Source organism: Geobacillus sp. E263, assembly GCF_007197795.1.
In the GTDB taxonomy this organism is placed as follows: Bacteria; Bacillota; Bacilli; order Bacillales; family Anoxybacillaceae; genus Parageobacillus_B; species Parageobacillus_B toebii.
Map to the genome: position 1 here is coordinate 2364005 of NZ_CP041632.1, position 57671 is coordinate 2421675.

At 41.5% G+C, this 57671-nt stretch carries 62 protein-coding genes and 1 other annotated feature (2 of these 63 running past the window's edge); of the genes, 5 read left to right on the plus strand and 57 right to left on the minus strand.

All coding sequences use genetic code 11. The features are described 5' to 3' along the window. From FNL97_RS12075 to FNL97_RS12260, 38 genes are all read right to left on the minus strand, one after another. On the minus strand, positions 1-745 hold the 5' portion of the coding sequence (locus tag FNL97_RS12075; RefSeq protein ID WP_143415862.1) for a solute carrier family 23 protein. It extends 560 nt beyond the left edge of the window; 745 of the gene's 1305 nt are visible here — the first part of the coding sequence; the start codon lies at positions 743-745; its stop codon lies off the left edge, out of view. 135 nt (positions 746-880) lie between these two features. Beyond that, the gene (gene pyrR / locus FNL97_RS12080; RefSeq protein WP_081189378.1) at positions 881-1420 is read right to left on the minus strand and encodes a bifunctional pyr operon transcriptional regulator/uracil phosphoribosyltransferase PyrR; all 540 of its coding nucleotides are present in this window, start codon (positions 1418-1420) and stop codon (positions 881-883) included. Positions 1421-1609: 189 nt separating this feature from the next. Beyond that, positions 1610-2524: an RluA family pseudouridine synthase gene (locus FNL97_RS12085; protein WP_015863376.1), complete on the minus strand. Its 915-nt coding sequence runs from the start codon at positions 2522-2524 to the stop codon at positions 1610-1612. Continuing rightward, positions 2524-2991: a signal peptidase II gene (gene lspA, locus FNL97_RS12090; protein WP_205729470.1), complete on the minus strand. Its 468-nt coding sequence runs from the start codon at positions 2989-2991 to the stop codon at positions 2524-2526. The genes FNL97_RS12085 and lspA overlap by 1 nt, the downstream gene beginning before the upstream one ends. A gap of 117 nt (positions 2992-3108) precedes the next feature. Further along, entirely contained in the window at positions 3109-5880 is a 2772-nt protein-coding gene (gene ileS, locus FNL97_RS12095) for an isoleucine--tRNA ligase (protein WP_062753463.1), read from the minus strand. Between the two features lie 105 nt (positions 5881-5985). Then, positions 5986-6203, minus strand: a binding site (T-box leader). 46 nt (positions 6204-6249) lie between these two features. After that, positions 6250-6762 carry a DivIVA domain-containing protein gene (locus FNL97_RS12100; protein ID WP_015863373.1) on the minus strand — a complete coding sequence of 171 codons (513 nt, stop codon included), beginning with the start codon at positions 6760-6762 and terminating at the stop codon, positions 6250-6252. A gap of 74 nt (positions 6763-6836) precedes the next feature. Next, complete coding sequence (locus FNL97_RS12105) at positions 6837-7610, minus strand: YlmH family RNA-binding protein (RefSeq protein WP_062678258.1); 774 nt, start codon at positions 7608-7610, stop codon at positions 6837-6839. A 48-nt stretch (positions 7611-7658) separates the two neighbouring features. Further along, on the minus strand, positions 7659-7928 hold the full coding sequence (locus FNL97_RS12110; RefSeq protein ID WP_062678259.1) for a YggT family protein: 270 nt from the start codon (positions 7926-7928) through the stop codon (positions 7659-7661). A 6-nt stretch (positions 7929-7934) separates the two neighbouring features. Continuing rightward, positions 7935-8369: a cell division protein SepF gene (locus FNL97_RS12115; RefSeq protein WP_015863370.1), complete on the minus strand. Its 435-nt coding sequence runs from the start codon at positions 8367-8369 to the stop codon at positions 7935-7937. Between the two features lie 12 nt (positions 8370-8381). Beyond that, a complete protein-coding gene (locus FNL97_RS12120; protein WP_143416329.1) occupies positions 8382-9059 on the minus strand; it encodes a YggS family pyridoxal phosphate-dependent enzyme in 678 nt (225 codons plus the stop codon). Positions 9060-9062: 3 nt separating this feature from the next. Then, positions 9063-9881 (minus strand): peptidoglycan editing factor PgeF, encoded by an 819-nt coding sequence (gene pgeF, locus FNL97_RS12125; protein WP_062753464.1) that lies wholly within the window; start codon positions 9879-9881, stop codon positions 9063-9065. A 93-nt stretch (positions 9882-9974) separates the two neighbouring features. Further along, complete coding sequence (locus FNL97_RS12130) at positions 9975-10217, minus strand: YlmC/YmxH family sporulation protein (RefSeq protein ID WP_015863367.1); 243 nt, start codon at positions 10215-10217, stop codon at positions 9975-9977. A gap of 89 nt (positions 10218-10306) precedes the next feature. Then, a complete protein-coding gene (gene sigG / locus FNL97_RS12135; protein WP_143415863.1) occupies positions 10307-11086 on the minus strand; it encodes an RNA polymerase sporulation sigma factor SigG in 780 nt (259 codons plus the stop codon). 119 nt (positions 11087-11205) lie between these two features. Next, complete coding sequence (gene sigE, locus FNL97_RS12140; protein WP_015863365.1) at positions 11206-11925, minus strand: RNA polymerase sporulation sigma factor SigE; 720 nt, start codon at positions 11923-11925, stop codon at positions 11206-11208. Positions 11926-11976: 51 nt separating this feature from the next. Beyond that, positions 11977-12903, minus strand: coding sequence for a sigma-E processing peptidase SpoIIGA (spoIIGA, locus tag FNL97_RS12145; RefSeq protein ID WP_143415864.1), 927 nt, complete (start codon positions 12901-12903; stop codon positions 11977-11979). A 668-nt stretch (positions 12904-13571) separates the two neighbouring features. Continuing rightward, the gene (gene ftsZ / locus FNL97_RS12150) at positions 13572-14705 is read right to left on the minus strand and encodes a cell division protein FtsZ (RefSeq protein ID WP_143415865.1); all 1134 of its coding nucleotides are present in this window, start codon (positions 14703-14705) and stop codon (positions 13572-13574) included. A gap of 25 nt (positions 14706-14730) precedes the next feature. Next, positions 14731-16005, minus strand: a complete 1275-nt coding sequence (gene ftsA, locus FNL97_RS12155) for a cell division protein FtsA (protein ID WP_143415866.1) — start codon at positions 16003-16005, stop codon at positions 14731-14733. A 283-nt stretch (positions 16006-16288) separates the two neighbouring features. Further along, the gene (locus tag FNL97_RS12160; RefSeq protein WP_015863361.1) at positions 16289-16651 is read right to left on the minus strand and encodes a small basic family protein; all 363 of its coding nucleotides are present in this window, start codon (positions 16649-16651) and stop codon (positions 16289-16291) included. Position 16652: 1 nt separating this feature from the next. Beyond that, a complete protein-coding gene (locus FNL97_RS12165) occupies positions 16653-17372 on the minus strand; it encodes a DUF881 domain-containing protein (RefSeq protein ID WP_015863360.1) in 720 nt (239 codons plus the stop codon). 31 nt (positions 17373-17403) lie between these two features. Next, on the minus strand, positions 17404-18111 hold the full coding sequence (locus tag FNL97_RS12170; protein WP_015863359.1) for a DUF881 domain-containing protein: 708 nt from the start codon (positions 18109-18111) through the stop codon (positions 17404-17406). Continuing rightward, positions 18092-18886 carry a cell division protein FtsQ/DivIB gene (locus FNL97_RS12175; protein ID WP_097354289.1) on the minus strand — a complete coding sequence of 265 codons (795 nt, stop codon included), beginning with the start codon at positions 18884-18886 and terminating at the stop codon, positions 18092-18094. The genes FNL97_RS12170 and FNL97_RS12175 overlap by 20 nt, the downstream gene beginning before the upstream one ends. 153 nt (positions 18887-19039) lie before the next feature. Next, complete coding sequence (murB, locus tag FNL97_RS12180; RefSeq protein ID WP_015863357.1) at positions 19040-19951, minus strand: UDP-N-acetylmuramate dehydrogenase; 912 nt, start codon at positions 19949-19951, stop codon at positions 19040-19042. 176 nt (positions 19952-20127) lie between these two features. Beyond that, positions 20128-21228 carry a stage V sporulation protein E gene (spoVE, locus tag FNL97_RS12185; protein ID WP_015863356.1) on the minus strand — a complete coding sequence of 367 codons (1101 nt, stop codon included), beginning with the start codon at positions 21226-21228 and terminating at the stop codon, positions 20128-20130. A 52-nt stretch (positions 21229-21280) separates the two neighbouring features. Further along, the gene (gene murD / locus FNL97_RS12190; protein WP_143415867.1) at positions 21281-22636 is read right to left on the minus strand and encodes a UDP-N-acetylmuramoyl-L-alanine--D-glutamate ligase; all 1356 of its coding nucleotides are present in this window, start codon (positions 22634-22636) and stop codon (positions 21281-21283) included. Continuing rightward, the gene (gene mraY / locus FNL97_RS12195) at positions 22637-23611 is read right to left on the minus strand and encodes a phospho-N-acetylmuramoyl-pentapeptide-transferase (RefSeq protein ID WP_062678271.1); all 975 of its coding nucleotides are present in this window, start codon (positions 23609-23611) and stop codon (positions 22637-22639) included. It lies immediately after the preceding gene. Continuing rightward, complete coding sequence (locus FNL97_RS12200; RefSeq protein WP_015863353.1) at positions 23605-24045, minus strand: hypothetical protein; 441 nt, start codon at positions 24043-24045, stop codon at positions 23605-23607. The genes mraY and FNL97_RS12200 overlap by 7 nt, the downstream gene beginning before the upstream one ends. Further along, on the minus strand, positions 24039-25511 hold the full coding sequence (locus tag FNL97_RS12205) for a UDP-N-acetylmuramoyl-L-alanyl-D-glutamate--2,6-diaminopimelate ligase (RefSeq protein WP_143415868.1): 1473 nt from the start codon (positions 25509-25511) through the stop codon (positions 24039-24041). Before FNL97_RS12205 ends, FNL97_RS12200 begins: the two co-directional genes overlap by 7 nt. A 126-nt stretch (positions 25512-25637) precedes the next feature. Beyond that, positions 25638-27578 (minus strand): stage V sporulation protein D, encoded by a 1941-nt coding sequence (locus FNL97_RS12210; protein ID WP_015863351.1) that lies wholly within the window; start codon positions 27576-27578, stop codon positions 25638-25640. A 71-nt stretch (positions 27579-27649) separates the two neighbouring features. After that, on the minus strand, positions 27650-29863 hold the full coding sequence (locus tag FNL97_RS12215; RefSeq protein ID WP_143415869.1) for a penicillin-binding protein: 2214 nt from the start codon (positions 29861-29863) through the stop codon (positions 27650-27652). Positions 29864-29869: 6 nt separating this feature from the next. Next, the gene (gene ftsL, locus FNL97_RS12220) at positions 29870-30223 is read right to left on the minus strand and encodes a cell division protein FtsL (RefSeq protein WP_015863349.1); all 354 of its coding nucleotides are present in this window, start codon (positions 30221-30223) and stop codon (positions 29870-29872) included. A gap of 43 nt (positions 30224-30266) precedes the next feature. Continuing rightward, positions 30267-31199 (minus strand): 16S rRNA (cytosine(1402)-N(4))-methyltransferase RsmH, encoded by a 933-nt coding sequence (gene rsmH / locus FNL97_RS12225; RefSeq protein ID WP_081189430.1) that lies wholly within the window; start codon positions 31197-31199, stop codon positions 30267-30269. Between the two features lie 334 nt (positions 31200-31533). Beyond that, positions 31534-33162: a bacillithiol biosynthesis cysteine-adding enzyme BshC gene (gene bshC, locus FNL97_RS12230; protein WP_143415870.1), complete on the minus strand. Its 1629-nt coding sequence runs from the start codon at positions 33160-33162 to the stop codon at positions 31534-31536. A 98-nt stretch (positions 33163-33260) separates the two neighbouring features. Continuing rightward, on the minus strand, positions 33261-33647 hold the full coding sequence (locus FNL97_RS12235; RefSeq protein WP_015863346.1) for a DUF3397 domain-containing protein: 387 nt from the start codon (positions 33645-33647) through the stop codon (positions 33261-33263). Beyond that, positions 33640-34539 (minus strand): 2-dehydropantoate 2-reductase, encoded by a 900-nt coding sequence (locus FNL97_RS12240; RefSeq protein ID WP_062678327.1) that lies wholly within the window; start codon positions 34537-34539, stop codon positions 33640-33642. The genes FNL97_RS12235 and FNL97_RS12240 overlap by 8 nt, the downstream gene beginning before the upstream one ends. Before the next feature lie 98 nt (positions 34540-34637). Then, positions 34638-35231: an RsfA family transcriptional regulator gene (locus tag FNL97_RS12245; protein WP_015863344.1), complete on the minus strand. Its 594-nt coding sequence runs from the start codon at positions 35229-35231 to the stop codon at positions 34638-34640. A gap of 70 nt (positions 35232-35301) precedes the next feature. Further along, positions 35302-36066: an enoyl-CoA hydratase/isomerase family protein gene (locus FNL97_RS12250; protein ID WP_015863343.1), complete on the minus strand. Its 765-nt coding sequence runs from the start codon at positions 36064-36066 to the stop codon at positions 35302-35304. A gap of 133 nt (positions 36067-36199) precedes the next feature. Beyond that, positions 36200-36373 (minus strand): 50S ribosomal protein L32, encoded by a 174-nt coding sequence (gene rpmF, locus FNL97_RS12255; protein WP_003251950.1) that lies wholly within the window; start codon positions 36371-36373, stop codon positions 36200-36202. Positions 36374-36436: 63 nt separating this feature from the next. After that, entirely contained in the window at positions 36437-36982 is a 546-nt protein-coding gene (locus FNL97_RS12260; protein WP_015863342.1) for a YceD family protein, read from the minus strand. 145 nt (positions 36983-37127) lie between these two features. On the opposite strand from FNL97_RS12260, the gene FNL97_RS12265 reads away from it, so the two are divergent. Next, on the plus strand, positions 37128-38333 hold the full coding sequence (locus FNL97_RS12265; protein ID WP_062678276.1) for a nucleotidyltransferase: 1206 nt from the start codon (positions 37128-37130) through the stop codon (positions 38331-38333). Between the two features lie 17 nt (positions 38334-38350). Here the strand turns inward: FNL97_RS12265 and FNL97_RS12270 are convergent, their stop codons facing one another. Next, on the minus strand, positions 38351-39367 hold the full coding sequence (locus FNL97_RS12270; RefSeq protein ID WP_143415871.1) for a SepM family pheromone-processing serine protease: 1017 nt from the start codon (positions 39365-39367) through the stop codon (positions 38351-38353). Beyond that, positions 39367-40152: a patatin-like phospholipase family protein gene (locus tag FNL97_RS12275; RefSeq protein ID WP_041269610.1), complete on the minus strand. Its 786-nt coding sequence runs from the start codon at positions 40150-40152 to the stop codon at positions 39367-39369. Before FNL97_RS12275 ends, FNL97_RS12270 begins: the two co-directional genes overlap by 1 nt. A 151-nt stretch (positions 40153-40303) precedes the next feature. On the opposite strand from FNL97_RS12275, the gene spoVV reads away from it, so the two are divergent. Further along, positions 40304-41524, plus strand: a complete 1221-nt coding sequence (gene spoVV / locus FNL97_RS12280; RefSeq protein ID WP_062678278.1) for a dipicolinic acid transporter SpoVV — start codon at positions 40304-40306, stop codon at positions 41522-41524. Positions 41525-41568: 44 nt separating this feature from the next. Here the strand turns inward: spoVV and coaD are convergent, their stop codons facing one another. Both coaD and rsmD read right to left on the minus strand, forming a co-directional pair. Next, on the minus strand, positions 41569-42078 hold the full coding sequence (gene coaD, locus FNL97_RS12285; protein WP_015863337.1) for a pantetheine-phosphate adenylyltransferase: 510 nt from the start codon (positions 42076-42078) through the stop codon (positions 41569-41571). Between the two features lie 3 nt (positions 42079-42081). Beyond that, a complete protein-coding gene (gene rsmD / locus FNL97_RS12290) occupies positions 42082-42651 on the minus strand; it encodes a 16S rRNA (guanine(966)-N(2))-methyltransferase RsmD (RefSeq protein WP_062678279.1) in 570 nt (189 codons plus the stop codon). Positions 42652-43026: 375 nt separating this feature from the next. On the opposite strand from rsmD, the gene FNL97_RS12295 reads away from it, so the two are divergent. Continuing rightward, a complete protein-coding gene (locus FNL97_RS12295; RefSeq protein ID WP_143415872.1) occupies positions 43027-43416 on the plus strand; it encodes a DUF7147 family protein in 390 nt (129 codons plus the stop codon). Between the two features lie 51 nt (positions 43417-43467). On the opposite strand, the gene FNL97_RS12300 is transcribed toward FNL97_RS12295, so the two are convergent. From FNL97_RS12300 to FNL97_RS12325, 6 genes are all read right to left on the minus strand, one after another. Next, positions 43468-43749, minus strand: a complete 282-nt coding sequence (locus tag FNL97_RS12300) for a YlbG family protein (RefSeq protein WP_015863334.1) — start codon at positions 43747-43749, stop codon at positions 43468-43470. A 22-nt stretch (positions 43750-43771) separates the two neighbouring features. Further along, a complete protein-coding gene (locus FNL97_RS12305; protein ID WP_143415873.1) occupies positions 43772-44218 on the minus strand; it encodes a YlbF/YmcA family competence regulator in 447 nt (148 codons plus the stop codon). A 101-nt stretch (positions 44219-44319) separates the two neighbouring features. Beyond that, positions 44320-44712 (minus strand): hypothetical protein, encoded by a 393-nt coding sequence (locus tag FNL97_RS12310; RefSeq protein WP_062678280.1) that lies wholly within the window; start codon positions 44710-44712, stop codon positions 44320-44322. Positions 44713-44752: 40 nt separating this feature from the next. Beyond that, positions 44753-44986, minus strand: a complete 234-nt coding sequence (locus tag FNL97_RS12315; RefSeq protein ID WP_015863331.1) for a YlbE-like family protein — start codon at positions 44984-44986, stop codon at positions 44753-44755. A gap of 11 nt (positions 44987-44997) precedes the next feature. After that, on the minus strand, positions 44998-45384 hold the full coding sequence (locus FNL97_RS12320; protein WP_062678281.1) for a YlbD family protein: 387 nt from the start codon (positions 45382-45384) through the stop codon (positions 44998-45000). Positions 45385-45489: 105 nt separating this feature from the next. Continuing rightward, positions 45490-46500 (minus strand): CAP domain-containing protein, encoded by a 1011-nt coding sequence (locus FNL97_RS12325; protein ID WP_143415874.1) that lies wholly within the window; start codon positions 46498-46500, stop codon positions 45490-45492. Positions 46501-46792: 292 nt separating this feature from the next. Here FNL97_RS12325 and FNL97_RS12330 point away from each other — a divergent pair, with 292 nt between their 5' ends. Continuing rightward, positions 46793-47152: a YugN family protein gene (locus FNL97_RS12330; protein WP_062678283.1), complete on the plus strand. Its 360-nt coding sequence runs from the start codon at positions 46793-46795 to the stop codon at positions 47150-47152. Between the two features lie 48 nt (positions 47153-47200). Here the strand turns inward: FNL97_RS12330 and FNL97_RS12335 are convergent, their stop codons facing one another. The 8 genes from FNL97_RS12335 to cyoE all read right to left on the minus strand — a co-directional run bounded on the left by FNL97_RS12335 (position 47201) and on the right by cyoE (position 54091). After that, entirely contained in the window at positions 47201-47494 is a 294-nt protein-coding gene (locus FNL97_RS12335) for an Asp23/Gls24 family envelope stress response protein (RefSeq protein WP_062678284.1), read from the minus strand. Positions 47495-47611: 117 nt separating this feature from the next. Then, positions 47612-48079, minus strand: coding sequence for a DUF420 domain-containing protein (locus FNL97_RS12340; protein ID WP_062678285.1), 468 nt, complete (start codon positions 48077-48079; stop codon positions 47612-47614). Positions 48080-48139: 60 nt separating this feature from the next. After that, positions 48140-49045, minus strand: coding sequence for a cytochrome c oxidase assembly factor CtaG (ctaG, locus tag FNL97_RS12345; protein ID WP_143416330.1), 906 nt, complete (start codon positions 49043-49045; stop codon positions 48140-48142). A gap of 102 nt (positions 49046-49147) precedes the next feature. Further along, complete coding sequence (gene ctaF, locus FNL97_RS12350) at positions 49148-49480, minus strand: cytochrome c oxidase subunit IVB (RefSeq protein WP_062678287.1); 333 nt, start codon at positions 49478-49480, stop codon at positions 49148-49150. A gap of 4 nt (positions 49481-49484) precedes the next feature. After that, positions 49485-50105, minus strand: a complete 621-nt coding sequence (locus FNL97_RS12355) for a cytochrome (ubi)quinol oxidase subunit III (RefSeq protein WP_143415875.1) — start codon at positions 50103-50105, stop codon at positions 49485-49487. Continuing rightward, positions 50105-51964: a cytochrome c oxidase subunit I gene (gene ctaD, locus FNL97_RS12360; protein WP_143415876.1), complete on the minus strand. Its 1860-nt coding sequence runs from the start codon at positions 51962-51964 to the stop codon at positions 50105-50107. Before ctaD ends, FNL97_RS12355 begins: the two co-directional genes overlap by 1 nt. 36 nt (positions 51965-52000) lie before the next feature. Further along, the gene (gene coxB / locus FNL97_RS12365; RefSeq protein ID WP_143415877.1) at positions 52001-53071 is read right to left on the minus strand and encodes a cytochrome c oxidase subunit II; all 1071 of its coding nucleotides are present in this window, start codon (positions 53069-53071) and stop codon (positions 52001-52003) included. 90 nt (positions 53072-53161) lie between these two features. Then, positions 53162-54091 (minus strand): heme o synthase, encoded by a 930-nt coding sequence (cyoE, locus tag FNL97_RS12370; RefSeq protein ID WP_143415878.1) that lies wholly within the window; start codon positions 54089-54091, stop codon positions 53162-53164. A gap of 459 nt (positions 54092-54550) precedes the next feature. Between cyoE and FNL97_RS12375 the strand changes: the two genes are divergently transcribed. Beyond that, entirely contained in the window at positions 54551-55510 is a 960-nt protein-coding gene (locus tag FNL97_RS12375; RefSeq protein ID WP_143415879.1) for a COX15/CtaA family protein, read from the plus strand. A gap of 34 nt (positions 55511-55544) precedes the next feature. On the opposite strand, the gene pyc is transcribed toward FNL97_RS12375, so the two are convergent. Then, positions 55545-57671: the 3' portion of a pyruvate carboxylase gene (pyc, locus tag FNL97_RS12380; RefSeq protein ID WP_015863318.1), read on the minus strand. 1317 nt of this gene lie beyond the right edge of the window; only the last 2127 of its 3444 coding nucleotides appear in the window; its start codon lies off the right edge, out of view; its stop codon occupies positions 55545-55547.

Here is a 57671-nt window from a genome sequence, read left to right on the forward strand (position 1 = left end):
CGATATGTTCGGATAGCGTCGCTATCGCGACTGGCACCATTAGCAGCACAATATCCCACGTGATGTGAACTGGATAATCGACAAATGGAAGGAGAAAATCCGGCATTTCAAACCATTTTGCTTCCACGACTTTCGAGAAATCAACAACCCCAACGATAAGCGCGTATACATAACCGGCGATAATCCCTGCTAGCACCGGAACTAAACTGAGCATGCCGCGCAAAAAAACCGAGCAAATGATCGTTGCCGCAAGTGTGACAAGCGCAACCGAAAAGTATGTGAAACTGTATTTTCCATCCGGGTTGTTCATCGCCATATTCACAGCGGTATTCGCCAATCCAAGACCGATTACAATGATCACCGGTCCGACGACAATTGGAGGCAATAGCTTCATAATCCACCGGTAGCCAGCCTTTTTAATGACGAGCGCCACAATGCCATACACAAGTCCTGCCAGAAAGCTGCCGATCATCGCCGCTCCTGGCCCTCCCGCTGTTTTTGCTGCAATAATCGGAGCGATGAAAGCGAACGATGAACCGAGGTATGCAGGAACCTGCCATTTCGTGATCATGAGAAAAGCAAGCGTTCCGAGCCCGCTGGAAATGAGTGCGATCGACGGGCTTAATCCAACTAAATAAGGCACTAAAATCGTCGCCCCGAACATGGCGAACAAATGTTGTAAACTAAGGGTTAACCATTGCATCGGCGATGGCCGGTCTTGAATATCTAACACAGGTTTGTTCATCGTAAAAACTCCTTTCTTCTTTTGCATAAAAAACCTCTTTGCCCTTGAGGGTGCAAAGAGGGTACAGAGATAGTCCGAGCCTATCTTTCCGTCCCTTTTGCAGCCTCTCGGGACTGCATTTAAAAGGGATTGCTTTTATTTTTCATGAATGCTGACTTGGTCCAGTTCATCGACTTCCGTCAACTCAACAACAATCAATTCGGAGCTTGATGTTGGAATGTTTTTGCCGACGAAATCAGCGCGGATCGGCAGTTCGCGATGGCCGCGATCGACAAGCACCGCAAGCTGAATTTGTGCCGGGCGCCCAAGGTCCATCACCGCGTCCATCGCCGCGCGCACCGTTCGGCCCGTAAACAATACATCATCCACTAATATTACTTTTTTATTCGTCACATCAAACGGTACATCCGTTCCTTTCACGAGCGGCTCGTGGTCGATCGTTTTTACCGTTAAATCATCGCGATACAATGTAATATCTAATTCACCAACAGGGACTGCTTTTCCTTCAATTTGTTCAATCCGTTCCGCTAATCGTTTCGCTAAATAAATGCCGCGCGTTTTAATGCCGATAAGCACACAGTCATCAATGCCTTTGTTGCGTTCGATAATTTCATGGGCAATCCGCGTCAATGCGCGGCGAATCGCTTGTTCGTCTAATACAACGGCTTTTTGCATGCCATTTCACCTCCATAAAAAAATCCTCCCGCCCAGGAAGCGAGAGGAACCGTTCACGCGTACAGAACAAGACATACTGCGCCTTACGTTATCATATTGATATTGATCCGATCCCTTCTCAGCCTCACAGGACTGAATTTAAAGGTTCTTATTCATTTGACCTTATTGTACGTTTTCTTTGTCTAGTTGTCAATCACCTTTTCGCAACAATTGTAAAAGATGCTCAAACTCAGGCGGAAGTGGCGCCTCAAACTCCAAATATTCTCCAGTGCGCGGATGGGTAAATCCGAGCACTCCTGCATGTAAAGCCTGCCCGTCAATTGGCAGCGTCTTTTTCGGTCCGTATTGCGGATCGCCCGCTAACGGATAGCCAATATATTTCATATGCACGCGAATTTGATGGGTTCTTCCTGTTTCTAATTGGCATTCGACAAACGTATAGTGGCGAAAACGTTCTAACACACGGAAATGAGTGACCGCCTCTTTTCCGTTTTCTTCTGTTACCGTCATTTTTTTACGATCTCGTTTATCGCGGCCGATCGGCGCGTCAATCGTGCCGTAATCGTGTGGAATTACTCCATGAACAATCGCTTTATATTTTCGCGTCACCGTTTTTTTCACAAGTTGATCGACAAGCGACTGGTGCGCCATATCGTTTTTGGCAACCATCAATAATCCAGATGTATCTTTATCAATGCGATGCACAATACCCGGACGAAGCACTCCGTTAATGCCTGATAAATCGGTGCAATGGGCAAGCAAGGCGTTTACGAGCGTGCCGCGCATATGCCCTGGTGCTGGGTGAACGACCATGCCGCGCGGTTTATTGACAACAAGAACATCAGCATCCTCGTAATAAATATCTAACGGAATATTCTCTGGCACGACATGAAGCGGCTCCGGTTCCGGAAGGCGAACGACAACGACATCGCCAGCTGAACTCTTGTAATTCGCTTTGACATGCTGATCGTTAACGGTGACAAGCCCATCTTTTATCCATTGCTGCACTTTGGAACGAGACCATTCTTCATTTAATGCTGCAATCACTTTATCAATCCGTTCATTGTCGTATTCCGCATCAATATGAAATTGAATAACATCCATTACCGATTCTCCTTTTCTGTTTTTCCAGCAAAAAACGTTTTAATAAAGACAAGCGCTACACCGATACAAAGCGCGGAATCAGCAATATTAAACACTGGAAAGCTATATGTGCCAATGTATGTATGAATAAAGTCAACGACTTCTTTGCGGAAAACCCGGTCAATAAAATTGCCGATCGCTCCCCCAAGCATAAGGCCAAGAGCAATTCCAAACAGCCTCTCTCCCCGCGGCAAACGCTGGATATAGATGACTAACCCGATAACAACGATGACTGTAATCAAATAAAACAGCCAAAACTGTCCTTGCAAAATGCCCCATGCCGCGCCGCGATTACGATGAGAGGTGATATAAAGCACATTTGGAATAATCGGAATGCTTTCCCCAAGCCGCATATACTTTACAACAAGCCATTTCGTCCATTGATCGATGGCGATGACCGCCAGCGCAATGATATAGTATATCACCATATCCCCCCACTCACGTATATCATACCTAATGCATTGTAGCATAATCAGGCAATTATAGACAATTGGATGATGCGATAAAAACAGCGGAGCCGCCGCAATCCGGCAGCTCCGCCAGCTTTAGGCGGAATAATGTTCTTTCACAATATGGGCGCATCGAGGGCATAATGTCGGATGATCCGCATCTTTTCCTACTTCCGGAGTCACCACCCAGCAACGCTCGCATGTTTCTCCTTCCGCCGGTTTGACGATAACGGCCACATTGGCCAATTTTTGCGCATCTTCTGGAGCATGTTCATAGTCATCTGCAATCGTAAACTCGGATACGATAAATAACTGTTTTAGATCTTCTTCGATCGATCCAAGCAATTGTCGCGCTTCTTTTGTCGGATATACCGTAACGCTTGCGGTCAACGATTTGCCAATCACTTTTTCGTTGCGCGCCACTTCTAACGCTTTTAACACATCATCGCGCAAGTTCATAAACGCATCCCATTTTGCAACAATCGCGTCTTCTTCGTCAATGTTTATTGTCTCTGGCATATCAACAAGTTGAACGCTTTCTTCTTTTTCTTTTCGATTTGGAATGTGCTCCCATACTTCCTCTGCAGTATGTGGCAAAATCGGCGCTACAAGCTTTGTTAACGCGACAACCGTTTCGTACAATACCGTCTGAATCGAACGGCGGGCGCGATCGTTTGGCGCTTCGATATATAAAATATCTTTTGCAAAATCTAAATAGAAAGCACTTAAATCAACAGTACAGAAATTGTTCACATCGTGATAAATGGACGCAAAATCATACGTTTCATAGGCATGCTTTACGTTTTCAATCAAATGGTTTAATTTTACAATCATGTAGCGGTCGACTTCACGTAATTCGTTAACCGGAACCGCATCTGTTTCTGGATTAAAGTCGAATAAGTTTCCGAGCATAAAGCGGAACGTATTGCGAATTTTGCGATATACTTCCGCCACTTGTTTTAAAATGCTGTCAGAAATGCGAACGTCCGCTTGATAATCAACAGAAGCAACCCATAAACGCAAAATGTCGGCACCAAGCTGTTCCATCACTTTCGCCGGCACAACGACATTGCCAAGCGATTTGCTCATTTTCCGTCCTTCTCCATCGAGAACAAATCCGTGGCTTAATACAGCTTTATACGGTGCTTTACCGGTAACAGCGACGGCAGTCGAAAGCGAAGAGTTAAACCAGCCGCGATATTGGTCGGAACCTTCTAAATATAAATCTGCCGGGCGTTGTAAATCATCACGTTCTACAAGCACTGCCTGATGGGAAGAACCGGAATCAAACCATACATCCATAATGTCTGTTTCTTTCGTAAAGATACCGTTCGGGCTTGATGGATGAGTAAATCCTTCCGGTAATAAATCTTTCGCCTCACGCTCAAACCAAACGTTCGAACCATATTGACGGAACAAGTTAGATACATGTTCAATCGTTTCGTCCGTAATAATTGGTTCACCGTTTTCCCCGTAAAAGACTGGAATCGGTACCCCCCATGCACGTTGACGAGAAATGCACCAATCGCCGCGGTCGCGAATCATATTATGGATGCGGATTTCGCCCCATTCCGGAATCCATTTTGTTTCTTTAATGGCCTGAAGCAGTTCACCGCGAATTTTATCGATGGATGCAAACCATTGTGTCGTAGCACGGAAAATCGTCGGCTTTTTCGTACGCCAGTCGTGCGGATACGAGTGAGTGATGAAACTGAGTTTTAAAAGCGCCCCGACTTCTTCTAATTTTTGCGTAATCGCTTTGTTTGCTTCATCGTAAAACAGTCCTTCAAAGCCTGGCGCTTCGCTTGTCATATAGCCGCGCTCATCGACTGGACATAGCACATCCAAGCCGTATTTTTGCCCGACAATAAAGTCATCTTCCCCATGTCCAGGCGCGGTATGAACGCATCCTGTTCCGGCGTCTGTCGTAACATGTTCACCGCAAATGACTAAAGAATCGCGGTCATAAAACGGATGTTTTGCCACGACATATTCTAAGTCTTTTCCTTTGATCGTTTTCACAACCGTTACTTCGTCCCAGCCGATTTCTTTCGCAACAGATTCTAATAACGCAGCAGCAACGACATATTTTGCACCGTTTGTTTCCACCACTTGATAATCAAGGTCTGGATGGACGGCAATCGCTAAGTTTGCTGGAATCGTCCAAGGCGTTGTTGTCCAAATGACGATTTTTTCATCCCCGTCAAGCACTCCTTTTCCATCTTTCACTGGGAATGCAACATAAATGGAAGGGGAACGTTTGTCTTTATACTCAATTTCCGCTTCCGCCAACGCCGATTCGCTTGATGGAGACCAATATACCGGCTTTAGGCCTTTATAAATAAGTCCTTTTTTCGCCATCTCGCCAAACACTTTAATTTGTTGTGCTTCATATTCCGGTTTCAACGTAATATATGGATTTTCCCAATCGCCGCGCACGCCAAGACGCTTAAATTGCTCGCGCTGATTATTAATTTGTTCATACGCATATTGTTCACAAAGCTTGCGAAATTCCGCAACGCTCATCGATTTTCGGTCAACTCCCTTTTTCGTGAGCGCTGTTTCAATCGGAAGTCCATGTGTATCCCATCCAGGAACGTATGGCGCGCAATAGCCGCTCATCGATTTATAGCGGACGATAATATCTTTTAAAATTTTATTTAAAGCGTGTCCCATATGAATATCGCCGTTCGCGTACGGCGGCCCGTCATGCAGAACAAACAACGGGCGTCCTTTTGTCCGTTCTTGCACTTTTCGATAAATGTCCATTTCTTCCCATTTTTTCTGGATTTCCGGTTCACGCTTCGGTAAGTTTCCGCGCATCGGAAATTCCGTTTGTGGCATTAACAGCGTTTCTTTGTAATCCATGTTCATTCCTCCTATCCTTATTATTTCATGTATAAATGAGCGAAATAGATAAGCAGCTGATCAAGTTGGAAAGACAGTAGAAACGTAAAAAACCGCTCTCTCCCAAAAAGGGACGAGAACGGTCTCGCGGTACCACCCTTATTGGCTATGTATGCCATAGCCCACTTTGCATTCGTAACGTGAATGACACGCCACTGCCTACTTTTCCGTTCAGCATGGAACTCCAGGGTGATCTTCACTCTTTCGCTTATGCCAGGCTTCCACCATCCCCAGCTCGCTGAAATAAGCGTTGAAAGAGCTACTGTCCCTTTCATCGTTAACGCCTATGTTCATTTTATTCGATATTATATGCGAAAAAATCAATGGTCGTCAAGATTGGGAGAGTTCTTCCTTCTCCTTTGTTTCTAATTCTGGCACTTCATATTCCATTAAATCATCCCAATCGCGATTATTCAACATTTCTAGCTGTGCTTCAATGAGCATGCGAAAACGCATGCGAAATACTTTCGATTGCCGCTTTAGTTCTTCAATTTCAAGAGAGATTTTCCGCGATTTCGCAAGCGCTTCGCTGATGATGCGCTCCGCATTTTTTTCCGCTTCTTTAATGATTAGTTTCGCTTCTTTCTCCGCGTTTCGCTTTACTTCTTCCGCTGTTTCCTGGGCAACTAAAATCGATTTGTTTAATGTTTCTTCAATATTAGTAAAGTAATTTAGTTTTTCTGTCAATTCCGCCACTTTTTCCTCAAGTTGCTTTTTTTCGCGAATCACCATTTCATAATCTTTAATGACTTGATCAAGAAATTCATTTACTTCATCTTCATCATAGCCGCGAAAACCCCGGCTAAACTCTTTATTATGAATATCTAATGGCGTTAAAGGCACAATGGCCACCTCCGTCTCGAAATTCCTTTTCCTTATCATTCGACATTTTTCTATCAATTCCTGCAACCATTCGATTATTTTTGTATTCCGATTCGAATGCGCCACTTTTCTTTTTTTGTTTTTCCTTCAATGGATATAATTTTACAGCGGCCAAATCCGCGCGCGGAAAGAATGTCTCCTTGTTGGCATTCAAAATGTGCTTGTTCAACGATTTTCCAATTTACTTTTACAAATCCATTTTCAATGAATGACTGAATTTTTTGCCGTGATACATGAAATGCTTGTGATAATATTGCATCCAGCCTTAATGATGAAGCGGTAATGGTCGTATCTTGCCACTTTTCTTCTAACGTGATAATCTCTGTCAACGGTCTTTTTTCTACCGAAACATTTGCTTTTCCGATTGCGTGCAAATGTAGGCGGATATAGTCCGCCACTTCGTTGGCCGCCAAAAATTGAACCCGTTCCTCCTTCATTAAAATATCACCAAATTTTCCGCGCCTCAACCCAAGCGACATGAGCGCCCCTAGCACTTGGCGATGCTCTAGGCTGATAAATTTGCTCGGATAATGGACCTCAAACAAAGCAATTTCATAATCTTCATCCGTGGGCTGAAAATATGGCGGGAACAATAGCGCTCTTTTGCGCTCCACAAACGGGGCGCCGCCAAAAAAAGCAATGCGAACCTCCTCATCGCGACCGATGACGCTTTGCACAATTTGTTGCTCACGTGGATCTAAAAAGTCAGTAAGCTTTGGTGCGTATTGTCTCTTTACCGTTTCTTGCCACTCTAATACCTGGTCAATAAAATGATGTTCTTCTTTGCGAAAATGCTGGTATATTTCCATCTGTTCACACCTAACTTCCATGAAGAAAGGAACCCTATGATGGATTCCTCACACTAAATTTAACATATCAAAAAGGGCATACAACCCTTTTGTCGCAAATTCAAGCACTAAAAAAGCGACGATCGGAGAAATGTCAATCATTCCGATTGGTGGAATAATGCGGCGAAACGGTTCTAAATATGGCTCGCAAATCGTCGCAAGCATTTGGCCGACTTTTGTATCACGAGCATTGGGAAACCATGACATCAAAATGTAAATAATTAGCGCATACGAATAAATTTGAATCAATGTACTCAAAAACCAAAGCAAACTGTGCATAAACGGCTACCACCTCTTCATTGATGTATCATCGTCACTATCGATGGAAATCGAACCAGTCACATCTACGTTATCTGGCGTGCACAAAAAAATTTTTGTGCCAACTTGTTGAATATCTCCTCCAATGGCATATACGGTACCGCTTAAAAAGTCGACAATACGCTTTGCTTGTTCGTGTTGAATTCGTTGTAAATTCACCACAACCGCGCGGCGATTTTTTAAATGGTCAGCGATTTCTTGCGCTTCCGCATATGCTCTTGGCTCAATTAATACTACTTTCGACGACTTTTGCACGCTTTGTAAGCTCACCACATTGGATTTGGTATTTGCCTTTGTCGCTTGCCGCATTTCTTCCTCTTCCTCATATTCCTCTTCATATTCTTCATATTCCTCATAGTCTTCCTCTAAAAAATAATCTTTAAATTTTTTTATCAATCCCATTGATTTCACCTCCTAAAATTCTTTTCCAACAAGCGATGTGCCAAGGCGAATAAAAGTTGCGCCTTCTTCAATGGCGATCACGTAATCGTTGGACATCCCCATAGACAGTTCCGTACATGGAGCGTTTGGAATATGTAATGCTTGTACATTTTCTTGCAATAATTTTAATTGACGAAAGCATGTACGTAAAATAGATTCATCATCTGTATAAGGCGCCATCGTCATTAAACCAATCACTTCAATATGCGAAAAGTCTTGCAGATGTTGAATAAACGGAATCACTTCTTCTTTTGCTAATCCATGTTTAGTCGCTTCACCCGATACGTTCACTTGAACAAAACATTTCACCCGCTTCGTTGCTCGCTTTTCGATTTCTTTAGCAAGCGACATACGATCAAGCGAGTGAATATAATCCACTTTGTCAATAATATTTTTCACTTTTCGTGATTGCAGTGTGCCAATAAAATGCCATGTCGGCTCCGCGCCCAACGCTTCATATTTTTTCAACAACCCGTCATCACGATTTTCTCCCAAATCGGTAATGCCGGCTTCTAGCGCCTCTCTCGCCCGCTTTACACTTACATATTTCGTAACGGCAACAATGCGAATGTCGGCAGGGTTGCGTCCTACTCGTTGGCACGCTGCTTCAATGTTTTCTCGAATGATTGCTAAATTGTCGCGAACCGTCATCATTCATTCCTCCTTCCTGCCGATAAACGCCATCATTCTTCCTGTTTTTCCTTGATCACGGCGATGAGAGAAAAACAAATGATCAGCACAACTCGTACAATACCCGGAAACATCAATATGTTCTTCATGAATTCCTGCCTTTATCAGTAATACTTTATTCAGCTCTTTTAAATCAAGAGCATATTGCCCTATGCTCACTTGCTTATACGGAAGCTTCTCTTCCCCTTCCAAAACGCGATCGACGCGCGTGATCACACGGTCATCGACGATATAGCAACAAGCGCCAATCGAAGGGCCGATCACAACGTATATATCCTCAAGAGGAATTTGCTCACACTCATGCCAAAGACGAACCATTTCTCCCGCAATGTTTTTTACTGTTCCTTTCCATCCGGCATGAGCAAGGCCAATCATGCCATGTTTCGGAGCCATAAAATAAAGCGGTACGCAATCAGCAAAACATAAGGCAAGCAACAATCTTGCCTCTTCTGTATACAGACCGTCCGTACCCGCTATAGCGGACTGATAATCCGTTGTTCCTTTTCCACCGTGGTCGGTTGTCACCTTTTCAATGTGAACATCATGTATTTGGTCGCAACATATCCACCGTTCAAGTGGAAATTGCAACAAATCCGCCAAACGCTGTCGATTGCTGCAAACAAAAGAAGGGTCATCCCCAACATGCAGCCCTAAATTGAATGTCGCAAACGCTCCTTTACTCACTCCTCCATGTTTCGTCGTAAATCCAGCAACGATCTGAGGAAACGAATGCGACTGCAGCATCAACAATTCCTTTTCTATTTGTCGAAAAATGTCTGACATCCTCGTCAACCTCATATCTTTTTTGTTGATTTTTATCACTTTTTTTCCTATTTTATCATAGTTTGCTTAAACATGATAATCCTTATTTTTTATTTACTCGCTTTCATGCAAACGTACTAAAATAACGTCCGCACCAATTTTGACGATATTTTGCCACGGGATGACTGTCGTTTCCTCCCGGCCAAATAAACCGAGTACTTTCCCTGATCCTAAAATAATCAGTGATTGTATTTGCCCTGTCTCTAAATCAATATCTATGTCCCCGATATTGCCTAATTTTTTTCCGTTTGCAACGTTTACCACATCTTTTGTTTGAAACTCAGAAATTCTCATCATTCAACATCCCCCGCTTTCTTCTCTTATCATAACTATATGAGTTTGCCTAGTGGCTTATGTAAAAAAGAAAAGAGCTGAACGAGCAGCTCTTATACTTGAATGTTTTTATTCATTTGACGAATCGCCGCCTTTTCCAACCGCGATACTTGCGCTTGGGAAATTCCAATTTCTTCGGCAACTTCCATTTGCGTTTTTCCTTGGAAAAAACGCTTGCGGATAATCATTTTTTCTCGTTCATTTAGACGGCGCAGTCCTTCTTTTAGCGCAATTTCTTCAATCCATTGGCTATCACGGTTGCGTTCATCACTTAATTGATCCATCACGTAAATCGGATCACCGCCATCGTTATAAATTGGCTCAAATAACGAAACAGGGTCTTGGATTGCATCTAAGGCAAACACCACTTCCTCATGAGGAATGCCAAGCACCTTTGCAATTTCTTCCGTCGAAGGCTCTTTCGCCGTCTCGCTCATCAACTTTTCACGCACTTGCAACGCTTTATAGGCAATATCACGAAGCGAGCGAGATACGCGAATCGGATTATTATCGCGCAAATATCTGCGAATTTCTCCAATAATCATCGGTACTGCATATGTCGAAAATTTTACATTTTGGTTTAAATCAAAGTTATCAATCGATTTCATAAGTCCGATACAACCAACTTGAAATAAATCATCCACAAATTCACCGCGATTATTAAAGCGTTGAATGACGCTCAATACAAGCCGCAAATTGCCATTCACTAATTTTTCCCTTGCCTCCAAATCCCCTTCATGCATTCGCTTAAACAATTCTCTCATTTCTTCGTTTTTTAGTACAGGGAGCTTAGATGTGTCTACTCCGCAAATCTCAACTTTGTTTCTTGTCAAGTTGTTCCCTCCCATCAGGAGATGCTAAGTCGTCCATTTTCAGTATCTCCTCCGGAAGGAAAAATATGCACGCAGATCCATGCATAAAAAAACGGCAATGCGAAACCATTGCCGTCATTTTACATCATTTTATTGAATTCTTTGCGAAGCCGCTTAATAATCCGCTTTTCTAGCCGTGATATGTAAGATTGCGATATGCCAAGCAAATCGGCAACATCTTTTTGTGTTTTTTCTTCTCCGCCTGAAAGCCCGAAACGAAGTTCCATAATTTGTTTTTCACGGTCGCTAAGCTGCCTTAGCGCATTGAATAAAAGACGCCGATCGACATCTGCTTCAAGGTCTTTCGTAATCACATCATCTTCCGTGCCAAGCACATCTGATAACAATAATTCATTACCATCCCAATCAATATTTAAAGGTTCATCAAACGATACTTCCGCACGCACTTTATTATTGCGGCGCAAATACATTAATATTTCATTTTCAATGCAACGAGAAGCGTATGTCGCTAATTTAATTTTTTTCTCTGGATTAAACGTATTTACTGCTTTAATAAGTCCGATCGTTCCAATGCTAATCAAATCCTCGATATTAATTCCCGTATTTTCAAATTTGCGCGCAATATATACAACAAGCCGTAAATTGCGCTCAATAAGCAGTGACCGTGCAGTTTCATCCCCAGATGAAAGCTTTTTAATCAACATCTCTTCTTCTTCTTTTGTCAACGGTGGCGGCAGCGCCTCACTTCCACCGATATAATACACTTCATCCGCTTTAATCCTTAACTTCGCCAATAACTTATACCAAAAATAAATGATACGAAGTTTCCACGTTTTCATCAAAATCCCCCCTTCTAAATTAGCAAAAAGCGAGTATGATATAGTAACGAATCATGAAGCTGTGAGCCTCTTCCCCGTTTGTACCATTTTCGGATGTATAATACACTCATATTCTCCATCAGCAGATAAAATGGTTTCGTTTAATCCGACAAGCCCTTTTTGGATTTCCAGCCATTGTTGTTCGTAAAAAATCATGATGCGGTCTGGTCTAATCGCAACTAAAAATTGTTGTTCGCTCCCTACAACCCGATATGGAACAATACGCAGACGATGCACCCACTTTTCCAATTGCTCATTATTGATCCAATCCATTGATTTTCCTAACTGGATATGTTGCACTAATTCTTCCGGCAGCACTTCCTTTACTTTATTCATCTCAACAATCATGACAGGCATTTTCGATAGTGGATCATATAGTTGGTTGCCGCTATCAATGAGTCCTTTTAATTGAAGAGGTATGCCATCAAATACAATAAGGACGTCGACAATATGTTCAAATCGCAACTTTTTTTCGCGAATCCCGTTGATGCGTGCTCGCGAAAATAACCATAAGGCTGGGAATCCTAATAAAACAAACATCCAACTGACCGGGTCGCCCACACCGAGCGAATACGTTGTTAACACACTTGCATGAATATCGATTTGCCGCTGCAAAAAATAATGGACGGCAATCATACCTCCTCCGACCGTAAACGTCACAAAATAAAAGGCAAATAAATTTTCCAAAAAATACCTTATTCGTTTAAATCCAAATGTAACGAAAACGATGAGAAATGAGAACACAATTTTGATTGCCGGATGCTGAGCATACATAGAAAACGGTGTAAATATCATTACAACAAGAGATGCGCCAATAAACGCTCCAAACAACACTCGCCACCACACGACATCCCGCTTTAACATAATTGCTGTCAACCAAAGCAATAAACTGTCAAAACAAACATTTAATAACCAAATGACATCCAAATAAACGGCCAATCAAACAGCCTCCTTCACTCACAACAAAAACAAGCAGTTTCTGAAAATAGTATATAGTACATCTTATTGGAAAGTCTGTCAATTTATGATGGTGAAAAACAGGAATTTTTGTCAAAGAAACAAGAAAAGCGGAGGCGGCGCGATTAGCTCTCGAAGCGAAATGTTCTTCGACCGCTGAAGTGCTTGCACTTCAAGGGAGAAGGTTATTTCGCACAAGAGAGCTAGCCGCCGAGCTAGACAATAAAGAAAAGCGGAAGGCGCCCAATTTCGCCTAAAAGCTGCCCACGTCCTGTGGGCAACGGCGAAATGTCGCCATCCTGGCTCCGCGACACGCGCTGAAGGACCCGCGAGGAGGCTCAGACCAAACAAAGTTTGGTCTTGCGTGGGTTGTTCAGAGAAGTTAATTCAATGTGTTGCCGCCGCAACTAGGCAAATGGAAAAGCGGAGGCGGCGCGATTAGCTCTCGAAGCGAAATGTTCTTCGACCGCTGAAGTGCTTGCACTTCAAGGGAGAAGGTTATTTCGCACAAGAGAGCTAGCCGCCGAGCTAGACAATAAAGAAAAGCGGAGGCCGCCAATGTCACCGTCCTAGCTTCGCGATACGCGCTAGGAAAAAATATTAACTAAAAGAAAAAGAGCACGAACCATAAAAGATTCGCGCTCTTTCGTTTAGCGGCGGCGATTGCGATTGCGAAGAAAAGCAGGAATGTCAAGCGGATCTTCGGCTTGCGCGGAACGAAACGCCGCATAATCTTGTACGGCTTCTTCGTGTTTTTCCCGTTTTGGTGCTGCTGTTACTTTCGGAATCGTACCAATTCCAATACGGGATGGGCGCGATTGTGATGCCACATTTTCATTAAACCCAGTCGCAATAACCGTTACAACAATTTCATCTTTTAAGTCTTCATTAATGACCGAGCCGAAAATCATATTAACATCTTGGTCAGCCGCAGATGCGACAATATCGGCAGCTTCTTGTACCTCATAAAGGCTTAAATTCGTGCCGCCGGTAATGTTCATCAAAACACCTTGTGCTCCATCAATCGATGTTTCTAACAATGGACTAGAGATTGCTTTTTTGGCCGCTTCCGCCGCCCGGTTTTCCCCGCTTGCAATCCCGATGCCCATTAGCGCAGAGCCCTTGTTGGACATAATTGTTTTCACATCGGCAAAGTCTAAGTTAATAAGACCTGGCACTGCGATTAAATCCGAAATACCTTGTACACCTTGACGAAGAACGTTATCTGCTTCACGGAATGCCTCTAACATCGGTGTGTTTTTATCGACGATCTCTAGCAAGCGGTCGTTTGGAATGACAATTAATGTATCGACTGCTTCTTTCATCGCGGCAATACCACTTGCTGCCTGTGTCGCCCGTTTTCTCCCTTCAAATGTGAATGGACGGGTAACGACACCAACAGTCAATGCTCCTAATTCACGGGCGATTTGAGCAATAACTGGAGCAGCCCCAGTTCCTGTTCCACCGCCCATTCCTGCAGTAACGAACACCATATCAGCGCCTTTCAGCGCTTCTTCAATTTGCTCCTTACTTTCTTCCGCTGCTTTTTTCCCTACTTCCGGATTTGCACCTGCGCCTAAACCGCGCGTTAATTTTGCGCCAATTTGCAGCTTTGTTGGTGCTTTCGATAAATTTAACGCCTGTGCGTCCGTATTGACAGCAATAAACTCAACACCTTGTACACCGTGCTCAATCATTCGATTTACAGCGTTGTTACCGCCGCCGCCAACACCAATCACCTTAATCGTTGCCATTTGATCAATTGTAGTGTCAAACTCCAACATAACTAAATCCTCCCAAATTCAATCTCTATTCAAAGAAATACCCGAAAAATTTTTTTACTTTTTTTCCAAGAGTCGCTTCTTTCTTTTTTTGTTTCGGTTGTGATTGCTTTTGCGGATGTTTTTCAACAGGCTCCGCAACCGATGCAGCAACAGGAACCGATTTCCCTTGCAGCATCGCTTGTTGATAAGCAAACTTGATCAGCCCTACTCCTGTCGTATACTGCGGATCGCGCACACCTATATAATCAGGCATAGCAATGCGAACGCTGCTTCCTAATACGACATGAGCCAATTCTAATATTCCTGGCATATTTGCTACTCCGCCAGTTAGCACATAGCCGCCTGGCAAATCACGAAATCCTAGCTTGCGGATTTCATGTTGAACCATTTGAAAAACTTCTTCCAGCCTTGCCTCAATAATATCGGCAATGTCTAATTGACTAAATTGCTGATGCTGATCAGTCCCGATAACCGGCACGATAAATACTTCTTCTTCAGAAGCATAGTCATAAAAAGCATGTCCATGCTTTAGTTTAATCCTTTCTGCATCTTCCGTCGATGTTCGGAGCCCGATCGATAAATCTTTTGTAATATGATCCCCTCCTACTGGCAAAACGGAAGTGGCCTGTAAAAATCCTTGTTCGAAAATAGCGATAGTCGTGGAACCGCCACCGATATCGACTAACGCCACCCCTAAGTTTTTCTCATCGTTTGACAAAGCAAGAGAACCAGCAGCAAGCGGCTGCAGGCAAATATCGCTTATTTCCAGTCCAGCTCTTTCTACACAGCGGAGTAAGTTATGTAAAATCGTTTTCGAACCGGTAATAATCGTTCCTTCCATTTCAAGACGGACACCGAGCATTCCGCGCGGATCGTTAATGCCATCTAACCCATCAACGATAAACTGCCGCGGAATCACGCCAATAATTTCCCGATCTGGAGGAATCGATACGACTTGCGCGGCATCCATCACGCGCGCAACATCTTCATCGGTAATTTCGCGGTTTTCACTGGAAACAGCAACGATGCCGTGGCAGTCTTGAAGCTGGACATGATTGCCCGTCACACCAACAATGACACGGCGGATCGTTAAACCAACCATCCGTTCCGCTTGCTCAACCGCTCTTTTGATCGATTGCACCGTTTTATCTATATCCACTATGGACCCTTTTTTAAGTCCTTCCGATTTTACATTTCCTACTCCAATAATGTTAATAGATTCATTTAGCATTTCTCCGATTATGACTTTAACACTGGACGTGCCAATGTCAAGACTAACGACGATCTCATTGCTGCTCATCTTTTGGTACCTGCCTACTAAAATCGTATATGCACCGCTTCCGTCTGCAACTGTGGCTTCTCATCCATTTTCTTGCGGCCCTATTACGTATTTTAGTAAGCAGTGACACCTCCTTTAAGCTGAAATTTATATATCTCGTATATGCCACACAATTGCGTTATTCTCTATTCATCTTTTAATCTATAACGGATACGCTTGCTTATCATCAGCAATGTTAAAAAGCGAACCAATCATTTTTTACTCCATATATTCAACATTTTAAGAAACTTTCCCTTTTTTCCAATTAACTTTTTTCACGGTTCTGTCGCCTTTCCATCCATTCGGCAAGAAGGAGGCGGCGAATGACAGCGATATTTTGAAAAAGGCGCACCCCAAATGCAAATACAGCTGCTAAGTACAAGTCTACACCAAGATGGACACCAAGAAAAGTTAAAGTTGTAGCCAAAATAATGTTAAAAAAGAATCCTGTTATAAATACTATTTCGTCATATGTTTGCTGTAAATGGGCGCGGAGTCCACCAATTAATGTATCAAATGCAGCAAGGATTGCAATGGATAAATAATTGGAATATTCGTCAGGGACGCGCAAATCGCTCAAAAATCCTACTATTAAACCAACGAATAAGCCGATGAGCGGGAGCCACATATTATTTCTCCTCCTTTTCGGCTTTTACCGTTTCCATATATTTCACGTTCCATTTTTCTTTAGACGGCGGAATAACCACCGATGTCAACGGTTCAGAAATTGTAAGCTGCAAATTTTCAACGACAAAATCATCAAGAATGGTCGATACTTTTAAACGATTACATAACATTTCTGCATCATCTGCGATTACTTTTACTGTAATTGGCAATGAAGAGATTTTGCTATCTCCGATTTTCGTCGAACCATTAACATCGCGAATCGCCGTCGTGTTTGTAATCCGCTCCTCGGCAATAGCAATTTCTTTCGCACCGTACATGTTTAATTCATTAATAAGCCGGTGCAACAGTTCAGGCGACACCGTTTCCGCAATGGGACCTACGTAATGATCCGAATAAAATGGTTCAATTGTCAAAACAATTCCTGGACCTTCTATTTTTGTCAAACCAGCTTCCTGTTCCAATTCACTTACTGTTTCGTGCAAAACGGCTTCTTGATTAGATCGCTGCTTTTGCTTGTAATTCCGTAATTTTTCCTCATAATCCCCGATTTCTAATACAAGTTGTCGCTGCAATTGTTGTTCTTTTTTTAAATCAGCGCGCAACTCCCAAATATCACGTGTATCGCGAACTTTAGGATGTGACGTTGTCTGAAGTTGAACAGCTAGCATAAATCCAAAAATGGCCGTAATACAAGTAAAATAGATCGTTTTTTTCCGTTCCAATCATCTTCACCATTCTTTCTGCCGAGGCAATTTATGGATGATTAACATGAAAGATAGGATCTAACACTATTTCATCTTTACTAGCAATCCCTACAATTATGTTATCTTGAATAAGCTGATCCTTTACCCCGCCGGGAATGTTCAAAGCGGAAGCGAGAACCGTTGGATTGCCAATTGCGGAGATGACAAAAGGGGCTGCGTGTTGCGTACCATCTACTTCGATTACGGGACCATTGCAAACAATGTACGAACGATGGGAAATTCGTTGCCCATTAATGGCGATTGCTTCTGCTCCGGAAATGAGCAGCTCATGAATGACTTTAAAGACATGTTGTTCGTGAACAATGTAGTCTGTCGCACTTTGTTCAGAAGGAATATAAGATGCATCCGATAACGTTATTTCAATTCCTTTTCCTTTTACTTTGGCCTTTCCTACATACATGCGCAGTTTTTCCGCCTGTTTTGCCAAATCCGTATACATTGCCTGTTGATCTGCTAGCGCTTTTTCCATCTCCGCCACTTGATTTTGTTTTTGTACTAACTCATTTTTTAATCGCCGATTTTCTTTTTGTATCTCAATCAATTGCTGCCGGTACTCATATTCCTTTTGCCACTGTCGGTCTGTTATATTTCGCTTTGATGCTTCCCTTTTTGTATATTGATAAGAAAACGCCAGCATAGATCCTAGTATAAAACAGATAAAAGAAAGGATGACACGGTTACCTTTCCGCTTTGTCATTGTCATCCTCCTTTTTCGGTTGTTTATAAGCGGTAAAATAATTGCTTACTTCTAAATGGATTACCCCTTTTACGTTTGGATCTAATTGCTGGACAATAGACGGATACAATGACATTTTATCGGCAAAATTTTGCACGTTCGCACTCACTTCAAAACCATCATTCATATAAACAGTAATATGATAACGGTTATCATCGCTCGGTGTATAATGAATTTCAGAAATGGCGTTTAATATCGATGGGGAAAGCTGCGCCAACTGTCCTGCGATTTCTTGAATATCTTCTCCCTTTTTCCAATTAATTAAAATCGGCGCATCGCTTGGCGCGGTTTTTGATGTGTGTTTCTTTAGTATGTAACCATTTTCTAAAAGCGGAAAAAATGTTTGTTGGTCATAAATATAAGCGATTCTCCTCCGCTCTTTCACATGAATGATGATCGTATTTGGGAAATGTTTTTCCAATGATACGCTCTTCACTTCCGGATGTTTCTCCACATTCCGCTTAATTTCGTCTTTTTTTACTTTCCAAAAGCTTGTCCGTTTTGTGATGCCGCTTAACTGTATCACTTGTTTTTCGGAAAGATGATGATTTCCGTTTACTTGAATATGACGGACATAACTTAATGGTGATTGAAAATAAATCATGCATAAAATGAGAAGAAAAAAGAAAGAGATATACGCGATTAAACGACGATTCGCTTTTTGTCTCCGCCGTTCCTTTAATTTCGGCACCCGTTCCTCAAGAACAACGATTTTTTTTCCTTTTTCCAAAGCCATTCACCGCTTTCCGACATAAGCTCGAAAGCACGTCTATAAAAACAAACGGCACACCTCGATGCCGTTGTATTTCTATGTTCGATAAACATGGACAAACTCAATTTTATTATATCATAGCATTATAATATATTATAATATATAGAGAGATAGATTTTACAACTTCCGGCCAATAATTTCTACTTCTGTCCGCAAATGAATGCCATGCAATTCATGAATCGTTTTTTTCACAAACTGAATTAAGTCCAGTACATCTTTTGCTTTTGCTTTTCCTGTATTAACGATAAAATTGGCATGCTGTTCAGAAATTTTCGCGCCGCCAATCGTATATCCCTTTAAACCAGCCTCTTCAATCAGTTTTCCAGCATATTGCGGCAAAGGATTGCGGAATATGCTGCCCGCACAAGGTTTATCCCACGGTTGTGTCTCACGGCGATAATCTTTGTTTTTCCGCATTTTTGCAACAATTTCTTCACGGTTCCCGGAAGTAAGCTGAAGTTCCGCTGCTATACAAATTCCACGTCTTTTTGTTTGCAACACAGAAGTGCGATACGCAAATTGCATTTCCTCATTCGTCAGCCATTCCATCATCCCGTCTGGAAATAAAATTAACGCCCTTTTTACGATTTGTGACATATCGGAGCCGTGCGCCCCCGCGTTCATATAAACAGCTCCCCCGACCGATCCAGGAATTCCGCCGGCAAACTCTAAACCAGACAACCCTTGTTTGCTCATTAACGTGGCAAGGCGTACTAATGAGTATCCTCCACCGACCGTAACGGTTTCCCCATCAACATGTAATTCATCTAATCCTTCGCCAATTTTGATTACAACCCCTTCGACCCCTTCGTCAGAAACAAGTAAATTCGAACCACGGCCAATCGCGCGCCATGGCACTTCATGCTTTTTTATAATCGCCATTGCTTTTTTTAGGCTTTCTACGCTGTCTGGTTCGATCAATACATCTGCAGGGCCGCCAACTTTTATCGTCGTATGGTTCGATAAAGGTTCCATTTCCTTCACTTTCCCAACGTTAGCGCTTAATAATTCATTTACCATTGCCTTCATCGCTTTCATCTCCTTTCCCAAACCGCCTATGTATATACGTATGCTCCTTTCATCGCAGATGTCACCTTAACAAAATGAGAGGGTGTCTCTCTAATTTGAGAGATACCCTTCTAGATCGATGAAACTTGAACATTTTGTTTTTTGGTTGTTGGATGCAACGCAACGAATTGGTTTTATTAATATTTTGCATGCTTGCTAATGTTTAGTAAAACCCCAATTGCCATTAACATAAGCGTTAATGATGAACCACCATAGCTTAAAAACGGCAGCGTAATTCCCGTTACCGGCATTAATCCTGTAACAACGCCGATATTAATCATTACTTGAATGGCCACCATCGAAATAATGCCGATGGCAAGAAAACTTCCATACAAATCCGGCGCCCCAAGTGCAATACGCACTCCACGCCAAAGCAGCAAGCTAAATAAAAGCAACACAAGCGACCCGCCAATAAAGCCAAGTTCTTCTGCTAAAATCGCAAAAATAAAATCCGTTTGCGGCTCAGGCAAATAAAAAAACTTTTGGCGGCTTTGTCCAAGTCCTAGACCAAACAAACCGCCAGGACCAATCGCATACAGCGACTGAATAATCTGAAACCCGCTTCCAAGCGGATCTTCCCAAGGATTTAAAAAAGAAGTAATCCGCTTAATTCGGTATGGCGCTGACAAAACAAGCGCAGCAAATCCTGCCAGTCCCAGCACTCCTAGCCCAATAAAATGGCTGATGCGCGCGCCAGCGACAAAAATCATGGCGATGCACGTACCGACCATTACGGTGCCGGTTCCTAAGTCTGGTTGCAGCATGATCATTCCAAACGCAATAAAAACAAGCACCAAGGCAGGGAACAATCCATGTTTAAACGATGTAATATTTTTTTGATTTTCCGATAAATATTTCGCCAAAAAGGCGATCATTGCGAGTTTCATAAATTCCGACGGCTGAATGGAAAACGCTCCGACGCCAATCCAGCTGCGCGATCCGTTGCGAACCATCCCCACTCCAGGGATTAACACGAGAACGAGCAGCACAAAACAGACGATAATCAGCACTTTCGACCAGTCGCGCCATATCCAATAATCAATATTCATAATAAAAAACATCGCGACGACTCCCACACCGGCAAATAAAAGCTGCCGTTTGGCAAAGAAAAACGAATCGTGAAACTTATATTCCGCCCAAATGGCGCTGGCGCTATACACCATAATAAGTCCAATCGCCAACAACGAAAACGTAAGGATAATCAGCAAAAAATCAGGCGTAGACTTTTTCCGCGACAATGCCCAACACCTCTGCTTTTCTAAAATAAGAGAGAAAGGCTGTCCTTTCCCTCTATTTCAACTTATGCACCGCGCCTATAAAAATGTCCCCTCTTTGTTCAAAAGTTTTATATTGATCCCAGCTCGCACATGCCGGTGACAGCAAAATGACATCACCTGGCTCAGATAGCTGATATGCAACCGGTACCGCTTTTTCCACATTATCGACATATTCAATCGTTTCTATTCCCGCCTGCTTAGCGACACGGGCTATTTTTGGCGCGGTTTGTCCAAACAATACGACCGCTTTTACGTTGTGCAAATAAGGAAGGAGTGCATCAAATTCATTGCCGCGGTCTAGTCCACCTGCCAAAAGGATGACAGAATCTTTTTCAAAAGCAGACAACGCTTTTTGTGTCGCAAGAATATTTGTTGCTTTAGAGTCATTGAAAAACTTTCTCCCATCAATAGTAGCAACATATTGAAGCCGATGCTTTACTCCTGTAAATGTCGTCAGGACTTGATAAATGGATTTATTGTCTACGCCTGCTAATTTTGCCACAGCAACAGCTGCCAATATATTTTCCAAATTATGTTTTCCAGGAAGTACGATATCGGCAACAGCAATCACCGCTTCATCGTTCCAATAGATAAAACCATTGTTTATATAAGCACCGCGGCCTAACACTTTTGTTGCCGAAAAAGCAACTTTTTGTGCATGAATGTTCTCAGCAAGCTGCATCACAAGTTCATCATCGGCATTAATAACCGCATAATCTTCGTTTGTTTGGTTTTTAAAAATATTTGCTTTTGCCTGCGCATAAGCTTCTTTTGTACCATGGTAATCTAAATGGGCATCGAAAATGTTTAATAAAACGGAAATACGCGGACGAAAGTCGCGAATTCCCACCAGCTGGAAGGAGGAAAGTTCTGTTACAAGCCAATTGCTTGCTTCCGCCTTTTTTGCCACTTCACAAGCAGCCGTCCCTATGTTTCCGGCAAGCAGCGGGCGTTTTTCTCCTTCACGCAACATTTCATAAATTAATGTCGTTGTTGTTGTTTTTCCATTAGAACCGGTAATCCCAATAAAAGGCGCTTCTGAAATGTGATATGCTAACTCCACTTCTGTGACAACGGGTAATCCTTTTTCCATTGCTTTTTTGACCATTGGATTCGTATATGGAATGCCAGGGTTTTTCACGACAAGATCAAACGGCTCATCCAAGAGCTCAAGCGGATGCCCGCCGCAAATAACCCGGATTCCTAATTGTTCTAACTGTTGTGCTTCTTTATTTTCTTCAAACGGCTTTTGATCATTTACCGTGATGATAGCTCCTAGCTCATGAAGCAGTTTTGCCGCTGCAAATCCGCTCTTCGCCAAACCGATGACTAACACGCGACGTTGTTGATAGAAAGCTGTCTGTTTCAATTAGATCCACACCTCGATATAGATTCCTAGCATTGCAAATAATAAGCCGACTGCCCAGAATGTGACGACAACGCGCCACTCCGACCAGCCAATCAACTCATAGTGATGATGCAACGGGCTCATGCGAAATACGCGTTTTCCCGTTGTTTTAAATGAAATGACTTGAATAATAACGGACAGTGTTTCGATAACAAATACACCGCCAATAATAACGAGCAATATTTCCAACTTCGTTAAAATTGCCACTGTAGCGATCGCGCCGCCTAACGCAAGCGACCCGGTATCTCCCATAAATACTTTTGCTGGATGGGCGTTAAATACTAAAAATCCTAGTACAGCCCCAACAACGGAAACACAAAAAATAGCGATATCATATTGCCCCTGATTCCAGGCAAGAACTGCATAAGCGCCGAACGCAATGGCCGCTGTCCCAGCCAATAAACCATCGAGCCCGTCGGTTAAATTGACCGCATTCGAACCGCCGACAAGCATGAAAATAAGCAATAACACATATCCAAAGCCAAGATTAATAGAAAGATCGGTCCCTGGAATATGTAAGGCAGTAGAAAAACCACTGCGCTGATATACAAAATAAAAAACAATGGCAATAATTAATTGCCCAATTAACTTTTGTCTGCTCGTCAACCCAAGATTCCGTTTCATCACCACTTTAATAAAATCATCCAAAAAGCCAAGCAATCCATAACCAATCGTTACAAAAAGCAATAAATATGTTTCAACGGAAAGAGTTGCAAATTTTCTCGTCATCAATAACGTTGTCACAACGATGGAAAGTAAAATCATAATACCCCCCATCGTCGGGGTGCCTGATTTTTTTTGATGTGATTTCGGCCCTTCTTCCCGTATGCTTTGCCCGAATTTTAACCGTCTTAAAAACGGAATAAACAATGGCGATAAGATAACCGTAATCAGAAAGGAAAGAATAATGGCTAAAACCATGACTTGCTCTAACATGATCGGTCACATCCTTCTTGTCCTTGAGCATGCATCCATTTTTGTTGCAGCCGTTTGAGAGCAGCAAGCACCGCTATATCATATGAACAATTTTGTTCATTATGCGCAGAAATGGTAAGGTTAAACTTTGTTTTTTGCAATTGTCCGTATGTGTCTAAAAGCTCCTCCAACGCTTGAAGCGGTGAGGAAACAAAAAAAATCGGAAACTGATTTGGAATGTAACGCGGCAATTCATCGCCTTCTTGCCAAAACGCTGCGATTGCTCCATGTTCAATCGCAATTTTTAATGTTTCCGCCCCATGCCCAAGCGGAACAAATAACCCTTTTGGCGCATGTTCGTAAGGATCTACAAACACATGATGAAACGTAATCGCATTATCCACAATGCCACGAGCTTGTTTACATAACCGTTTAACCATTTCATACGTCAACATATGTTCTTCCGCTCCTTAATCGCTTCCCGGGCAACAAGTCGATCATCAAAATCAATGACGCGATCACCAATAATTTGATACGTTTCATGTCCTTTGCCCGCAATTAAAATAATATCGCCTTCTTGTGCTTGTTCAATTGCATAATAAATCGCCTCTTTGCGATCGACAATCGTTACATAACGCTCGCCAGGAACACCTGCTTCCATATCACGCAAAATTTGTTCGGGGTCTTCGGAACGTGGATTGTCAGAAGTGAAAATGGCTACATCGGCGTACTTGACCGCTGTCTTTGCCATCAGCGGCCGTTTGGCGCGGTCTCGGTCACCGCCGCAGCCAACAACCACATAAACTTTTTTCTGTGCAAATTGCCGAATCGTTTTTAAGACATTTTCTAAGCTATCTGGTGTATGAGCGTAATCAACAATTACTGTAAAGTTTTGCCCTTCATCGACTGTTTCAAACCGTCCCGCAACCCCAGAAATTTCTTCAATCGCTTCTACAATAACAGGAAGCGGAATACCAGACACAAGGCAGGCGGAAACAGCTGCGAGCAAATTATATACGTTAAACAATCCGATTAACCTTGTTTTGACCCGAACAGTACCGTGCGGTGTGACAAGATCAAACGACATTCCGCTTGGAACAATATCAATCCGCTTTGCCATAATATCGCTTTCTGTTTCAATTCCGTATGTAATAACGGTTGCAGCCGTCATATGCTTATAATATTGTGAAGCAGGATCATCGTTGTTTAATACCGCAAACTTTGGCCGTTTGTGATCATAACGATTTCCGAGCTGGGAAAACAGCAATCCTTTCGCATTGCGATATTCTTCCATCGTCCCATGATAATCGAGATGATCTTGTGTTAAATTTGTAAACACGGCAACATCATAGTCACAACCGTGCACGCGTCCCATATGAAGGGCATGCGAAGACACTTCCATTACTGCAACATCGACACCTTCGTCCACCATTTGTTTAAACGTTCGTTGCAACAGCAATGATTCTGGCGTCGTATTTTTCGTTGGATACGTATGATCGCCAATTTTAATATGCACCGTTCCAATTAGTCCCGTTTTTTTATTCGCCTTTCTAGCGATGTGCTCTATTATATGAGTCGTTGTCGTTTTCCCATTTGTGCCCGTAACACCGATTAAATGCAACCGATGGGTCGGCTGACCATAAAACGCATCGGCAAGCATCGCCATCGCACGGCGGCTATCGCGAACAACAATAACAGGCACATCTACGTCAAGAGGCCGTTCGGCAATGACAGCTACAGCACCATTTTCGACTGCCTGTTTCGCAAAATCATGGCCATCAACTGTAAATCCTTTAATACAAATAAATAATGCCCCATTTTTGACTTGTCGCGAATCCATTTCAATGGAAGTAATTGTCGGATTTTCGCCAACATACGTTGTAAAATCATGCAAATACGAAAGCAGCGTCTGCAGTTTCACTTTTGTTCATCCCTTTCGCTTTCATAGTCTTTAGAAGAAAACATAAAAGCGGAAAAAAGGGGCGAGATAAGATATATGACAACTTACATCAGCCGCCCCCTTGATATATCGATATATTGATCGCTTTCATCGAACTTCTTTTTTAGAAGACATCTTTGATGCTAAGTAAATGCGAATAGTGGAACCTTCTTTCACTTTCACCCCAGGTTCTGGGGCTTGCTCAATAACAACATCACCTTCTCCACTAACATCTAATTTTAAGTTAAAAAGTTGCTCTTGCAAGTCTTTTTTTGATAAGCCGATTAAATTCGGAACTTCGACCATTTTCGGATCATTCCACGCCCGTTCTTTTTCTATTTGGCCTTTGCGTGGTTTCACGCCAAGTGTACGTAGACTATCCTCCATAATTTTTCCGACGATTGGAGCAGAGACGACACCACCGAATTGAACCGTTCCTTTCGGATTGTCGACAGCAACATAAACGACAAGCTGTGGGTCATCCGCCGGTGCAAATCCGATAAAAGAAACGATATGATTATCTTTTAAATATCGGCCGCCTTTCGCTTTTTGTGCCGTTCCTGTTTTTCCGCCAACACGATACCCTTCTACATAGGCGCCTTTCCCTGTCCCTTGTGCAACAACGCTCTCTAGAGCATAACGAATTTGTTTCGACGTTTCCTCGGAAATAACGCGTCGCTTCGCCTTTAGTGTATTGCGGCTTACTACCTTTCCTGTTTCAGGATCAACCCATTGCTTCGCAATATATGGCGTGTACAAAATTCCACCATTTACTGCCGCAGAAACAGCTGCCACTTGCTGAATCGGTGTCACCGACACCCCTTGCCCAAAGGCCGTTGTTGCTTGTTCGACAGGCCCAACGCGTTTCAAATCAAATAAAATTCCGGTTCCTTCCCCCTGCAAGTCAATGCCTGTTTTTTCACCAAAGCCGAACTTCTTAATATACTCAAACAATCTTTCTTTCCCTAGGCGTTCCCCTAACTCTACAAAACCTGGGTTACAAGAGTTTTGCACAACTTCTAAAAAAGTTTGCGATCCATGCCCGCCTTTTTTCCAGCAACGTAATGTTGCACCGGCAACTTTTACATATCCTGGATCATAAAAATGATCTTTCAATAAATTTACTTTTTTTTCTTCCAACGCCGCAGCAAGCGTAATAATTTTAAACGTTGAACCAGGCTCATAGGTGCTCCAAATCGGCAAGTTGCGATTATAGATTTCCGGCGGTACAGTTCGATAGTTTGCCGGGTCAAACGTCGGACGGCTCGCCATTGCCAAAATTTCTCCCGTATTCGGGTTCATCGCAATCGCAATAATGCCGTCTGGATTATACTTTGCTTCGGCAATATCGAGTTCCCGCTCCACGATTGTTTGGATACGCGAATCAATCGTAAGCACCAAATTTAACCCATCTGTTGGCGGCGTATAATCATCTGCCATATTAGGCATTCTTTTTCCTTTTGCGTCCGAATAAAATTGCACCGAACCGCGTTGCCCGCTCAATTCCTTATCATAATAAAGTTCCAGTCCCGTCAAACCTTGGTTATCGATGCCGGTAAATCCTAAAACATGGGACAAATAACTGCCGAACGGATAATAACGTTTCGTATCTTCCGCAATATATACTCCTTTTAAGCCGAGTGCCCGAATTTCTTTTGCTTTTTCATTCGATATTTTTCTGCCTTCTGGAATGCGTTCGATCGATGTTTTTTTCGTAATATGCTTATACGCTTTTTCGACGGGCATATTTAACACCTTCGCTAACTTTTCTGCCGTCTCGGCCGGATTTTCAATCTGCCGCGGGATAACGTAAACCGTTGGCGCGCTCATATTCGTAGCGAGCGGAACGCCGTTGCGATCCAAAATTTCTCCGCGCTTCGGCTCAAATGGAATATTTCGGCTCCATGAATCTTTCGCTCTTTCTGTTAACATATCACCTAATATAAATTGAACATATCCGAGACGAATGTCAATAATCGCAAAAATAAACACCCCAACTAGAAACACGATCATCAGCCGTTTGCGGACAGTGACGTGGGAAACACGCATATAGAGGAACCTCCTTTGTGATAGGCTCGTTCCACTATATGCTTGTACGCTTCATTATAGAACGTCTTAAATCAATCAACTGGACCATCACTTTTTCTATCTGATGCTTCTTTTTGTTCTTGTTCCATTCTTTCGTTCCATTTTCGCGGTTCTTCCAGTTCTACAATTAAGTAATCACCTTTCTTTACTAATGCACCTGGCCGAATATTTTGGCTGACAACATACCCATTTCCTTTCGTGCTCGGACGAAGCTCTAGCAGTTCCGCCACTTTCATTACATCGCGCAGCGACCAGCCGCGCACATCTGGCATCACTGCCTTCCCATCCGTTTTAAGCACAACCCGTTCCCCAGCGATTACTTTATCACCAGATAACGGTACATGTTCTTCAATTTGCCGCCCATTTCCAATTACAATTGGGACAAGCCCTTTTTCCTTTAGTTCTTTCACTACTTCTTCTGTAGAACGACCCGCGTAAGAACCGATTTCAATTCCTTTTGATTTTTCTTTTGACGCCTTCTTATTGGAAGAAGGCTGAATGTGCAAATATTGAAGACTATTTTTCATCACGCTAGTAAAAATATGTGAAACAGGAGCTGCCCCTGTCTCCGTATAGGATAGTTTTGGCTGCTGAACTGCGACATACATAATTAAACGCGGGTCTTCTTTCGGGGCCATTCCTAAAAAAGAGAAAATATAGTTTTCATAGCCGGTTAAATATCCTCCTCTTGGTGACGGAATTTGTGCTGTTCCTGTTTTTCCAGCAACTCGGTACCCTTCAATTTGATACGGACGCCCCGTTCCTTTCTCCGAAGTAACTACCGTTTCTAATATATCTAACACTTGTTTAGCCGTTTCTTTTGTAATTGGTTGTTCCACTACTTCTGGCTTGTTTCTTGCAATCACTTTTCCTGTATCCGGATCAACAATACGATCGACCACATATGGCTTCATCATTTTTCCGCCGTTTGCAATCGCGGTTGCGGCTTGAATTTGTTGGATTGGTGTCACCGATGTTCCTTGACCAAATCCTGTCGTTATTCTTTCAATCGGATATTTGTAATGAATTTGCCCTACCGCTTCTCCTGGAAGGTCTATACCAGTTTTTTTGTCAAAACGGAAACGATGCAAATATTGCAAAAAGCGGTCTTCTCCTAACTTTTCTTTTACTAAAATAGAAAAAGCGACATTAGAAGAGCGTTGGACTCCTTCGTTAAACGTAATCGTTCCCCAACCTACTTTGTTATGGTCACGAATCATATTTGGTCCCACTTTATAATAGCCAGACCGATACTGTTCATTCCCGTTATACACACCTTCATTAATTGCAGCCGCAAGCGTAAAAATTTTCATTGTCGAACCAGGCTCATACGGATAGGAAATCGCATCGTTGAAATAGTTTTGTATATTGCGCTTATTTGGATCAAAACTCGGTCTTGTTCCCATTGCTAAGATCTTTCCTGTTTTCGGATCTGCAACAATCGCAATTATTTTTTTCGGCTTATATTGTTTTTCCACATCGTTCATCGCATCTTCTAAAAACGTTTGAATCTTTTGATCGATCGTTAAATAAACATTCGCTCCATTATCCGGTGGAACGACGGTTTCTTTCGTATTTGGAAGGCGAAATCCGCTGATATCCCCGGCAAAAGATACGTAACCGTCTTTTTCACGCAAATGCTTATCTAAGCTTTTCTCAATCCCCATTTTTCCAACTGTTTCATTTTTTTTATTATTTTTTTGTACGTAACCAATTACGTACGAGGCAAAATTGCCATTTGGATAAAATCGTTTTGTATCACGAATAAACCCAATCCCTGGCAGATTTAATGCTTCAATTTTTTCTTTCAGTTCATAGCTAATATTTCGTCCATTTGCGCCAAATTCCACTTGTTTTGCATCTTTTGTTAAAATTCGTTTCACTTCATCTACATCCATCTTTAGCAATGGGGCTAATTTTTTTGCTGTTTTTTGTGGGTCAACAACATGTCTCGGATGATCAGGATCTGTCGTCATTTTTGGATCAAGGACAGCTATAACTGTATATGACGGCACATCTTGAGCAAGCACTTCGCCATTTCGGTCAAAAATGGTTCCGCGCTTTGCTTCGATCGTTCGCTTTTGTTTATACTTTTCCTCCGCCTTTGCCGCTAACACTTGGCCATCAGCAACTCCCGTTACCTGCAACTGAATAAAACGAGCCAATAACACAAAAAAGAGCAGACTGAATAAGAAAAATAATATAGCTGCTCCTTTATGTGTATTGCTATGCTTTTTCCTTTCCATCGGCGATCATTCCTGTACAACTTTTACATTATTTTCGTTTAGTGAGAGACCGAGTTCTTTCGCTTTTTGCAAAATCCGTTCATATGTGCTTAATTGTTGAACTTCAACATATAAATCATTATTTTGCTTTTTCTGTTCTTGAACCGTTTCTTGTAGCTGTTGAATTTCTTTATTTACTTGATAAATCTTCACTTGATTGGACACAATATGCACTGCTGCATACATAGCAAATACGCAAAACGATAGGAATAAAAGCTTTTCCCCTAACGTAAAGCGAATTTTTAGCTTTCGTTGCTTTCTAGTGCGCGGACGTGATGACGGACGTTGTCGTTCATGAATTTTTACTGCCGTATTATTCATTGTTTTTCCCTCCTGTCATTAGTGATTCAACATCGTTTTTTGTTCATAGCTTTTCGGCGATACGCAGCTTTGCGGAACGCGCGCGATGATTATGTTCGATCTCTTCCTCGGAAGGGACAATCGGCTTTTTTGTGATAATTTTTAATGCCGGGCGGTATTGATCAGGAATGAGCGGAAGCCCAGGAGGAAGCTGTGGGCCTTGGCTTGCTTCTTTAAAAGCCACTTTACAAATGCGGTCTTCTAATGAATGGAACGTAATAACACTAATTCTTCCACCTGATTTTAATAAATCAATCGCCTGTGTAATCGCCTCTTTAAATGCTTGCAGCTCATCATTTACGGCAATTCGTATCGCTTGAAAAATTCGTTTGGCCGGATGCCCTCCGCTTCGCCTTGCCGGCGCGGGGATAGCTTCTTTAATGATGTCAACTAATTGCCCGGTTGTTTCAATTCGCTTTTCTTTGCGAACTTCTTCGATTTTCCTCGCCACTTGCTTCGAAAATTTTTCTTCACCATAATGGAAAAAGATATGTACGAGCTCCTCATATGGCCAATGATTAACGATATCATAAGCCGTTAATGATTGCTCGCGATTCATTCGCATATCTAACGGTGCATCATGGTGATAACTAAATCCTCGTTCTGGTGTATCTAACTGCGGTGAGGACACTCCTAAGTCAAACAAAATTCCATCCACTCTATGAACTCCCCTCGCCGCTAGCTCTTCCGCAAGAAAGCGAAAATTTCTGCGAATAAACGTCACCTGTTTTTCATAACGGGCTAATCTTTTTTTCGCATACTCGATCGCCATATCATCTTGATCAAACGCAAATAGTCTTCCGTCCTCTGACAGTTGTGAAAGTAAATATTCACTATGTCCTCCACCGCCAAGGGTGCAATCGACATAAATTCCATCCGGTTTTATATGGAGTCCATCTACTGCTTCCTTTAATAGCACTGTCGTATGTTGAAACACATGTTCACCACCTTTAATCACTCATTGCTGCAACATATGGTATACGAAAATAAACGTCGTGGAAAATCAGCTAGGAAAGCTTCGTTATTCATATAGAGCGATCATTTACTTATTATACTGCAAAACACAACAAAATTTTAGCTTTTTTTGTAAAAACTCGTCTTCTTCTGTTTACTTTTGTCGTATTTCGGCAGCTCACAATAAATACGAACTAATATTTGCTATTTTACTTTTATTTCCATTTTAATTTCTGTATGTCTACTATTTCATTCCGATAAAAAAAAATCCTGCATAAAACAGGACTTTTCTTTTCGACTTTTTCTTGTAAAAACTATTATATATATACAATTTTATGCATGCCGTTCCATTTATAATCAAGCTGCAAAAGTTTTTCTAAAAAATCAAATCCATATTTATTGATGTAATAGAAAATATTCCAAATCCTCTCCTGTGGCGCTTGATTCGGCATTAACGACATTTCCACGCGAGAAAATTTTCGCAACTCCACCTCATATTTCCTTATTAATGCTCGTTGCAACGTTTGCTGAAGAAAATCGATTTGCGCTTGAAGAAGAGTTGCATTTTTCGTCAACAACCCCGCCAATCCGCGATCAATTTCCATTCCAAATTCCCGAAGCGGGCGATGAATTTCTTCGATTTCCGCTTTTGCTTTCGCAAACATTTCTTCAAGCGGATAACGAGTTTGCTGCGCTAACCATTGCTGTTTCGCTTCTTCTAGCCGTCCTTTGAAAACATCCATGATATCGATCCCGATTTCAGCTAAATCGGTTTGAATGGAGCGTTCTACAATAGTGATGTTGGCACGAGGGATGACTGGCGGCATTTTGAAACCGAATATCGAAAACGCTTCTTTCAGCTCTGCCCAATATGCGATTTCTCCAGGACCGGCGACAAATGCCAATGTCGGCAACAAAAATTCTTGCATAAGCGGACGGGTCACGACATTATTGCTTAAATGGCCAGGTTTGGTTTTAGCAAGTTGTATTAATTCATCTTTGGAGAAAACAAATTCTCCTTTTTTACTATGAAATACCTCTTTTTGTGGATCATGCTCGAGCAGCCACCGTTGTCTCCCATCATAATAAAACAAGTTTGCACAATGCGGCTGAATATCTAACGTATTTTTATATCCGAGCTGCCGAAGCTGATGCTGCTTTCGCAAAACAGCATCCGTCACCTCGCGATGGCATTCAATCAAAGCAGTAAAAAAGCTGCTCTCGATTGCGCGCAACGGGACATCGGCTGCATTAAGAACAACCAATCCTTCAGAAGCAAATAGACGTAAAACGATAGCAGCAAAAAAGTCAACGAACGTTTTCGATTGGCCTAAACATCGAAGCAGAAAATCAAGCAACTTATTTGTCGTTTCTGTTTCTCCATATGTTTTTACAATATCGGTTATCCAAGTCGAACAAACTTGATGATCTAACGGTAAATCCGATACCATACGCTTTTCCTGCGGAATATCGGGATAAACATACTTTTTAATTTTTCCATCTTCTGCAATGTACACGTGGTTTACTTCGGCAATATCATGGTCTTCACCAGCAATCCAAAAAAGCGGAACGACCGGCACACCTAATTTTCTTTCTTGCTCTTTAGCAAGCTTGATTACAGAGATAATTTTATAAATCGTATAAAGAGGTCCGGTCAGCAATCCTGCTTGTTGCCCGCCTACTACTACTACACTTTCAGGATCAAGCAATTTTTCAATATTATCAAATGTTTCGGGACTCGCGTGAAATTGTTGATGATACGAACGTAAATATTCAACAAGCTCGCGGCGTGGATATGTTCTTCCTTTTATGTCATCGAGCCGCCTCCAAAACACATCTTCTGCCTGAAGGGAGTAAGAAAAACCTTTTTCAATCGGAAAAGTGCCATTTATGTAATCGGTTGCTAACGGTGTTGTAGCAGCCAAAGAAATTTCCCGAACTTCCATTTTTAGAAACTTCCTTTCTTATGTATGTTCTTTCATGAGTATAGCATTTCTTTTTTGCAATGAAAAAACAGTTGCTCACCGTCATTCAAGTTTTTTATTTATAAATTGCTAGATACTCTCACAATCATTCCATAGACAAGCAGACTAAAATAAAGCGAGGAAAACAATAAGAAGTTTGCCCGCCAAAACAAGCGAAAAACAGCGGAAAAGTGAAAATCTTCTTTTTTGCGCCAATATCCGACCGCGATCAACATATGCATGATAAGTAAAAAGAAGACAATGTGCCATAAATACGATTTTCCGGAAAGGACGGTAGCCAAGAAATGAACAGCAATAATAAAAAAAAGCGTCGAAACATTCACTGCCGCATAAAACGATTTTCGTTTTCTTTTTAACAATTTACGAGCAGAATAATAAACGAGAAAAAATGATAATAACGGCATCGTAACGAACGCCGCAATCAGGTGGGCAAACAACTCATTCATTTTTCGTCCCCCCTTCTTCCAACCCCTTTATGGCATAAAATAAAAATTGTGAGAGCGGCAACGTAATCCCGAGTTCTTTTCCTTTTTCTAAAACATAGCCTAAAATGGCGTCAATCTCTGTTTTTCGGTTTTGGGAAATGTCCATTAACATCGATGAATAATTTTCTGCTGTCTTTTGACAAACACTCACAATATGTTCCCATGCCTTTTGTTCGTCTTCGATCGGCAACACTTGCTTAAATTCGGAAAACAACAATTTCATCATTTCATAATATGGTTTCACTTTAAGCAAATCTCCGTTTTTGATGCGTAAAAGCGCTGTCAACGGATTAATGGCTGCATTCACGATCAATTTTTTCACTAACATATTCTCCCAATTATTAGCAAATTCAAATGGAAAATCAGAGATGCTCTTTGCCGATAAATTTACAGCTTGTCCAAATGTGCCATACAAGCTTGCAAGCACAATCTTTCCAATTCCTGTATGTTCTACCGTATGATCATCATGTTTGAGTGCACCGTGCTCGACAATTCCAACAATAATATTTTTTTCCATGAGTGGAGAAAGCAACTTAATATGCCCCATCCCGTTTTGTAGAAAAACAACCGTTTTCACCTGATCAAACAGGTTTCGGTGATTGATAATCGTTGCAATATCATACTGCTTCACCGTTATAAAAACAAGATCATCGTTAATGTTCGCTTCCGCAAATGTCATGGCTTGAAGTGAAATACGCTTTGTTTCTCCGCGTTTCACAAACCGCAATCCTTCGTTCATTAATCGTTGTGCTTGTGCTGAACGTCTTGTATAAACAGTGACTTCATATTCATTACTTAAATAAGCAGCGATTAATAGACCAATGGCTCCGCCGCCAACAATTCCAATTTTCACAATTTCTTCCTCACCTTCCATCAATCCATGCTATTCCTATTTTAGCAAATAGCCCATTTATCCGCTAAGAAAAAAAAGCTGACGATGGGGTCAGCTTTTTACGATTTTTCCACTTTTTCTAGGACCGTGTTTCCCGAGAGTGGAGCTTTTCGTTCTTGTTCTTCTTCAAGCTCCGCCATTTTTCTTGCACGTTCCATAATGGCAAGCAATGTTTTATACTCCTCTTGAACAGCAAATAGCTGTTTTTGCAATGCTTCTTTCTCGGCTTGGAGTTTTGTAATCATTTGTTGTAATTGCTCCATGTCTTTCTTTAAAGCACGGTTTTCATCCGCTATTCTTTGCGAATCATGCGCCTTTTGCCCATGTGTTTGCAAAAATGTGATGACATCAGACCACGTCAAGTTTTTGTCTGTTATTTCCTCTTTCCTTTTTCGTTCTCTTTCTTCACTAGCCGCAGCCTCTTTTTTTCTCTCCTTTCTCTGTTTTTTCGCTAGTTCAATTTCTTCTTTATACTGCTTTCGAACATAGGAATTCCATCGAAAGCCACATGCAGCTGCGGTGCGTGACAAAAGCTGTCCTACTTCTTCAAAAGCCTGAAGCTGCGTACCTCCTTCGCGAATATAGCGCAATACGACTTCTGCCAATAGCAAATCTTCGTCTTGCGTCCACGCATCCTGACGTACACTTGTCATCTTCTTCCCCCTCTATAGCTGCTTTTTTACTATATTTATGCAGCTAATAGAAAAGATAGAAGGGAGAAAATTATGATTTATTTAAAAAAGATTGGATAGCTCTTTTATGTTCTTCTGACCCCCATAATTCGGAACAACGGCGGATTTCCGCAAAAAATCTCATCCGAAATTCATCGCTTTTCCACTTTTCTGCAGCTGCCATTTTATATGCACGCAATACAGAAACCGATTGTGATAAATAAGGGGCAAGCAGCTCGCGGCATTCTTCCCGCAAATTGTTTCCTGGCAGCACCGCGTGTATCCATCCATACTCGTACATTTTTTCTGCGCTTATTCTTTCTGCACGCAAAAGTATATCAAGCGCTTGAGTGTACGGAAGTTTTTCAAAAAGCATTGTCGCTCCGCCCCACCCAGTCGTTATTCCAAGTTTTCCTTGAATAAAGCCGATTTTACTTCCAGATTTCGCATAGCGGAAATCACATGCTGATGCTAACTCACAACCGCCGCCAATAGCAGTGCCGTTAATGAGCGCGACAGTTGGTTTAGACAACGTAAGCAATGAATACAAAATCGTCCCCATTTTTTCTAACATTTGTTTTGCATTTTCTGTCGTATGTAAATGTTGAAATTTGCTTAAATCCCCTCCTGAACAAAACGCTTCATCACCTGTTCCCGTAATGACGAGCATTTTCACATCATCATTTTTTTCTACCATCGCAATCGTTTCTTCCAGCTTGTCCATTACTTCAAAATTGATCGCGTTTCGTTTTTCGGGGCGATGAATAGTAAACCAAATAATCCCATTACTGTCATATTCCACTATAGCTACTTTCATATTTTTCCGTTTCCTCCTTTCCTTAAAATCAATTGGGCATCGTGCGGGCATTTTCCTGCTTATTTTCATAGCTAAAAATAAAAAAACAACAAGCACAAGTACTTTCCTTCCTTGTGCTTGTTGTTAAAGATAATTATTTGTTAACAACTTCTCTTCCTTTGTAAGTTCCGCAAGATTTGCATACGCGATGCGCTAATTTCATTTCACCGCAATTTGGGCATTCTACCATGCCTGGCACTTGCAATTTAAAGTGAGTGCGGCGCAATCTTTTTCTTGTTTTTGATGTTCTTCTAAAAGGTACTGCCATGCTTCCCACCTCCTTATCAGCATGTCGAAGTATCAAAAGCCCGGATCATCCCGGCTACTTCGCTTACTCTTTTTTGTCTTTATCAAAAAACTTCGCTAATGCAGCAAGACGAGGATCGATTTTCTGTTTGGCCTGTTCTTCTGCCATCGCTTCCCAACGTTCTTCTTTAATGACTTCCCAGCCTTCTCCAGACTGCGGAGCCCCGTCCTGCACCGTTTCTTCTTCCGCAAATATTTGCAACGGAATTTCCAAAAGAATAAGTTCTTTGATAATCGGTAACAAATCTACTGTTTCGTCTTTCACTAGATGCGTATCTTCATCTGTCGATACTACATCATAATCATTCATAAAAAATGTTTCCGTCGTTTCGACCGAAAATGGATACGAAACGTCGACCAACGTCCGCGAACAAGGCAGTACCATCGTTCCCGACACTTGCAAGTGAAACGTAAATTTTGTCGAACCGATATCTGCCCTTCCCTGTACATGCACAGGCGAAATATCGCGGATCAGTTTATCAATCTCTTTTAAATCAGAGACATCAACATATTCATCAATAACGATTTCTTTATGATGAAACTGATGAAGCTGATGGACTGTCCATTTCATAAAAAATCACCTCAAGACAACAAAGAAAATTATACGTTTCGTTTTCCTATTTGTCAATATTTTTTCTTTACAGTATAATTGTTGTCAGTTTATATACAATTTATCACTCTTTTGAAAAAAACAACTAAACAGCAGGGAGAGCAAAATGAAAGCGGTCGGAATCATTGTCGAATATAATCCGTTTCATAACGGGCATTTATATCACTTAGAAGAAACCAAAAAACAAACTGGAGCAGATTGCATTATTGCCGTCATGAGCGGAAATTTTCTGCAGCGCGGAGAACCTGCGCTTGTATCAAAATGGGCGCGAACAAAAATGGCATTGTCAGCCGGGGTAGATATTGTCATTGAGCTGCCGTATGCATTTGCGGTTCAATCTGCTGAACGATTTGCCAGCGGCGCGGTTACATTGCTTCATTCCTTATTTTGTGAAGAAATTTGCTTCGGAAGCGAAAATGGAAATATAACCGCATTTATCGATGCGGCAAAAACGTTTTTAGAGCAAAAACAGCAGCATGACAGTTATGTGCAAGAAGCGCTTCAGGAAGGGGTAAGCTATCCGCGGGCGAACGCAGAAGCCTGGAAACGATTGAACGCCACTAACCTTGATTTATCTAAGCCGAACAATGTGCTCGGTCTTGCGTATGTCAAAGCGATTTTACAAAAACAAATTCCGATCACTCCTCGTACGATTCGCCGCATCGCTTCCGATTATCATGACAAAACGTTCTCTCATCCATCGATCGCTAGCGCGACAAGCTTAAGAAAAGCGCTTAAAGGGTCGCTTGCACATTTAGAAACCATCGCCCCGTATATTCCAGGCACTACAAAACAAACACTCGAGCAATATTATGATACATACGGCATGTTTCATGAATGGGAAGCCTATTTTCCGTTTTTAAAGTATCGCATCATGACAGCGGAAGAGGCGGAGCTGCGCCAAATTGCCGGCGTTGACGAAGGTATCGAACACCGCTTAAAGCAAGAAATTGTTGCTGCCCCGACGTTTTCCGCTTTTATGAACTCGATCAAAACAAAACGATATACGTGGACGAGGCTGCAACGAATATGCACTCATATTTTAACGAATTTTACAAAAGACCAGCGAAAAAAAACAGAAACGCCGACATATATTCGTTTGCTTGGAATGAGCAGCAACGGGCGCCGCTATCTACAACATGTAAAAAAACATCTGCCGCTTCCGCTCGTTACAAAAGTGTCAAATTTAAAACATGACCCGATTTACCAGCAAGAAAAAAAGGCGTCTTTTGCTTATGCCGCAATATTTCCTGAACCTGCTCGCACCAATGTGCTGAAAGAGGAGTACGCTACTCCTCCTCTTTTGCAATAACAGCCGCTTTACGATGGTTATTTTAAATTTTCTAAATAACGAATCGCATCATCAAACGTATCGACCGGAACAATTTTCATTTTTGTTCCGATTTTTTTTGCCGTTTTCACTGCTTCTCGATAGTTCGAATCTGCTGCCCCATTTTCGTTTGGTGCAAAGAAAATTTCTGCTCCCTCCCGATCAGCAGCAACAATTTTTTGCGAGATGCCGCCGATCGGTCCGACTTCGCCATTCATATTAATCGTACCTGTACCGGCAATTTTATGCCCTTTCGTAATATCTTCTTCGACAAGTTGATTATAAATTTCTAACGAAAACATTAATCCTGCTGATGGCCCGCCGATTTGTTCCGAATCAATGCGGACTAGCGGGTTTGTAGCAATGTCATAATCGGTAGTAAGCGAAACCCCTATACCTATTTGTTTTGGATTATGCGCAAATGGCATTAATGTAAGAGTTGCCTCTTTTTCCTTTTTACCGCGCACAAATGTAATATGAACTTTATCTCCCTTTTTCTTTGTACGAATATATTGCACCATTTGTTCCGATGTATCCATCCTTTTTCCATCTATTTTAATAATGCGATCGCCAACTTTTAATTGCCCCTCTGCCGGCATATGTGGAAGCACACTCATCACGTATACGCCTTTTGCTTTATAAGAAACTGGTTTCCCCGCTTTTTTATAGGCAACAGCAATCGCTGCCTCTTTTGACTGCTCCATAAGCTGAAGCTGACGCATTGTATATTCCTCATCTGTTTCCCCTTCTTGTTTTATTTCTTCTAACGGATATAGTTCATAAAAGGAGCGAACATGTGCAAGAAAATAGGAAATAGCATTCGCCCGTCCCATTTTCACCGTCGTTAGCATAAACGTTCCTTCATCATCATCATCCCCATGCTCCACATGAACAAGCGGCTTTAAGTCTTGCGCAGTTCCAGGCATCGTAACGTAATAAGGAAATTTAATAAAAATAAGCAACAATGCTACGATGACGCCAAAGAAAAATGCAACCACATACATTCGTTTTTTCATCAGCGTGAATGCTCCTTCCAGTTTTGAATTGCTTGGCGGATTTCTGGCACATATTTGCGTGTTTCCTGCTCCCCGATAGCAATAATTTCCTGTGCATGAGTAAATGCTCGCGAGCTATATTGCTCTACGTGCGGCCGAATCATCACATCGGAGGCAAGTTGACGATGGCGGACAAGCTCGTCTTGCAGAATATCAATGCTTTGTAAAATCACATCAAATATCGACGTAATTTCTCCGTCCACTTTCACATGGGAAACATCGACTGCAATAACAATATCCGCACCCATTTCTCGGACAACGGAAACGGGAACGCGATCAACAACTCCTCCATCTACAAGCAATCGCCCGTCTACCCTTTCAGGGACAAAAATACCGGGAATGGAAATGCTGGCTCGTACGGCGCGGGCAACATCCCCTTGGCGAAACACCACTTTTTGACCTGTCTGTAAATCCGTCGCTACAATTGCCACCGGGATGGACAGTTCCTCAATTTTTTTCCCTTTTGTGAGAAGCCGAATAAATTCGGTAATTCGCTTTCCAGCAATTAGCCCCATTTTTGGAATTGTAAAATCGATGTAGTCATTTCGACGAAACGACTTTGCTAACTTATATAAACGCTCAAGACCGAGACCGCTAGCATATAGAGCAGCGACAAGCGCCCCGATGCTACTTCCGGCTATGTAGGAAATTGGGATTTTCTCCTCTTCCAATACTTTCAGTACTCCAAGATGCGCGAAACCTCTCGCCCCTCCAGAACCTAGCGCTAACCCAATTTTCGGAAACACCGTTTCTCTCCGCTCTACATGACCACCTTGTTTCATCTTATGGTCTAAAACTCCCCCCTATACTCGTATATTAAACTATATGAGGTTGTACACGTAATATGGTGTTAAAAAGGGGAGAGAGGATGTGTCGTTACCAGGAGGCAGAACAGATATGAAACCAAAAGCAAAAACCGTCTTTCTCGCTTCAACGGTTACTTTATTTGCACTGTCATTAATTTGCTACCCTCAGCAATCATTAGAAGCATCCATCCGCGGTTTAAATATGTGGTGGGAAGTCGTTTTTCCATCACTATTACCTTTTTTTATCGTTTCTGAATTATTGATTAGCTTCGGTGTCGTTAATTTGCTTGGAGTTTTGTTAGAACCGCTTATGCGGCCGCTTTTTAGAGTTCCTGGCGTCGGCGGTTTCGTTTGGGCAATGGGAATGGCTTCCGGCTATCCATCAGGAGCAAAACTAACTGCACGGCTTTATCAAGAAAAACAAATTTCTACGATCGAAGCAGAACGGTTAGCCTCATTTACTAATTCATCCAACCCATTGTTTATTTTTGGCGCGGTGTCGATCGGATTTTTTCACAATCCAAATCTTGGCATTATTTTAGCACTTTCCCACTATATAGGAAACATTTGTGTAGGAATGATTATGAGATTCCATGGAAAATCACAAGAAAAAGGAAAGCAAAAACGACCGAGTCATTTGTTTCCTTTTCCTTACGCATTCCGAGTGCTTCATGAAACCCGTCTAAAAAACGAACAGCCGCTTGGAAAATTGTTAGGAGACGCCGTTCGGTCTTCTGTACAAACATTGTTGATGATCGGTGGGTTTATTATTCTCTTTTCCGTCATTAATAAGCTGCTTTACATGATGCATATTACGGAATATATATCCTTTATTTTCCAGTATATTCTTCACTTATTTCAACTTCCAAAAGAACTAAGCATCCCGATGATTTCCGGTCTATTTGAAATTACGCTTGGCAGTCAGATGATTAGCCAAACCGATAAAGCCGAACTGTTGGAAAAAGCCATTGCAACAAGCTTTATTCTTGCTTTTGGCGGATTTTCCGTGCAAGCACAAGTAGCAAGCATCCTCGCTGAAGCAAACATCCGCTTTAAACCATTTTTTATCGCCAGAATCATGCATGGATGTTTTGCCGCATGTTTTACATATATACTATGGAAACCGCTCTACGTCCACCCAGCCGATGGAAATATGCGCGTTATTCCAACATTTTTGATAGAACGCTCACCAAGCTGGATCAACCATTATTGGGAGCTGTTGCATCAATTCGGACCAATCATTACGATCGTCTTTTTATGTCTATATATATGGCTTACTGCTGCTCAATGGCAAAAAAAGGTCAAAGAATAAAGACAAAATAAAATTAGGCTGACTTAAAAGAAGCTTCTTTTAAGTCAGCTTTCATTACGTTCGTTAGAAGTAAGGGAAGCAAATTTTTTTCTCAGCGCTTCCTCTACAACAGGTGGCACTAAGTCGGAAATATTGCCATTATACTTTGCTACCTCTTTGACAATACTGGAACTTAAAAAAGCGTATTGGCTATTTGTCATCATAAAAAACGTCTCAATATTTTCATCAAGAACACGGTTCATCGACGTGATTTGCATTTCATATTCAAAGTCGGACACAGCCCGCAAACCACGCAAAATCGCACTCGCATTTTTACTGCGCGCATAATCGACAAGCAGGCCGTGAAACGATTCAACAATCACATTTGGAAACGGCCGCGTCACTTCCCGCAACAGTTCTATCCGCTCCTCAACAGAAAATAACGGCTTCTTTGAAGAATTATTAAGTACCGCTACATACACTTGATCAAACACTTTTGCCCCTCGCCTAATAATATCTAAATGCCCATATGTAACCGGATCAAAGCTTCCTGGGCAAACCGCAATGCTCGCCATGCCCTATTCTCCTTTCTGCACATCCATGTACCGGTAGATTGAAACCGCGGTAATTCCATATACTTCATGTTTCCACTTTACAAGACGACCAACTTGTTCGGCAAGATGTGTTTCGGCAGAGTGTTCCACAACGACAGCACCATCTTTTTCAAGAAGCTCATGTTCATCAATAAACGAAAGGATTGACTCCAATTTTTGTTCTTTATATGGAGGATCAAGAAAAATCAAATGAAAACGAAGCCCGCGTTTTATAATTGCCCTCAATGCTCTTTCTGCATCATTCCGATATATTTCTGCCTGTTCTAACAGTCGACACGTTGCAACATTTTTTTTGACGGTTTGCACCGCTTTTGCGTCATGGTCTACAAAAATGACTCGGTCAAGCCCGCGGCTTAATGCTTCAATTCCAAGACCGCCGCTGCCACTAAACAAGTCAAGGCCCATCCCGCCGGAAAAATACGGACCAATCATATTAAATATCGCTTCTTTCACTTTATCTGTTGTCGGTCTTGTTGATATTCCTGGAACCGCTTGCAGACGTCTACCTTTACATTTTCCTGAAATTACCCTCATTGCTTTCACCACATTTTGACACAATTTCGCAACATTATCGTATCATAAACTTTATTATAGTAAAACAGCTGAAAATTTCATAGTAACATGTATATAAAATTAGCAAACCGGCCATAATGAGTAATGGCAACATCCATGCGGATGTTGTTGCCAACCACGGAGAAGACTTACGTTTCCCCATAAGTTCTTCCTCCGGTTTCTCCTCTCCCTTTTCTTTTCCTTTAGTTTACTTGTTCCTTCCGATGCGCAAGGGCAAGTAAACGTAAAGGACCCCTGCAGATCATAGGCTGCAGGGTTTTTTTTATTTTTCCATTTGAAATTTTGTTAAACAATGATTAAAGTTATGTATGGACAAATATAGTAAGGGGGATATAGATGATTCAGCGTTTTATAGAGCTAGGGGAAGGTTATTCAGATATATACGAACTAATTGAACTCGCCAGAGCAAATCGGCATCGTTTGTCTGGACTTTTTGCTTTTCATACGGTGAAAAACGGCCGTCCGGTGACATCGTGTGTTGTCGTTTTGCATCCAACAGATCCAGGGGATTTTCAACCGTTGTATATTTGCCGGGAAGGAATTCCAAATCCACGTGTGAAACCAAATAAGCGATACGATTTATTTACCCAACTAGCGAAAGAACTAGGAATGGAGATTATTCATTTAGAAGTGAAGCCTTCGACATTTTTTGCTGAATTAGATTTATACTATCAACACTTAATTGGCATTATGCGGATGAACCGTTTTATCCCTCCGCTCCAATAGTGGCGATAAAAATAAAAATCGGCTGACTTTCCAAAGAAAATCAGCCTTTTTTTACTCCGCCGAATATCCTAATGGATAAGAGGAGTTTTTTTCTTTTTCCCCTTTTGATTCGAATTCTAGCTTTAAAAATGGTCGATAAGACGGTTCGACCCGCTTTACAAACGGCAAGGAAGCAAGCTTTTTCATCATTTCATCGACTTGCTCCATATCACAATATAAAACCGCATATTTTAACCGTTTCGAAACATAATGAATATTGCCAAATTTGCGCAGATGTTTGCTATGCTTTAATGAATGCAACCAGACAATAATCCCTTGGCGTTTTGGAAACATACCACCATTCCCCTTTTATATACTATGTGCGGCAGCCGCAGCTTCCCCCTGCCCCGCATCCTCCCGAACAGCTGATGGACAAAAAATACGGGTTCCCTGTCGGCACTTTAATTTGATCTGATACCGCTTTGCCAATTAACACGCTAATCTCATCTAACAGTTGTTGCATGGCATTTTCCGCCTTTTTAAACGCAGCAATCGTCTCATGAAAATCAAGTTCACGTTTTATTTCACGCACTTCTTTCATCACGCTATGATAATCAGGATGATATTTTCCAAATCGCTGTACTTCCTCATAGCGCTCTTTTGCCTTTGTAAAACGAGCGATAATATCTTGAGCAACACGATCTTGTTTCAGTCGTTGAAAACATTTGCGGTATTCTTCTGCCAATTCCGATTGTACAATCATTTTTGCTAATGCTTCTGCTTTATCTAAAATCTCGAGACGCTCGAGAGTTGCAATGATCACGTTTTGGCACCTCCAATGTAATGATACCATGAGATGAATCAGAAAGGAAAGTAATGAAGTTGCGCATTAAAAAAAGTCTGACTTGCTCGTCAGACCTTTTTCTAAGAGATCGTTACTGTAAACTCATGTGACAATCCAGTTATCTTTCCATCGTTGTACATAAGCTCAAGGCGTATCACATGTTTTCCAGTTGGTAATCCTCGCAACATAAATGCCGCTGTATATACTTCATCTATTTTTTGTCCATTTATATATACGTTTATGTGTCCCCCATTCGTTCCTTTTCGAAACGGAAAATCAGCGACAATACACTCAATCAATACATCTTTCCCTTTCACAACATGCTTGACTTGAAATGATTTATTCTCCTGATTAGTCATAGCAAACGCAACATTTGGGATATTTGTTTCTGGCGCCGGTTTATCGTTTCCACACGCTCCTAAAACGACGAAAAGAAATAAAAGCAAAATAACGAGCTGCTTTTGCAAAGACATCACTCCCCTTTAGGAAGTAGTCTTTGCTTTTTTGCAAAAATTAATCACGCATCGCTTGAAACATATGAAGCATTAATGAAACCATTTGCAAGGAATTAGCGATTTTCTCCACTTTATGTGGAATCGTCTGCTCATAATAATGAAGCGCCTCAAGTTCAAATGATGGCAGCTTATGTGGGTAGCGGGAAAGAAGGCGATACCAGCGCGGCTCTTTGCGAATAAAAGATTGCAGCATTTTTTTCGTTCGAATATATTGTATAACCTCTTTTCTCATTGGCACCCCCTCTAGTCTTTACGAAATGAAAACGGATGTTCATCTTTCGTTATCCCCATATGCTGCTTTTCATTTCCTTGAAATTGAGTAATAATGTTTTGGATGGCGTCAATCGCTTGTTGAACACTCGCAAGATGTTTTTGCACTTCATTAGCATCGAGATTTTGTAACGTATTTGCAATTTTTTCAATCCATCTATTGCTTTTTTCTTTTTGTTTCATTGACTCTTGATTTTGTTTATATGCTTTCCAAATTTCATCATCCTCACCAAATAAATACCAATCTTCATAAAACTCTTTCCACGTTTTTTGACCATTGCGCACTTCTTGAATTATTTTCGGATGCTTTTTCACAAACTGTTTAAATTTCTCCACCGAAGGATGTAGATGCTTTTCCATTGAATACCTACTCCCCTCATCGACTCACGCCTATCTACCATATACTATTGCCTATATATGATTTACGTGCGCCCATTTTTTCTTTACATCGACAAAATCGCTATTTTATTTCCATAACCTTAAAAAATCTTGAGTATAATAATCACCAGAAACACCTACACCAAGGTAGGTAAATTGTTCGCTTAATAATGTTTCTCGATGACTTTTGCTGTTTAGCCATCCTTCCACCGCCTCAATACCATCCATATGATGTGCGGCAATATTTTCTCCCGCCATTTCAAATTTAATATTTGCAGCCAATAGCCGATCTTTTAAATCACCATTTTTTGGAGATTTATGAGAGAAAAAGTGATGATCTTTCATATCTTTACTATGCATATAGGCAACTTTTGCTGCTTCCTCATGCCAACGAACTGGCTTAACGTGGTAACGTTGGCGAATAACGTTTGTAATATCAAAAATTTGTTTTTCATTCGCTATTTCCACTTCTCGTTGCTGTTCGGAAGATAAAGGGGCTGAATTAGGTAAACTGCCACGGTAAACAAGCTCATATGGCCTCATTTTTACGAATACTTCCCCAGTCATAAGCCGAATGCTCGAAATCTTTCCGGTAAAACGATCTACATATAATTGCGCGTAGACGTTGCCAACTTTGACAATCGGCCGAGAGGCGTAATCTTGTTCTGACAGCTCAAAACGATACGTTCCCGTGCTCAATTTGATTTCAACATTGGATAAAACAGGCATCGTCTTAAACACTTCTTGAAGGGGCTGACCGATGTAAAATGGTTTTACATTCACATTCTCTCCGCATACAAATGCCGTAACAACACGCCCATCCATCATTCCAATTTGAAAGTATGTGCTTGCGCTCCGATTATAGATCCACCATTCATAATCATAAGCGGAAGCATCAATTCGTGTCGGCGAGCCGAATTTCTTTTTTACATCTCTTTCTGTTTTTCCAATCATTGAAAGCATGCCGCTTTCGACTTTCGGTTCTTTTACCATATAGTCTTTCGGCTCTGTTTCTTGAGGCGGGCTAAGCGGTGGTGTATTTGGCGCAAAATAATAAAATCCAATGATTAGCAATAACACAAGAAAAAACCATTTCACACGGCAACTCTCGCTTTCCGAAAAAAGATATCCTATTGCCATTATAGCCGTTTTTCTATGGCAACAAAACGTAAAAAAAGAATTCCCCTGCTTTCTAGGGGAATTTCGTATACCAGACATTTATTCAATGTGGAATAAAAAAATAATGAATGGAGGACAAAAATTTATCATAAATTGAAAATATCGCAAAATGATGAACAATTGATTGAAAGTCGTCATCTTTCATACTATTATAAATGAAGGGGCATTTTTCTTTTCCGTATACTAGGCTTTGTCGATAGGAGGAATAGATATGAAATTTGAAAATACTGGTATCGAAAACCAAACAGCGGAGCTTTCCCGTTTAGATGATCTAATGGAAAAATTTAAATTTATTAGAGCTTCTCAATGGGACTATGAACGGGTTACATACGATCGGAAATTTCAAATAAAGGGGGATATTTACTATCTTCGTGTTCAAGGATACGCCATTGAGGGAGATGTTGATTCCCGCTATGCACTCATTAAGTTACTTCCTCCAATTTTAGGAAAATATTATTATCCCCATGGCGTAGAATACGGCGACGATGAACATTTCCCTTCTTCATTGGTAAATCAATGCCAAACCATTTTATCCCAAGTAAAAGAAGAACTTGACAAAATTCAAGACTAATTCGAAATGCGAAAAAAACGCATGAGGGAAATCTCATGCGTTTTTTCATTACATAGCCAGATGTTTTACAACAACATGTACCTTATCGACAGTAAACGGCGTCATTGCCTCAATTTCCTCTGTAATATGTTTTTGCAATTGCTCACATAATGAAATAATCGGTACTCCCCATTTTATTACTACCGACGCTGTAATTGTACAGCGGCAATCTTCCACAATGGCCACATGAACTTCGCAATCATCAATGACAATTTCGTTTAAGTCTTTCAAACACATCATCACAATAGTCAATAGGGTCGCTTGCGTTGCACTTAACTTCCGGAATCGGGTGACCGTTTTCATTCCCCCTCTCCCTCCTTACTGTTTGGCTTCATGCGAACAGTAATGGTTTTACATGTATATGTGCTTTATCGGTTTTTGATACTATAAATAAAAACCCGACAAATTTCGTGTCGGGTTTTAAAAACCTAAAATAGCTTTAATCATTGATGTTGTTTCCCCGCCTTTATAAAATACGTAGAGAAGCAAATATACGATGACACCGGTTGCAGCTGTAAAAAACCAAATAACGCTTGTAATCGGTCCGAGCCGCTTATGACGGGCGCGATGGTCTTTTAAACCAGTCCAAAGCGTGACAATGCCAAAAATCGCCCCAATAGTGGCTAAAACAATATGGAACACAAGAAAAATCGTATAATATACTTTTACGTTATCAGGACCGCCAAAACTCGTGTTCCCGATAAAAATTGTTCGCGATAAGTAAATAATAAAAAACAATAAAGCGAACACCGCCGCCGTTAACATTGTCTTTTTATGGGCGGCCATGTTTCTCTTACGTATTAAATACCATCCATACGCCACTAACGCTGCGCTAATGACTATGCAGCTCGTACTAATGGTCGGTAAAATTGGCAATGAATACTCCATATCCAATTCCTTTCTATGTTTATTCATGAGTATTGATTGTCAAAACGTTTCGATAAAACATTACGACTCAGAAGGTTGTGGGGATGCAATGGTTTCCAACTTTTCCTTTTCTTGTTCTTTTCGGTACCATTCCATAAAGACGAAAAAGAGCACTGTACCATAAACAATTTCTTGAATGATTTTCATTAGCACTCCGCCAAGCTGCTGATCATGAAGCGGTGACATTGATAAAAACATTTGCGGCCCTGTTAAATTCAACGACGCTAATGTCCCCTTAGGTACACATAATTGTAGAGCGGTAAGCCATGCTTGCGGGTCGGTATACGTCTGGTACAACGGCGAATTTGCAAAAATAATTAATGCGCATGCTGGCGTTAACAATACCCCATCAGCGAAAATGTACCCAACTTTTTTTAGACCTGAAATTGTTTGCCATTGTGGTAATTTGTTCACTAGCGGCCACCACATAAAAAACGCTACGATAAAAATGGCAGTGGTGACAACCGCATGATATAAAGCATTTGTTTTGATGACATCAAAAATCAATGGAACATGATAAAACGAAAACAGCCCGTTAAACAATAGAAGAGCAATAAGCGGTTTGGTAAAAAACAAAAAAGTTTTTTTCACAGCCCTTACTGCAAACATACGTTCATATAACCAGTTAGGAATTCCTAAAATAAAACATTGCGGAATAATTAAATATAGAACAGCCATTTGTACCATATGTGCGCTAAACATTAAATGGCCAAGCAAATCAATCGGCGACCCTTTACAAAGGTAAAGAAGAACAATCCCTGTTAAAAAATAAGCTTTTTGCTTTGGCGTAGCTGGTCCTTCGTCTGTAAACTTATGTCGCCATGGACCAACAATAAGCATATATATAACTGCAATGCATAAGAGGAACAAAAGAAAAAACGGGCTCCACAATGCACGGAATCCAAACATCTGCAATGATGCGATCATCATTTTCACCTCGATTCTTTTCCAAGCAATATTATACTATATCGTCATTTCGTATTCCATGTTGAAAAAGGGGAACCAGCATACGCTGATTTCCCCTCTTTTTTACCACCAAACAACTGTCATAAATGCCCAAATAGTCAAGAAGGCTACAAATACACCGCCATACATGAACACTGCTGGCATTTCATGTCCTTTATGGCTCATATGCATGAAATAATACAATTGAAATGCTACTTGTACTACGGCAAGAAGAAGAATAAATGGAATTGAAAACCAATGTGAAAATTTATCATAACCGACCGCAGCAAACGAGATTAATGTTAGCAAAATCATTAATACAAAGGAAATAACTTGGTGTTTCATTTCCTCCGCATTTTTTTTGCGGCGATATGCTAAATCAACGCGCTCATTTCCAGAATTTGCTTGATTCACCATATATTCACCCCACCATTCCCATTAGGTATACAACGGTAAAAATGAATACCCATACGACGTCAATAAAGTGCCAGTAAAGACTTGCCACGTAAAATTTTGGCGCATTATATAAGTTTAGCCCGCGTTTGGCATTGCGAATCATTAATGTCAAAATCCATGCCAATCCGAATGCAACGTGGCTGCCGTGCAGACCGACTAGCGTATAAAAAGCAGATGAGAAGGCGCTTGTTGAATATTTTAAACCTTCATGTACATACTCATAGAACTCGAAAATTTCTAATCCTAAGAAGCCGAGGCCTAACAATACAGTAACGCCAAACCAAAGCTGCATCTTCTTAAAGTCAAAGTTTTTCATGTGATAGATAGCGTAAACGCTCGTTAAGCTACTTGTTAATAAGAGCATTGTAGCAACAAACACGAGCGGCATTTGAAACAATTCCTCGGACGTCGGCCCCCCAGCTGTTTTGTCTCTAAGAGCTATGAAAGTGGCAAAGAGGGAGGCGAAAAGAACTGTCTCTCCCCCTAGGAAAAACCAAAATCCTAAAAACTTATTTTTCCCTTCGATGGTGGCTCTTTCAGGGGATGCGGGGAATGTTTCCGCCGTTAATTTTTCTTCCACGTGCATTATGCCTTAACCCCCTTTTTCTCCGCTTCGATAATTTCGTCTTTATGAATGTGGAAACCATGGTCGTCAATGATCGAACGTAAGAACATAGAACCAAAGGTAATCACTAATCCAAGAATTGCTACCGGTAAGCCCCAAGAGTAATCGTTATGATACAAGAAACCGAATGAAGCGATAAACAGCCCAAGTGAAATGACAAACGGCAAGAATGAAGGATTTGGCATATGGATGTCTCCAAGCGGTTCCGCCGGAGTTAAGCCTTTGTTACCTTCCATTTTCTCTAGCCAGTAAGCATCTAAACCGCGGACAAGCGGAGTTTGCGCAAAGTTATACTCAGGTGCTGGAGATGAAACCGCCCACTCAAGCGTACGTCCGTCTCCCCAAGCATCTGCTTCCGCTTTTTTGCCTTTAACCGTTGTAATGACAATATTGATTACAAGAACTATTGTAGCTGTAGCCATAAAGAATGCGCCAATTGTACTAATTAAGTTTCCAGTTTCCAAACCTTGACCCGGCAAGAATGTAAATACGCGGCGAGGCATACCCATTAAGCCAAGGAAGTGTTGAATAAAGAACGTTAAATGGAAGCCGATAAAGAATAGCCAGAATGTAATTTTGCCAAGCGTTTCATTTAACATTCGACCAAACATTTTTGGCCACCAATAATGCGTACCGGCTAATATAGCGAATACTACCCCACCAACAATGACATAGTGGAAGTGAGCAACAACGAAATAGCTGTCATGATATTGATAGTCAGCTGGTGCTGTTGCGTTCATAACCCCGGTTACTCCACCGATAACGAAGGAAGGAATAAACCCAATAGCATACAACATTGGTGTTGTAAAGCGGATGTTTCCGCCCCACATCGTGAATAACCAGTTAAAGATTTTAATACCTGTCGGAACAGCAATGGCCATTGTTGCAACCGCAAAAATCGCGTTCGCAACTGGTCCCATACCAGTTGTAAACATGTGGTGCGCCCACACCATGAATCCTAAAAAGCCGATTAATACAATCGCAAATACCATGGAAGAGTATCCGAATAAACGTTTTTTAGAGAAAGTCGAGATAATTTCAGAGAAAATACCGAATGCCGGCAATACTAGGATATATACTTCTGGGTGACCGAAAATCCAGAATAAGTGTTCATAAATAATCGTGTTGCCGCCTAACGCCGGATCGAAGAAGTTACCGCCAAATAACCGGTCCAACATCAGTAAAAGCAAGCCAATCGTTAATGGCGGGAACGCAAATAAGATTAACGCAGAAGCAACGAATGTTGCCCAAGTAAACATTGGCATACGCATGTATGTCATGCCCGGGGCACGCATATTAACGATTGTTACTAGGAAGTTAATACCGCTAATTAATGTACCGAAACCGGAAACCTGCAAACCTAATAAGTAAAAGTCAATTCCGTGTCCTGGTGATTCCAATGATAGCGAAGCGTAAGACGTCCAACCCGCATCAGGAGCTCCGCCTAAAAACCAAGAACAGTTTAGGAAAAGTCCCCCGAAAAAGAATAACCAAAAACCTAACGCGTTTAAGAACGGAAACGCAACGTCACGCGCACCGATCTGAATCGGAACAATCGCATTCATCAACGCGAATAATAACGGTGTTGCTGCCAAGAAAATCATTGTCGTACCATGCATCGTAATCATTTCATTATAAAGACCCGCGCTAACAAAATCGTTGTTAGGCACCGCAAGCTGAATACGAATAATTAGAGCCTCGATACCACCCATGATGAAGAAAATACCGCCGGCAATTAAGTAAAGGATGGCAATTTTTTTATGGTCAACGGTTGTAAGGTAATCCCATATTAGGCTCTTTTTACGAGCTGCTGTACTCACGGATTTAAACCTCCTTTTTTATAGAAATCCCGCTTGTTATTCAACCTTTAGGCTCATTAAATATTTCGTTAAAGCATCGATTTGTTCATCCGTTAATTTACCATATGTTCCTGTCATTTTATTTCCAGGTTTCACACTTTCAGGATCTTTTAGCCATTTCTTTAGGTTTTCTTCATTATGTTCTAAAATACCGGCAATGCGCTCGCGATCGCCGAAGTTGGCCAAGTTTGGCGCTGTACGCGCTTGTTCTGGACGTTTGTCAATTGGAGTAACCGCGTGACAGCCAATACAGCTTTTATTGAAAATTTCTTCTCCCTGCTTAGCAACCGGATCTGTCACAACTGGTTTTTTCGCGTTTTTCATTTTTTCAATCCATTGATCAAATTCTTCTCTAGGAACTGCTTTTACTTTGAAGTCCATCAATGCATGGGAAGGGCCGCAAAGCTCTGCACATTTTCCGTAGAAAATGCCACCTGCTTTTTCTGCTGCCTTTTGATCAAATTCTAGCCAAAATTGGTTTTTGTTTTCTGTATTTGTATCCATTTTCCCGCCAACTGCAGGAACCCAGAACGAGTGTTTTACGTCGGATGCTTTTAAGTTAAAATATACCCGCTCGTCGGTTGGAACTACTAAATCTTGGCTTGTAATTACGCCATAATCAGGATATTCAAACTCCCACCAGTAAAGGTTTGCGCGAACATTGACAACAAGAGTATCTTTATCGCGCTTTTCTTTGTTCATCGGTTTGACGTCTGCGAGTTTAAAAGTCGCAGCAACCGTCGGAACTGCCAAAATAAGCAAAAGAATAATCGGAATAACAGTCCAAAGAACTTCAAGTTTATGATTTCCTTCTACTTGTTTTGGAATTTTGTTTTCCTCACCCTTACGTTGCCGGAAACGAATGACAACGTATACAAAGATAATCGTTACAACAACAATAACGAGTACCATAATGGCTGTGCTAAGCAGCATCAGTGAAAATTGTGTGTCTGCTGCTTCACCCGCCGGCTGAAGCGTCGATAAAAACGGCTTGCCGCAGCCAGCTAACAGAAGCGCTATCATGCTAAAAAGAGAAAATAAGCGCCAGTTATGTAGCCATTTCTTCATAGCCTAATCAAACCCCTCTTTCTATTGATGAAATAAAAAATTTTATATGAATTCTTTCTCTTTATGGAAAGAATTTTAAACGAACTCCATTTACCAAAGGGTAGCGATAACCATTGCTACAAATAAAATCGTCAAATAGTTAAGGGAATAAATAAACATCCACTTCGCCCACTTTAAGTCGTCTTTCATTTTAAACCCATAAAGTCCCAATGCAAGCCATCCTACGTTTAACAACGTAGCAACAGTTAAAAACGGCACGCCTAATGAGAACAAATAAAATGGCAGTGGCAATAAGCACGCAACCCATACAACGATTTGCCGCTTTGTCATCGCAAAACCATGAACAACTGGAAGCATTGGAATGCCTGCCTCCCGATACTCTTCGCATCGTTTCATCGCCAATGCCAAAAAGTGCGGTGGCTGCCATATAAACATAATCAAAAATAAAACAAGAGGAACGACATGGAAATTAGGATCCACCGCAGTCCAGCCAATAACTGGAGGGATGGCTCCAGAAACACTTCCAATCACTGTATTCAATGTGTAATTTCGCTTCGACCACATCGTATAAAAAAATATATAAGTAATAGCGCCAATTAACCCAACAATAGCAGCAGTGACCGTTGTCATTAACAAGCTGAGCGTCCCTACTGTTATGAATATAATTCCGAGCCACAATACTCGCTTCGCTTCCATTGTCCCTGTTACTGTCGGCCGCGTTTTTGTTCGTTCCATAAACTGGTCGATGTCACGGTCAATGAAATTATTGATGCTACACGAACCAGCTATAACAAGTGCGGAACCAAACAGCGTAAAAAATACAATATGAAGATTTTCCAAAAAACCTTCTCCCATAAAATAGAGAGCTAACCATAATCCAGTGAATGTCGTAATTAGATTCGAATTAACAATTCCGATTTTCACGACCGACGAAAACTCTTTCCAAATGGATCTTATATTTGCACGCGAGCCTTCACCCGAATGAGCAGCTTGTTCATGTATTGCTTTTAAATTAGCCATTCACCCGTTCCTCCTATCGCACCGTCAACTTTTTACATAATAGACGGTGCCATATAACAAATTTTCTTCATCTCCATCATATCATAACACATGGCAAATCATCATTGCAGGAAAGTATTTCTTCCATTAGAACAAAAAAACCTATTTTCTCTTTATATTAAATCACATTTTTATGACATAATGTGAACTTTTTTTGAATAATTTGTGTCAAATTTTCGAATTACAAAAAACGTATTATTCTCTCCATCAAGAGAAAACGCTTTTATTGCTTATCCTATTATATTTCTAGCAAACATAATGAACTTATTCAATATGTAAATATCAGTTTGTTTTTCTTTCGGCATCATGTAAAATGATATTGGCGAAATTGCTCTTACAATTTCTTTTTTGTAAGATAAATGTATACTTTACTAAATTATTGACAAATTAATGATTTCTCAATATAAGAAGGTGAAGATTTTGCAACGTTCTTTAAAATGGTTTGCATCGGTCACAACGTTGGCAATGCTATTTGTCCTCATCGGCGGGGCGCTCGTAACAAAAACCGAATCCGGCATGGGGTGCGGACGATCATGGCCGCTTTGCCACGGTCAGCTAATCCCTTCGCAAATTACCCCTGAACTCGTTATTGAATTAAGCCATCGGCTCGTATCCGGTTTGGCTGGCATGATGGTGCTGATTTTATCCGTTTGGGCATGGCGTGCTATAGGGCATATTCGCGAAACAAAATTTTTAGCTATCGTTTCGTTTGTGTTTCTTGTTTTACAAGGGTTAATCGGTGCTGCCGCTGTCGTTTGGGGACAATCTGATTTTGTGCTTGCATTGCATTTTGGTATTTCTCTTATTTCATTTGCTGCTGTTTTTTTATTAACATTGCTCATTTTTGAGGTGGATAAAAAATTCGACGCCCAGTCATTAGTGCTTGATCGAAAAATGAAATTCCACATTTACGGCATCATCATCTACTGTTATGTCGTTGTCTATACTGGGGCATTAGTACGCCATATGGATGCAAGTTTAGCATGTCCGAGTTGGCCGATTTGCTCAAAAACACGCATTATCCCTGTGCAGCTTCACGAATGGGTTCAAATGGGACATCGCCTTGCCGCAGCGATTATGATCATTTGGATTTCTATCGCAACGATCCAGGCGGTGAAATATTATAAACATCAACGTGTCGTTTACTGGGGATGGATCATTTCCCTCGTCCTCGTGTTATTACAAATGATAACAGGAACACTGATCGTATTGACACAATTGGATTTGTATATTGCTTTGGCACATGCCTTCTTTATTTCTTGTTTATTCGGCGTTCTTAGCTATTTAGTGATGCTTGCTGTACGAAGCAAATATAATAAACAAAAAGCGCAAGAGGTAAGCCGCAGCACAAACACCGTTCCATCTATGTTGCTCAAATAAAAAAGCGCTTGGAATCACCCAAGCGCTTTTTTATTTATTTTGTTAATTCAATTAGTAAGTCTCCTGCCTGAATGGCATCTCCATTTTTTACATAAATGTCTTTAATAATCCCAGCAAATGGTGCTTGTACAGTTGTTTCCATCTTCATCGCTTCTGTAATCATTAAATGATCGCCTTTATTCACTTTTTCACCTTTTTCCACTAACACTTTCACTACCGTTCCCGGCATCGTAGCAGCGATATGGTTAGGATTCGTACGATCCGCTTTGATCCGTTCCACGACCGCCGATTTAATGCTTTCATCGCGGATAATGACCTCGCGCGGTTGCCCGTTCAACTCAAAATAAACGACGCGTGTGCCATCCGCCTGCGGCTGTCCAATGGAAACTAGTTTGACAATGAGCGTTTTTCCTTTTTCAATTTCAACTTCGATTTCCTCTCCTAGACGCATTCCATACAGAAATGTCGGCGTATCAAGAACAGAAATATCGCCATATTTTTTGACCGTTTCCGCATATTCTAAAAATACTTTCGGATAAAGGGCATAAGCAAGCACATCAAAATCCGTCACTTCACGGTCAAGCGTATGATATAACTCTTCTCTTAATTTTTCAAAATCTACCGGCTCTAGTAATTCCCCAGGCCGAACCGTAATCGGTTCACGCCCTTTTAAAATAATGCGCTGCAATTCTTTTGGAAATCCTCCGTATGGTTGTCCTAAATATCCCTCGAAAAACTCAACTACAGAATCCGGAAAATCAAGTGTTTCGCCACGTTCAAAAACGTCTTGTTCGGTTAAATTATTTTGTACCATATAAAGTGCCATATCACCGACAACTTTTGAGGATGGAGTTACTTTGACAATATCCCCAAACATATCGTTCACACGGCGATACATTTCCTTCACTTCGTCCCAACGGTCGCCAAGTCCAACTGCTTTTGCTTGTTGCTGCAAGTTGCTATATTGACCGCCAGGCATTTCGTGCATATACACTTCTGTATGCGGAGCGTTCATGCCGCTTTCAAACTCTTGGTAAAATTTGCGCACATCTTCCCAATAACGAGATAGCTGTTCAAGTCCTTGTATATTCATCTCCGGCGCGCGTTTTGTTCCTTCTAAAGCGTAATAAAGTGTATTGGCGCTCGGCTGCGAAGTTAAGCCTGCCATGGAGCTAACCGCAACGTCAACGATATCTACTCCAGCTTCAATCGCCTTCGCATACATATAAATGCCATTTCCGCTCGTATCGTGTGTATGAAGATGGATCGGAATATCAACGGTCTCTTTCAAAGCAGAAATAAGCACATAAGCGGCTTCTGGCTTTAATAAGCCAGCCATATCTTTAATGGCCAAAATATGTGCTCCCGCTTGCTCCAATTCTTTGGCGATTGCTTTATAATAATCAAGATTATACTTCGGACGGCTCGGATCTAAAATATCTCCTGTATAACAAACGGCCGCTTCAGCGATTTTGCCTGTTTGCCGAACGGCGTCAATGGCCACCGTCATTCCTTTTACCCAGTTTAAACTGTCAAAAATGCGGAACACATCAATTCCCGCTTGCGCTGACTTTTCAACAAATTCACGAATCACATTGTCTGGATAGTTTTTATATCCAACCGCATTCGCAGAACGCAATAGCATTTGGAACAAAATATTTGGAATTCGTTCCCGCAATTTTAACAAGCGGTCCCACGGATCTTCTTTTAAAAAGCGGTAAGCAACGTCAAACGTCGCTCCTCCCCACATCTCTAGCGAGAATAAGTTTGGCAATAAGCGCGCCGTTGGCTCAGCAATACGGACCAAATCGACTGTGCGCACGCGCGTTGCAAGCAGCGATTGATGTGCGTCGCGGAATGTCGTATCCGTCAATAATACGCGATCTTGTTCCTTAATCCATTTAACAAGCCCTTCTGCACCTTGTTTATCGAGAATTTGTTTCGTCCCGCTCGGAATTGGCTCTTTATAGCTTATTTTCGGAATGCGCGGCTTATCAAAAACTGGTTTTTTCTTTTTGCCGATGCCCGGGAAACCGTTTACTGTAACGGTACCGATATATGTCAGCATTTTTGTACCGCGGTCTTTTCGGCGCGGGAACACAAACAGTTCCGGCGTCGTATCAATAAACGATGTATCATATTCTCCTGATAAAAACTTTGG

Bases quoted from the DNA above. Each gene is read 5' to 3' on its own strand.
- pyrR (WP_081189378.1), bottom strand. From the start codon at position 1,420: ATGCAAAAAGCCGTTGTATTAGACGAACAAGCGATTCGCCGCGCATTG.
- FNL97_RS12085 (WP_015863376.1), bottom strand. From the start codon at position 2,524: ATGGATGTTATTCAATTTCATATTGATGCGGAATACGACAATGAACGG.
- lspA (WP_205729470.1), bottom strand. From the start codon at position 2,991: ATGGTGATATACTATATCATTGCGCTGGCGGTCATCGCCATCGATCAA.
- ileS (WP_062753463.1), bottom strand. From the start codon at position 5,880: ATGGATTACAAAGAAACGCTGTTAATGCCACAAACGGAATTTCCGATG.
- FNL97_RS12105 (WP_062678258.1), bottom strand. From the start codon at position 7,610: ATGGAAATATACCAGCATTTTCGCAAAGAAGAACATCATTTTATTGAC.
- FNL97_RS12110 (WP_062678259.1), bottom strand. From the start codon at position 7,928: ATGCACAGTTTGCTTTGGTTTTTGAGTACATTGATTCAAATTTATTCG.
- FNL97_RS12115 (WP_015863370.1), bottom strand. From the start codon at position 8,369: ATGGGATTGATAAAAAAATTTAAAGATTATTTTTTAGAGGAAGACTAT.
- FNL97_RS12120 (WP_143416329.1), bottom strand. From the start codon at position 9,059: ATGACGGTTCGCGACAATTTAGCAATCATTCGAGAAAACATTGAAGCA.
- pgeF (WP_062753464.1), bottom strand. From the start codon at position 9,881: ATGTCAGACATTTTTCGACAAATAGAAAAGGAATTGTTGATGCTGCAG.
- FNL97_RS12130 (WP_015863367.1), bottom strand. From the start codon at position 10,217: ATGATGAGAATTTCTGAGTTTCAAACAAAAGATGTGGTAAACGTTGCA.
- sigE (WP_015863365.1), bottom strand. From the start codon at position 11,925: ATGAAAACGTGGAAACTTCGTATCATTTATTTTTGGTATAAGTTATTG.
- ftsZ (WP_143415865.1), bottom strand. From the start codon at position 14,705: ATGTTGGAGTTTGACACTACAATTGATCAAATGGCAACGATTAAGGTG.
- ftsA (WP_143415866.1), bottom strand. From the start codon at position 16,005: ATGAGCAGCAATGAGATCGTCGTTAGTCTTGACATTGGCACGTCCAGT.
- FNL97_RS12160 (WP_015863361.1), bottom strand. From the start codon at position 16,651: ATGTGGCTCCCGCTCATCGGCTTATTCGTTGGTTTAATAGTAGGATTT.
- FNL97_RS12170 (WP_015863359.1), bottom strand. From the start codon at position 18,111: ATGACAAAGCGGAAAGGTAACCGTGTCATCCTTTCTTTTATCTGTTTT.
- FNL97_RS12175 (WP_097354289.1), bottom strand. From the start codon at position 18,886: ATGGCTTTGGAAAAAGGAAAAAAAATCGTTGTTCTTGAGGAACGGGTG.
- murB (WP_015863357.1), bottom strand. From the start codon at position 19,951: ATGAAGGCAATGGTAAATGAATTATTAAGCGCTAACGTTGGGAAAGTG.
- mraY (WP_062678271.1), bottom strand. From the start codon at position 23,611: ATGTTAGAGCAAGTCATGGTTTTAGCCATTATTCTTTCCTTTCTGATT.
- FNL97_RS12200 (WP_015863353.1), bottom strand. From the start codon at position 24,045: ATGTTGACGTATGAAATGGTTAAACGGTTATGTAAACAAGCTCGTGGC.
- FNL97_RS12210 (WP_015863351.1), bottom strand. From the start codon at position 27,578: ATGCGTGTTTCCCACGTCACTGTCCGCAAACGGCTGATGATCGTGTTT.
- FNL97_RS12215 (WP_143415869.1), bottom strand. From the start codon at position 29,863: ATGGAAAGGAAAAAGCATAGCAATACACATAAAGGAGCAGCTATATTA.
- ftsL (WP_015863349.1), bottom strand. From the start codon at position 30,223: ATGAATAATACGGCAGTAAAAATTCATGAACGACAACGTCCGTCATCA.
- bshC (WP_143415870.1), bottom strand. From the start codon at position 33,162: ATGGAAGTTCGGGAAATTTCTTTGGCTGCTACAACACCGTTAGCAACC.
- FNL97_RS12235 (WP_015863346.1), bottom strand. From the start codon at position 33,647: ATGAATGAGTTGTTTGCCCACCTGATTGCGGCGTTCGTTACGATGCCG.
- FNL97_RS12245 (WP_015863344.1), bottom strand. From the start codon at position 35,231: ATGACAAGTGTACGTCAGGATGCGTGGACGCAAGACGAAGATTTGCTA.
- FNL97_RS12250 (WP_015863343.1), bottom strand. From the start codon at position 36,066: ATGAAAGTAGCTATAGTGGAATATGACAGTAATGGGATTATTTGGTTT.
- rpmF (WP_003251950.1), bottom strand. From the start codon at position 36,373: ATGGCAGTACCTTTTAGAAGAACATCAAAAACAAGAAAAAGATTGCGC.
- FNL97_RS12260 (WP_015863342.1), bottom strand. From the start codon at position 36,982: ATGAAATGGACAGTCCATCAGCTTCATCAGTTTCATCATAAAGAAATC.
- FNL97_RS12265 (WP_062678276.1), top strand. From the start codon at position 37,128: ATGAAAGCGGTCGGAATCATTGTCGAATATAATCCGTTTCATAACGGG.
- FNL97_RS12270 (WP_143415871.1), bottom strand. From the start codon at position 39,367: ATGAAAAAACGAATGTATGTGGTTGCATTTTTCTTTGGCGTCATCGTA.
- spoVV (WP_062678278.1), top strand. From the start codon at position 40,304: ATGAAACCAAAAGCAAAAACCGTCTTTCTCGCTTCAACGGTTACTTTA.
- coaD (WP_015863337.1), bottom strand. From the start codon at position 42,078: ATGGCGAGCATTGCGGTTTGCCCAGGAAGCTTTGATCCGGTTACATAT.
- rsmD (WP_062678279.1), bottom strand. From the start codon at position 42,651: ATGAGGGTAATTTCAGGAAAATGTAAAGGTAGACGTCTGCAAGCGGTT.
- FNL97_RS12295 (WP_143415872.1), top strand. From the start codon at position 43,027: ATGATTCAGCGTTTTATAGAGCTAGGGGAAGGTTATTCAGATATATAC.
- FNL97_RS12300 (WP_015863334.1), bottom strand. From the start codon at position 43,749: ATGTTTCCAAAACGCCAAGGGATTATTGTCTGGTTGCATTCATTAAAG.
- FNL97_RS12310 (WP_062678280.1), bottom strand. From the start codon at position 44,712: ATGTCTTTGCAAAAGCAGCTCGTTATTTTGCTTTTATTTCTTTTCGTC.
- FNL97_RS12315 (WP_015863331.1), bottom strand. From the start codon at position 44,986: ATGAGAAAAGAGGTTATACAATATATTCGAACGAAAAAAATGCTGCAA.
- FNL97_RS12320 (WP_062678281.1), bottom strand. From the start codon at position 45,384: ATGGAAAAGCATCTACATCCTTCGGTGGAGAAATTTAAACAGTTTGTG.
- FNL97_RS12330 (WP_062678283.1), top strand. From the start codon at position 46,793: ATGAAATTTGAAAATACTGGTATCGAAAACCAAACAGCGGAGCTTTCC.
- FNL97_RS12335 (WP_062678284.1), bottom strand. From the start codon at position 47,494: ATGAAAACGGTCACCCGATTCCGGAAGTTAAGTGCAACGCAAGCGACC.
- FNL97_RS12340 (WP_062678285.1), bottom strand. From the start codon at position 48,079: ATGGAGTATTCATTGCCAATTTTACCGACCATTAGTACGAGCTGCATA.
- ctaG (WP_143416330.1), bottom strand. From the start codon at position 49,045: ATGATCGCATCATTGCAGATGTTTGGATTCCGTGCATTGTGGAGCCCG.
- ctaF (WP_062678287.1), bottom strand. From the start codon at position 49,480: ATGGTGAATCAAGCAAATTCTGGAAATGAGCGCGTTGATTTAGCATAT.
- FNL97_RS12355 (WP_143415875.1), bottom strand. From the start codon at position 50,105: ATGCACGTGGAAGAAAAATTAACGGCGGAAACATTCCCCGCATCCCCT.
- coxB (WP_143415877.1), bottom strand. From the start codon at position 53,071: ATGAAGAAATGGCTACATAACTGGCGCTTATTTTCTCTTTTTAGCATG.
- cyoE (WP_143415878.1), bottom strand. From the start codon at position 54,091: ATGGCTAATTTAAAAGCAATACATGAACAAGCTGCTCATTCGGGTGAA.